General features: G+C 55.7%; 57 protein-coding genes, 1 tRNA gene and 1 other RNA gene. 41 read left to right on the plus strand and 18 right to left on the minus strand.

The genetic code is table 11. The features are described 5' to 3' along the window. The first annotated feature begins 445 nt into the window (after positions 1-445). From epd to KHQ23_RS11200, 6 genes are all read left to right on the plus strand, one after another. Complete coding sequence (gene epd, locus KHQ23_RS11175; protein WP_002916512.1) at positions 446-1,474, plus strand: erythrose-4-phosphate dehydrogenase; 1,029 nt, start codon at positions 446-448, stop codon at positions 1,472-1,474. 39 nt (positions 1,475-1,513) lie between these two features. Further along, complete coding sequence (pgk, locus tag KHQ23_RS11180; protein ID WP_002916508.1) at positions 1,514-2,677, plus strand: phosphoglycerate kinase; 1,164 nt, start codon at positions 1,514-1,516, stop codon at positions 2,675-2,677. Positions 2,678-2,774: 97 nt separating this feature from the next. After that, on the plus strand, positions 2,775-3,854 hold the full coding sequence (gene fbaA, locus KHQ23_RS11185) for a class II fructose-bisphosphate aldolase (RefSeq protein WP_004144748.1): 1,080 nt from the start codon (positions 2,775-2,777) through the stop codon (positions 3,852-3,854). A gap of 190 nt (positions 3,855-4,044) precedes the next feature. After that, positions 4,045-4,902: a small-conductance mechanosensitive channel MscS gene (locus KHQ23_RS11190; RefSeq protein ID WP_002916504.1), complete on the plus strand. Its 858-nt coding sequence runs from the start codon at positions 4,045-4,047 to the stop codon at positions 4,900-4,902. 151 nt (positions 4,903-5,053) lie between these two features. Next, complete coding sequence (gene argO, locus KHQ23_RS11195) at positions 5,054-5,689, plus strand: arginine exporter ArgO (protein ID WP_004144747.1); 636 nt, start codon at positions 5,054-5,056, stop codon at positions 5,687-5,689. Between the two features lie 89 nt (positions 5,690-5,778). Continuing rightward, the gene (locus tag KHQ23_RS11200) at positions 5,779-6,546 is read left to right on the plus strand and encodes an oxidative stress defense protein (RefSeq protein ID WP_002916499.1); all 768 of its coding nucleotides are present in this window, start codon (positions 5,779-5,781) and stop codon (positions 6,544-6,546) included. A 53-nt stretch (positions 6,547-6,599) separates the two neighbouring features. Here KHQ23_RS11200 and argP read toward each other — a convergent pair whose 3' ends face one another. Next, entirely contained in the window at positions 6,600-7,493 is an 894-nt protein-coding gene (gene argP, locus KHQ23_RS11205) for a DNA-binding transcriptional regulator ArgP (protein ID WP_002916497.1), read from the minus strand. 167 nt (positions 7,494-7,660) lie between these two features. Between argP and rpiA the strand changes: the two genes are divergently transcribed. Further along, positions 7,661-8,320 (plus strand): ribose-5-phosphate isomerase RpiA, encoded by a 660-nt coding sequence (gene rpiA / locus KHQ23_RS11210; protein WP_002916495.1) that lies wholly within the window; start codon positions 7,661-7,663, stop codon positions 8,318-8,320. 269 nt (positions 8,321-8,589) lie between these two features. Continuing rightward, on the plus strand, positions 8,590-9,822 hold the full coding sequence (gene serA, locus KHQ23_RS11215; protein WP_002916493.1) for a phosphoglycerate dehydrogenase: 1,233 nt from the start codon (positions 8,590-8,592) through the stop codon (positions 9,820-9,822). A gap of 83 nt (positions 9,823-9,905) precedes the next feature. Here serA and KHQ23_RS11220 read toward each other — a convergent pair whose 3' ends face one another. The 3 genes from KHQ23_RS11220 to zapA form a co-directional block, all read right to left on the minus strand. Beyond that, the gene (locus tag KHQ23_RS11220; protein WP_014906942.1) at positions 9,906-10,502 is read right to left on the minus strand and encodes a 5-formyltetrahydrofolate cyclo-ligase; all 597 of its coding nucleotides are present in this window, start codon (positions 10,500-10,502) and stop codon (positions 9,906-9,908) included. A gap of 98 nt (positions 10,503-10,600) precedes the next feature. Beyond that, positions 10,601-10,784, minus strand: a non-coding RNA gene (gene ssrS, locus KHQ23_RS11225) — 6S RNA. Between the two features lie 41 nt (positions 10,785-10,825). Continuing rightward, positions 10,826-11,155, minus strand: coding sequence for a cell division protein ZapA (zapA, locus tag KHQ23_RS11230; protein WP_002916488.1), 330 nt, complete (start codon positions 11,153-11,155; stop codon positions 10,826-10,828). A 166-nt stretch (positions 11,156-11,321) separates the two neighbouring features. Here zapA and KHQ23_RS11235 point away from each other — a divergent pair, with 166 nt between their 5' ends. From KHQ23_RS11235 to KHQ23_RS11270, 8 genes are all read left to right on the plus strand, one after another. Continuing rightward, a complete protein-coding gene (locus KHQ23_RS11235; RefSeq protein WP_002916486.1) occupies positions 11,322-11,900 on the plus strand; it encodes a YecA family protein in 579 nt (192 codons plus the stop codon). Between the two features lie 23 nt (positions 11,901-11,923). Continuing rightward, a complete protein-coding gene (gene pepP / locus KHQ23_RS11240; protein WP_002916483.1) occupies positions 11,924-13,240 on the plus strand; it encodes a Xaa-Pro aminopeptidase in 1,317 nt (438 codons plus the stop codon). Next, positions 13,237-14,415 (plus strand): 2-octaprenyl-6-methoxyphenyl hydroxylase, encoded by a 1,179-nt coding sequence (gene ubiH, locus KHQ23_RS11245; RefSeq protein ID WP_002916482.1) that lies wholly within the window; start codon positions 13,237-13,239, stop codon positions 14,413-14,415. The genes pepP and ubiH overlap by 4 nt, the downstream gene beginning before the upstream one ends. Positions 14,416-14,425: 10 nt before the next feature. After that, entirely contained in the window at positions 14,426-15,628 is a 1,203-nt protein-coding gene (ubiI, locus tag KHQ23_RS11250; RefSeq protein WP_002916481.1) for an FAD-dependent 2-octaprenylphenol hydroxylase, read from the plus strand. Positions 15,629-16,050: 422 nt separating this feature from the next. Continuing rightward, positions 16,051-17,145: a glycine cleavage system aminomethyltransferase GcvT gene (gene gcvT / locus KHQ23_RS11255; RefSeq protein WP_002916480.1), complete on the plus strand. Its 1,095-nt coding sequence runs from the start codon at positions 16,051-16,053 to the stop codon at positions 17,143-17,145. A 24-nt stretch (positions 17,146-17,169) separates the two neighbouring features. Next, entirely contained in the window at positions 17,170-17,559 is a 390-nt protein-coding gene (gene gcvH / locus KHQ23_RS11260; RefSeq protein WP_002916479.1) for a glycine cleavage system protein GcvH, read from the plus strand. Positions 17,560-17,765: 206 nt separating this feature from the next. Next, the gene (gene gcvP / locus KHQ23_RS11265; RefSeq protein WP_023313619.1) at positions 17,766-20,639 is read left to right on the plus strand and encodes an aminomethyl-transferring glycine dehydrogenase; all 2,874 of its coding nucleotides are present in this window, start codon (positions 17,766-17,768) and stop codon (positions 20,637-20,639) included. Between the two features lie 62 nt (positions 20,640-20,701). Further along, positions 20,702-21,445, plus strand: a complete 744-nt coding sequence (locus tag KHQ23_RS11270) for an SDR family oxidoreductase (RefSeq protein ID WP_004174442.1) — start codon at positions 20,702-20,704, stop codon at positions 21,443-21,445. Positions 21,446-21,565: 120 nt separating this feature from the next. Here the strand turns inward: KHQ23_RS11270 and KHQ23_RS11275 are convergent, their stop codons facing one another. From KHQ23_RS11275 to KHQ23_RS11300, 6 genes are all read right to left on the minus strand, one after another. After that, entirely contained in the window at positions 21,566-22,069 is a 504-nt protein-coding gene (locus tag KHQ23_RS11275; protein WP_004181240.1) for a protein disulfide oxidoreductase, read from the minus strand. Continuing rightward, positions 22,059-22,670 (minus strand): DsbA family protein, encoded by a 612-nt coding sequence (locus KHQ23_RS11280; protein ID WP_004210064.1) that lies wholly within the window; start codon positions 22,668-22,670, stop codon positions 22,059-22,061. Before KHQ23_RS11280 ends, KHQ23_RS11275 begins: the two co-directional genes overlap by 11 nt. A gap of 1 nt (position 22,671) precedes the next feature. Beyond that, positions 22,672-24,681, minus strand: a complete 2,010-nt coding sequence (locus KHQ23_RS11285) for a protein-disulfide reductase DsbD (protein WP_032418365.1) — start codon at positions 24,679-24,681, stop codon at positions 22,672-22,674. A 49-nt stretch (positions 24,682-24,730) separates the two neighbouring features. Then, the gene (locus KHQ23_RS11290; protein ID WP_004210062.1) at positions 24,731-25,090 is read right to left on the minus strand and encodes a hypothetical protein; all 360 of its coding nucleotides are present in this window, start codon (positions 25,088-25,090) and stop codon (positions 24,731-24,733) included. A gap of 124 nt (positions 25,091-25,214) precedes the next feature. Next, complete coding sequence (gene bglA / locus KHQ23_RS11295; RefSeq protein ID WP_002916322.1) at positions 25,215-26,648, minus strand: 6-phospho-beta-glucosidase BglA; 1,434 nt, start codon at positions 26,646-26,648, stop codon at positions 25,215-25,217. A 118-nt stretch (positions 26,649-26,766) separates the two neighbouring features. Continuing rightward, the gene (locus tag KHQ23_RS11300) at positions 26,767-27,495 is read right to left on the minus strand and encodes a MurR/RpiR family transcriptional regulator (protein WP_002916321.1); all 729 of its coding nucleotides are present in this window, start codon (positions 27,493-27,495) and stop codon (positions 26,767-26,769) included. 49 nt (positions 27,496-27,544) lie between these two features. On the opposite strand from KHQ23_RS11300, the gene yqfB reads away from it, so the two are divergent. After that, complete coding sequence (yqfB, locus tag KHQ23_RS11305; protein WP_004144734.1) at positions 27,545-27,856, plus strand: N(4)-acetylcytidine aminohydrolase; 312 nt, start codon at positions 27,545-27,547, stop codon at positions 27,854-27,856. Positions 27,857-28,019: 163 nt separating this feature from the next. Next, a complete protein-coding gene (locus tag KHQ23_RS11310; protein ID WP_002916317.1) occupies positions 28,020-28,679 on the plus strand; it encodes a hemolysin III family protein in 660 nt (219 codons plus the stop codon). A gap of 150 nt (positions 28,680-28,829) precedes the next feature. Here KHQ23_RS11310 and ygfZ read toward each other — a convergent pair whose 3' ends face one another. After that, positions 28,830-29,813, minus strand: a complete 984-nt coding sequence (gene ygfZ, locus KHQ23_RS11315; RefSeq protein WP_002916313.1) for a tRNA-modifying protein YgfZ — start codon at positions 29,811-29,813, stop codon at positions 28,830-28,832. A 245-nt stretch (positions 29,814-30,058) separates the two neighbouring features. Between ygfZ and sdhE the strand changes: the two genes are divergently transcribed. Both sdhE and KHQ23_RS11325 read left to right on the plus strand, forming a co-directional pair. After that, a complete protein-coding gene (gene sdhE, locus KHQ23_RS11320) occupies positions 30,059-30,325 on the plus strand; it encodes an FAD assembly factor SdhE (protein WP_002916312.1) in 267 nt (88 codons plus the stop codon). Continuing rightward, positions 30,306-30,716 carry a protein YgfX gene (locus KHQ23_RS11325; RefSeq protein WP_002916310.1) on the plus strand — a complete coding sequence of 137 codons (411 nt, stop codon included), beginning with the start codon at positions 30,306-30,308 and terminating at the stop codon, positions 30,714-30,716. The genes sdhE and KHQ23_RS11325 overlap by 20 nt, the downstream gene beginning before the upstream one ends. Positions 30,717-30,722: 6 nt before the next feature. Here the strand turns inward: KHQ23_RS11325 and fldB are convergent, their stop codons facing one another. Further along, the gene (fldB, locus tag KHQ23_RS11330; RefSeq protein ID WP_004144730.1) at positions 30,723-31,244 is read right to left on the minus strand and encodes a flavodoxin FldB; all 522 of its coding nucleotides are present in this window, start codon (positions 31,242-31,244) and stop codon (positions 30,723-30,725) included. A gap of 100 nt (positions 31,245-31,344) precedes the next feature. Here fldB and xerD point away from each other — a divergent pair, with 100 nt between their 5' ends. The 5 genes from xerD (at position 31,345) to lysS (ending at position 37,427) form a co-directional block, all read left to right on the plus strand. After that, positions 31,345-32,241: a site-specific tyrosine recombinase XerD gene (xerD, locus tag KHQ23_RS11335; protein ID WP_004144729.1), complete on the plus strand. Its 897-nt coding sequence runs from the start codon at positions 31,345-31,347 to the stop codon at positions 32,239-32,241. Between the two features lie 22 nt (positions 32,242-32,263). Beyond that, the gene (gene dsbC / locus KHQ23_RS11340; protein WP_002916301.1) at positions 32,264-32,977 is read left to right on the plus strand and encodes a bifunctional protein-disulfide isomerase/oxidoreductase DsbC; all 714 of its coding nucleotides are present in this window, start codon (positions 32,264-32,266) and stop codon (positions 32,975-32,977) included. Positions 32,978-32,982: 5 nt separating this feature from the next. After that, positions 32,983-34,716 carry a single-stranded-DNA-specific exonuclease RecJ gene (recJ, locus tag KHQ23_RS11345; protein WP_032105216.1) on the plus strand — a complete coding sequence of 578 codons (1,734 nt, stop codon included), beginning with the start codon at positions 32,983-32,985 and terminating at the stop codon, positions 34,714-34,716. 85 nt (positions 34,717-34,801) lie between these two features. After that, positions 34,802-35,900 (plus strand): peptide chain release factor 2 gene (gene prfB / locus KHQ23_RS11350; RefSeq protein WP_095858446.1). Its coding sequence is split into 2 segments (ribosomal slippage): positions 34,802-34,876 and positions 34,878-35,900, totalling 1,098 coding nucleotides; the frame shifts between segments, so codons are not numbered across the junction. A gap of 9 nt (positions 35,901-35,909) precedes the next feature. Continuing rightward, positions 35,910-37,427 (plus strand): lysine--tRNA ligase, encoded by a 1,518-nt coding sequence (gene lysS / locus KHQ23_RS11355; RefSeq protein WP_002916299.1) that lies wholly within the window; start codon positions 35,910-35,912, stop codon positions 37,425-37,427. A 234-nt stretch (positions 37,428-37,661) separates the two neighbouring features. Here lysS and idi read toward each other — a convergent pair whose 3' ends face one another. After that, positions 37,662-38,216, minus strand: a complete 555-nt coding sequence (gene idi, locus KHQ23_RS11360; RefSeq protein ID WP_002916298.1) for an isopentenyl-diphosphate Delta-isomerase — start codon at positions 38,214-38,216, stop codon at positions 37,662-37,664. 316 nt (positions 38,217-38,532) lie between these two features. On the opposite strand from idi, the gene actS reads away from it, so the two are divergent. From actS to KHQ23_RS11385, 5 genes are all read left to right on the plus strand, one after another. Next, positions 38,533-39,246, plus strand: a complete 714-nt coding sequence (gene actS, locus KHQ23_RS11365; protein ID WP_004157874.1) for an amidase activator ActS — start codon at positions 38,533-38,535, stop codon at positions 39,244-39,246. Positions 39,247-39,326: 80 nt separating this feature from the next. Next, positions 39,327-39,400 (plus strand) — tRNA-Gly (locus KHQ23_RS11370). A gap of 992 nt (positions 39,401-40,392) precedes the next feature. After that, on the plus strand, positions 40,393-40,560 hold the full coding sequence (locus tag KHQ23_RS11375; RefSeq protein ID WP_166668603.1) for a hypothetical protein: 168 nt from the start codon (positions 40,393-40,395) through the stop codon (positions 40,558-40,560). Between the two features lie 199 nt (positions 40,561-40,759). Further along, complete coding sequence (locus KHQ23_RS11380; RefSeq protein ID WP_064379999.1) at positions 40,760-41,491, plus strand: HNH endonuclease; 732 nt, start codon at positions 40,760-40,762, stop codon at positions 41,489-41,491. Between the two features lie 24 nt (positions 41,492-41,515). Then, positions 41,516-42,142, plus strand: coding sequence for a hypothetical protein (locus KHQ23_RS11385; protein ID WP_040215118.1), 627 nt, complete (start codon positions 41,516-41,518; stop codon positions 42,140-42,142). Between the two features lie 24 nt (positions 42,143-42,166). On the opposite strand, the gene KHQ23_RS26465 is transcribed toward KHQ23_RS11385, so the two are convergent. From KHQ23_RS26465 to KHQ23_RS11395, 3 genes are all read right to left on the minus strand, one after another. Then, positions 42,167-42,301 (minus strand): hypothetical protein, encoded by a 135-nt coding sequence (locus KHQ23_RS26465; protein WP_254915114.1) that lies wholly within the window; start codon positions 42,299-42,301, stop codon positions 42,167-42,169. A 231-nt stretch (positions 42,302-42,532) separates the two neighbouring features. Further along, positions 42,533-42,754 (minus strand): hypothetical protein, encoded by a 222-nt coding sequence (locus tag KHQ23_RS11390; RefSeq protein WP_369782559.1) that lies wholly within the window; start codon positions 42,752-42,754, stop codon positions 42,533-42,535. Continuing rightward, on the minus strand, positions 42,754-43,341 hold the full coding sequence (locus KHQ23_RS11395) for a tyrosine-type recombinase/integrase (protein ID WP_040215122.1): 588 nt from the start codon (positions 43,339-43,341) through the stop codon (positions 42,754-42,756). Before KHQ23_RS11395 ends, KHQ23_RS11390 begins: the two co-directional genes overlap by 1 nt. A 1,930-nt stretch (positions 43,342-45,271) precedes the next feature. Here KHQ23_RS11395 and KHQ23_RS11400 point away from each other — a divergent pair. The 10 genes from KHQ23_RS11400 to KHQ23_RS11445 all read left to right on the plus strand — a co-directional run bounded on the left by KHQ23_RS11400 (position 45,272) and on the right by KHQ23_RS11445 (position 51,613). Beyond that, complete coding sequence (locus KHQ23_RS11400) at positions 45,272-45,709, plus strand: hypothetical protein (RefSeq protein WP_040215124.1); 438 nt, start codon at positions 45,272-45,274, stop codon at positions 45,707-45,709. 146 nt (positions 45,710-45,855) lie between these two features. Then, positions 45,856-46,044 carry a hypothetical protein gene (locus KHQ23_RS11405; RefSeq protein WP_134083049.1) on the plus strand — a complete coding sequence of 63 codons (189 nt, stop codon included), beginning with the start codon at positions 45,856-45,858 and terminating at the stop codon, positions 46,042-46,044. Then, complete coding sequence (locus KHQ23_RS11410; RefSeq protein WP_050849762.1) at positions 46,016-47,056, plus strand: hypothetical protein; 1,041 nt, start codon at positions 46,016-46,018, stop codon at positions 47,054-47,056. Before KHQ23_RS11405 ends, KHQ23_RS11410 begins: the two co-directional genes overlap by 29 nt. Before the next feature lie 6 nt (positions 47,057-47,062). Then, positions 47,063-47,719: a hypothetical protein gene (locus KHQ23_RS11415; protein ID WP_072040108.1), complete on the plus strand. Its 657-nt coding sequence runs from the start codon at positions 47,063-47,065 to the stop codon at positions 47,717-47,719. 100 nt (positions 47,720-47,819) lie between these two features. Next, positions 47,820-48,188 (plus strand): hypothetical protein, encoded by a 369-nt coding sequence (locus tag KHQ23_RS11420; protein ID WP_040215129.1) that lies wholly within the window; start codon positions 47,820-47,822, stop codon positions 48,186-48,188. Between the two features lie 823 nt (positions 48,189-49,011). Continuing rightward, positions 49,012-49,347: a hypothetical protein gene (locus KHQ23_RS11425; protein ID WP_040215132.1), complete on the plus strand. Its 336-nt coding sequence runs from the start codon at positions 49,012-49,014 to the stop codon at positions 49,345-49,347. Between the two features lie 25 nt (positions 49,348-49,372). Further along, complete coding sequence (locus KHQ23_RS11430) at positions 49,373-50,431, plus strand: major capsid protein (protein ID WP_040215135.1); 1,059 nt, start codon at positions 49,373-49,375, stop codon at positions 50,429-50,431. A 77-nt stretch (positions 50,432-50,508) separates the two neighbouring features. Further along, complete coding sequence (locus KHQ23_RS11435; RefSeq protein WP_040215137.1) at positions 50,509-50,790, plus strand: hypothetical protein; 282 nt, start codon at positions 50,509-50,511, stop codon at positions 50,788-50,790. 237 nt (positions 50,791-51,027) lie between these two features. After that, a complete protein-coding gene (locus KHQ23_RS11440) occupies positions 51,028-51,195 on the plus strand; it encodes a hypothetical protein (protein WP_158240105.1) in 168 nt (55 codons plus the stop codon). Continuing rightward, complete coding sequence (locus KHQ23_RS11445; RefSeq protein WP_040215139.1) at positions 51,164-51,613, plus strand: hypothetical protein; 450 nt, start codon at positions 51,164-51,166, stop codon at positions 51,611-51,613. Before KHQ23_RS11440 ends, KHQ23_RS11445 begins: the two co-directional genes overlap by 32 nt. Before the next feature lie 41 nt (positions 51,614-51,654). Here the strand turns inward: KHQ23_RS11445 and KHQ23_RS11450 are convergent, their stop codons facing one another. Both KHQ23_RS11450 and KHQ23_RS11455 read right to left on the minus strand, forming a co-directional pair. Next, the gene (locus KHQ23_RS11450) at positions 51,655-52,872 is read right to left on the minus strand and encodes a tyrosine-type recombinase/integrase (protein ID WP_040215142.1); all 1,218 of its coding nucleotides are present in this window, start codon (positions 52,870-52,872) and stop codon (positions 51,655-51,657) included. Between the two features lie 283 nt (positions 52,873-53,155). Next, positions 53,156-54,544 carry an MFS transporter gene (locus KHQ23_RS11455; protein WP_029602170.1) on the minus strand — a complete coding sequence of 463 codons (1,389 nt, stop codon included), beginning with the start codon at positions 54,542-54,544 and terminating at the stop codon, positions 53,156-53,158. Positions 54,545-54,673: 129 nt separating this feature from the next. Between KHQ23_RS11455 and KHQ23_RS11460 the strand changes: the two genes are divergently transcribed. Then, a complete protein-coding gene (locus tag KHQ23_RS11460; protein WP_032417590.1) occupies positions 54,674-55,603 on the plus strand; it encodes a LysR family transcriptional regulator in 930 nt (309 codons plus the stop codon). Positions 55,604-55,929 lie beyond the last annotated feature (326 nt).

A 55,929-nucleotide genomic window follows, 5' to 3' on the forward strand; every position in this document is an offset into this window, starting at 1 on the left:
GTTCGAGGAGTTCGGCTTCACCGTTGATAACGTGGTCGCTAAAGCGAAAGCGCTGCTGTAATCGCTGGTACGGTGCGGGCTGATGCCCTCACCCCACCCCTCTCCCACAGGAGAGGGTGCAAACACCAAAACGGTAACCCCTGGGTTACCGTTTTGCTTTTATCTCGCCACCCGGCTTTTTTGTATCTGCTATTCCTGAACCATGTAATACGGTTGTAAATTATTCCAGCAAAAATGTGATGTGAGTCATATAGCTGGTTTATTGCGCTGGACAAACATTCCTTTTATTCCTCATTTCGCTTATTCTAGCTGAAGCGTTTCAGTCGTTTAAATGTTCGACAATTAATCAATCAGTCGCAGTTTGCAGCTGGTAAGGTTCCCCTCAGAGCGTTGCTGGATTACTCTGTCAGCCACCTCATAACAGGGACAGCCTTGCAGGAGATCTATGACCATTCGCATCGCGATTAATGGCTTCGGTCGCATTGGACGCAACGTGGTTCGTGCTCTATATGAATCCGGGCGTCGTGCGGAAATCACCGTGGTGGCAATCAATGAGCTGGCGGATGCCGCGGGCATCGCGCATTTATTGAAATATGACACCAGCCATGGCCGTTTCGCCTGGGATGTCCGTCAGGAGCGCGAGCAGCTGTTTGTTGGCGACGATGCCATCCGTCTGCTGCATGAGCCGACCATTGCGGCGCTGCCCTGGCGCGAACTGGCGGTGGACGTCGTGCTTGACTGTACCGGCGTATACGGGAGCCGTGAACACGGTGAAGCCCATCTTCAGGCGGGGGCGAAAAAAGTGCTCTTTTCCCACCCCGGCGGCAACGACCTCGACGCGACGGTGGTGTACGGCGTAAATCAGGATGAACTTCGCGCCGGGCATCGCATTGTCTCCAACGCCTCCTGCACCACCAACTGCATTATTCCGATCATTAAACTGCTCGATGACGCCTATGGCATTGAGTCCGGCACCGTCACCACCATTCACTCGGCGATGCATGACCAGCAGGTGATTGACGCTTATCATCCGGATCTGCGGCGTACCCGCGCGGCCAGCCAGTCGATCATTCCGGTGGATACCAAACTGGCGGCAGGGATCACCCGTATTTTTCCGCAATTTAACGACCGTTTTGAAGCGATTGCCGTGCGGGTGCCGACGATTAACGTGACGGCAATTGACCTGAGCGTGACGGTGAAAAAACCGGTAAAAGCATGTGAAGTCAACCAGTTGCTGCAAAAAGCAGCACAAGGTGCATTTCATGGTATAGTTGACTATACGGAATTACCGTTGGTCTCGACAGATTTTAACCACGATCCGCACAGCGCCATCGTCGATGGTACGCAAACCCGGGTCAGTGGCGCGCATCTGATCAAAACGCTGGTCTGGTGCGATAACGAATGGGGCTTTGCTAACCGAATGCTCGACACGACGTTAGCGATGGCGGCTATTGGTTTCAGGTTCGACGCGTAAACGTCGACAAAACTTTATGAATCAACGAGAGGATTCACCATGTCTGTAATTAAGATGACCGATCTGGATCTGGCTGGTAAACGCGTTTTTATCCGTGCGGATCTGAACGTACCAGTTAAAGACGGGAAAGTAACCAGCGACGCACGTATCCGTGCATCTCTGCCGACCATTGAACTGGCGCTGAAGCAGGGCGCGAAAGTCATGGTTACTTCTCACCTGGGTCGTCCGACCGAAGGCGAGTACAACGAAGAATTCTCTCTGCTGCCGGTTGTTAATTACCTGAAAGACAAACTGTCCAACCCGGTACGCCTGGTTAAAGACTACCTGGACGGCGTGGAAGTGGCTGCCGGTGAACTGGTGGTGCTGGAAAACGTTCGCTTCAACAAAGGCGAGAAAAAAGACGACGAAGAACTGTCTAAGAAATACGCTGCGCTGTGCGACGTGTTCGTGATGGACGCTTTCGGTACTGCGCACCGCGCGCAGGCTTCCACCCACGGCATCGGCAAATTTGCTGACGTGGCGTGTGCAGGCCCGCTGCTGGCCGCTGAACTGGACGCGCTGGGTAAAGCGCTGAAAGAGCCAGCTCGTCCGATGGTCGCTATCGTTGGTGGTTCTAAAGTGTCCACCAAACTGACCGTTCTGGATTCCCTGTCTAAAATCGCTGACCAGCTGATCGTGGGCGGCGGTATCGCTAACACCTTCGTTGCCGCTCAGGGCCACAACGTCGGTAAATCCCTGTACGAAGCAGATCTGGTTGATGAAGCCAAGCGCCTGCTGGGCACCTGCGATATCCCGGTTCCGACCGACGTTCGCGTAGCGACCGAGTTCTCCGAAACCGCAACGGCAACCCTGAAATCTGTTAACGACATCAAAGATGACGAGCAGATTCTGGACCTTGGCGACGTTTCCGCACAGAAACTGGCTGAAATCCTGAAGAACGCCAAAACCATCCTGTGGAACGGCCCGGTTGGCGTATTCGAATTCCCTAACTTCCGTAAAGGGACTGAAATCGTGGCTAACGCTATCGCGGACAGCGAAGGTTTCTCCATCGCCGGCGGCGGTGACACCCTGGCAGCGATCGACCTGTTCGGCATCGCTGACAAAATTTCCTACATCTCCACTGGCGGCGGCGCATTCCTTGAATTCGTCGAAGGCAAAGTCCTGCCGGCAGTAGCGATGCTCGAAGAGCGCGCTAAGCAGTAATTCAGTTCAGGCGGGGAAACCCGCCTGTTTTTCAGCGCGCTTAAGGGCTCGCGAACCTTCTTCAACGGTCGAAGATACAGATACAGGACTAAGTAACATGTCTAAAATTTTTGATTTCGTAAAACCGGGCGTCATCACTGGCGACGACGTTCAGAAAGTGTTCCAGGTAGCGAAAGAAAACAACTTTGCACTGCCGGCGGTAAACTGCGTAGGTACTGATTCCATCAACGCCGTTCTGGAAGCTGCAGCGAAAGTTCGCTCTCCGGTTATCGTTCAGTTCTCTAACGGCGGCGCAGCGTTCATCGCAGGTAAAGGCGTGAAAACTGACGTTCCTCAGGGTGCTGCTATCCTCGGCGCTATCTCTGGCGCCCACCACGTGCACCAGATGGCTGAACACTACGGCGTGCCGGTTATCCTGCACACTGACCACTGCGCGAAGAAACTGCTGCCGTGGATCGACGGCCTGCTGGACGCCGGTGAAAAACACTTCGCCGCTACTGGCAAACCGCTGTTCTCTTCCCACATGATCGACCTGTCTGAAGAGTCCCTGCACGAAAACATCGAGATCTGCTCTAAGTACCTGGCGCGCATGGCCAAAATGGGCATGACCCTGGAAATCGAACTGGGCTGCACTGGCGGTGAAGAAGACGGCGTGGATAACAGCCACATGGACGCTTCCGCCCTGTACACCCAGCCGGAAGACGTGGATTACGCCTACACCGAGCTGAGCAAAATCAGCCCGCGTTTCACCATCGCCGCTTCCTTCGGTAACGTACACGGCGTGTACAAACCAGGTAACGTAGTTCTGACCCCGACCATCCTGCGCGACTCTCAGGAATATGTTTCCAAGAAACACAACCTGCCGCACAACAGCCTGAACTTCGTGTTCCACGGCGGTTCCGGTTCTTCCGCTCAGGAAATTAAAGACTCCGTCAGCTACGGCGTGGTGAAAATGAACATTGATACCGACACCCAATGGGCAACCTGGGACGGTATCCTGCAGTATTACAAAGCGAACGAAGCTTACCTGCAGGGCCAGCTGGGCAACCCGAAAGGCGAAGACCAGCCGAACAAGAAATACTACGACCCGCGCGTATGGCTGCGTGCTGCCCAGACTTCCATGGTGACTCGTCTGGAGCAGGCATTTAAAGAGCTGAACGCGATCGACGTTCTGTAAGAAAAATCTGTTTCTTACCCGGAAGCCCGCAGCAATGCGGGCTTTTTTATTATCTTAACAACAGGATAGCGCGGCAGAAAACTGTGATCCATTTGGCAAAACGTGCACTTATTGTTTACCCTATAACCTGACTGCCCTGTCGCAGGCTGAGTTATTTACTTCCCCCCAGGGGATTCATAAGGAATGTTAAATGGAAGATTTGAACGTTGTCGATAGCATCAACCACGCCGGGACGTGGCTGGCACGCAACCAGGAGCTGCTGCTGAGCTATGCCGTCAACATCGTCGCGGCTATCGCTATCCTGATCGTCGGGATGATCGTGGCGCGCGTCGTCTCTAATACCGTCAACCGCCTGATGCTGGCGCGTAAAATTGACGCTACCGTGGCCGATTTTCTCTCTGCGCTGGTGCGCTATGCGGTTATCGCCTTTACGCTGATTGCCGCCCTGGGGCGGGTAGGCGTGCAGACCGCCTCGGTGATTGCGGTGCTGGGTGCTGCCGGTTTGGCGGTGGGTTTAGCGCTGCAGGGATCGCTGTCGAACCTTGCCGCAGGCGTACTGCTGGTGATGTTCCGCCCGTTCCGCGCTGGCGAGTATGTCGACCTTGGCGGCGTGGCAGGTACGGTGTTGAACGTGCAGATTTTCTCCACCACCCTGCGTACCGCGGACGGTAAGGTAGTGGTGGTCCCGAACGGGAAAATCATCGCCGGCAATATCATTAACTTCTCCCGGGAGCCTGCGCGTCGCAATGAGTTTATTATCGGCGTCGCTTACGATGCTGATATCGACAAGGTAAAGCAGCTGCTGACCTCGATTATCGAATCTGACGATCGAATTCTGCGCGATCGGGAAATGACCGTTCGTCTGAACGAACTCGGCGCCTCGTCGGTGAACTTCGTGGTGCGCGTGTGGAGCAAAAGCAGCGATCTGCAAAACGTCTACTGGGATATCCTCGAGCGTATCAAGCGTGAATTTGACGCCAACGGCATCAGCTTCCCTTACCCGCAGATGGATGTTCATGTGGTGCGCCTGCCGGAAAAAGCAGAGTAAACCGCCTCTCAATAACTCAGGCCGGCCATGCCGGCCTTTTTCAATAGCTCATCATTAGTTGTTCTAATTAATGATTAATTATTTAAATTTCCGCTAATAATTCATTCACGCTATAGTCAGCGCCACTCTCGAACTCAGCGGATAAATCCTTATGTTTACTTATTACTTTCAGGGGCTTGCCCTGGGAGCGGCTATGATATTGCCGCTTGGCCCACAAAATGCCTTTGTGATGAATCAGGGGATCCGTCGTCAGTATCATCTGATGATTGCCCTGCTATGCGCGGTCAGCGACTTGCTGTTAATCTGCGCTGGCATTTTCGGCGGTAGCGCACTGCTGATGCAATCCCCGTGGCTGCTGGCGCTAGTGACCTGGGGCGGCGTGGCCTTTTTGCTGTGGTATGGCTTCGGCGCATTGAAAACGGCGTTCAGTCAGAGTCTTGAACTCGCCAATGCAGAGGTAATGCAGCAGGGGCGCTGGAAAATCATCATCACCATGCTGGCGGTGACCTGGCTTAACCCGCACGTTTATCTGGACACCTTTGTGGTGTTAGGCAGTCTGGGAGGTCAGCTGGCGGTGGAGCCGAAGCGCTGGTTTGCGCTAGGGACCATTAGCGCCTCTTTCCTGTGGTTCTTTGGCCTGGCGCTGTTAGCCGCCTGGCTGGCGCCGCGACTGCGTACCGCCAGAGCCCAGCGGATCATCAATATTGTGGTCGGCGCCGTCATGTGGTTTATTGCGTTTCAGCTGGCAAGAGAAGGCGTCAGCCATATCCAGGCGTTGCTTAACTAAGCGTTGTCCGATGGACTTTCCTGCTGTACGCGCTAAGCTTGCTGGCATGCGTCCCGTAAGGGCGATTTAAGTAACATGGAGAAACGACAGTGAAGTTAAAAGTCTTAGCCCTGGCGGCAACACTCGGATTGACCACGATGGCGGCACAGGCCAGCGAATTGCCGGATGGCCCGCACATTGTGACTTCAGGCACAGCAAGCGTTGCCGCGGTTCCGGACATCGCCACCCTGGCGATCGAAGTGAACGTGTCGGCAAAAGACGCCGCGTCGGCAAAAAAACAGGCTGACGATCGCGTTGCGCAATATCTCTCTTTCCTCGAAAAGAGCGGTATTGCTAAAAAGGACATCAACTCGGCGAATCTGCGTACCCAGCCTGATTACGACTATCAGAACGGGAAAAGCATTCTGAAAGGCTATCGCGCGGTGCGCACAGTGGAAGTGACCTTGCGCCAGCTGGATAAACTCAACGGTCTGCTGGATGGCGCCCTGAAAGCGGGTCTCAACGAGATTCGCTCCGTCTCGCTGGGCGTTGCGCAACCGGACGCCTACAAAGATAAAGCGCGTAAAGCGGCGATCGACGACGCCGTGCATCAGGCGCAGGAGCTGGCCGCAGGCTTCCACAGCAAGCTGGGTCCGGTGTACAGCGTGCGCTACCATGTCTCCAACTATCAGCCGAGCCCGATGGTTCGCATGATGAAGGCTGCTGACGCTGCGCCGGTTTCTGCCCAGGAAACCTACGAGCAGGCGACTATCCAGTTTGACGACCAGGTCGATGTAGTCTTTGAGCTGCAGCCGGCGCAAGCCGCTGCTCCAGCCACCCCGGCGAAACCGGCGGAAACGCCGAAACCGGCCCAGTAAGCGATAGAAACAAAAAAGCCACTTCAGCGAAGTGGCTTTTTTATGCCCGCGGTTTAATCCTGACGCAGCACCTTGTGTCCGTAGTCAATGAGCGCATCGGTCACCCGGCGCATCATGCGGCTTTCCGGGGCGAAGCGGTGCCAGTAGAGCATGCGGCGCTGGAACAGGCCCGGGGTGAGATCGATAAGTTCGCCGCTGTTGAGCTCTTTTTCGATCTGCAGATGCGGGATCATACAGCAGGTGGTGCCCTGGCGCGCCAGCTGCACGAAAGCTTCCGACGAGTTGACGATGTGGCAGGGGACGCTGCCCGGCGGCAGGTCGAAGTTTTGCTGCAGGAACGCCTGATGCATATCGTCCAGATGGTCGAAGGCGACGACCGGCGCCTTAAGCAGCGCCGAACGCGTCACGCCATTCGGGAAATAGCGTTGCGCAAACTCTTTTGATGCGACAAACAGGTAATCGAGCGCCCCCAGCTGATCCACCAGGCAGCTTGGCAGCGCCTGCGGCTGGATACTCACTGCGCCCACTACTTCGCCACGGCGCAGGCGCTCCTGGGTGCGGGTTTCATCTTCCACCTGCAGGTTGAGACGAATAGGGGAGTCTGACAGAACATTGGCCAGCGCCGGCAGCAGCCAGGTCGCCAGACTGTCGGCGTTCACCGCCAGCGACAGCAGCAACGGCGTAGAGCCGGTTTGTTCATCGCCCAGCCACTCTTCCTCCAGCAGTTCAACCTGGCGCAACAGAGCCAGCAGTTTCTGTCCTTGCTCGGTGGGGCGCGGCGGCACGGTACGCACCAGCAGCGGCTGGCCGAACATATTTTCCAGCTGCTTAATACGCTGTGAGACGGCGGACTGGGTAATACATAGCTTCTGCGCGGCGCGCTCAAATCCTCGTTCCCTAATTACCGCATCCAGCGCTTGTAGTGTCCTGTAGTCCGGTCGTTTCATTATTCTGGCGTGCCCCCATAACTAATCGTTATCTCGCACTATGACATAAATTTTTATTTGATACAGACGAAATTGGTCTGTTCAGTTGTGTGATCTGCATCGCAGGGACATTTCCACTATCGATGTTCTATAATGCGCCACAGGCATTCACATCTCGGACCAGAATTATGACGCAGGATGAACTGAAAAAAGCGGTAGGTTGGGCAGCACTGCAATATGTACAGCCAGGGACTATTGTCGGCGTAGGCACCGGCTCGACGGCGGCCCATTTTATTGACGCGCTGGGCACCATGAAGGGGCAGATCGAAGGGGCGGTTTCCAGCTCCGACGCCTCCACCGAGAAGCTGAAAAGCCTCGGGATCACCGTCTTCGATCTTAACAGCGTCGATCGCCTGGGGATCTATGTTGACGGCGCGGATGAGATCAACGGCCATATGCAGATGATCAAAGGCGGCGGCGCGGCGCTGACCCGTGAAAAGATCATCGCCTCGGTCGCGGATAAGTTTATCTGCATCGCCGACGCCTCCAAGCAGGTCGATATTCTGGGCAAGTTCCCGCTGCCGGTGGAAGTCATTCCGATGGCGCGCAGCGCCGTGGCGCGTCAGCTGGTCAAGCTGGGCGGCCGTCCAGAGTACCGTCAGGGCGTGGTGACCGATAACGGCAACGTGATCCTTGACGTGCACGGCCTGGAAATTCTCGATGCGATCGCGCTGGAAAACGCGATCAACGGTATTCCTGGCGTTGTCACCGTGGGGCTGTTCGCCAACCGTGGCGCCGACGTGGCGCTGATTGGTACTGCCGACGGCGTGAAGACCATCGTAAAATAGTCTGTCCGCAGGGAGCCGACCGGCTCCCTCGCAAATATTTTTTCACCAGGTGCAATTTGGTGACTTCTGTCACATTTATGCAACCATTCTGATTTACACGCTACCATTTCTTCTCTTTCTGGTGTTTTGTCCTGCGATTTCCCTCTGGATGACATTTCTTCAGGACGGCGACGCAAACGTTCATATTGCCGCGATAGTTTTTTTTGATATGTTGCTGAGACGAACTTTCGTTCAGCACGACATCAGTTAAGACAAAACAGGACGGGGAAATGGCTAAGGTATCACTGGAAAAAGACAAGATTAAATTTCTGCTGGTTGAAGGTGTGCATCAAAAGGCAATCGATAGCCTTCGCGCAGCGGGTTACACCAACATTGAATTTCATAAAGGCGCGCTGGATTCAGAACAGCTGAAAGCGTCGATCCGTGATGCCCATTTCATCGGCCTGCGTTCCCGTACCCATCTGACTGAAGAGATTTTCGCCGCAGCGGAAAAACTGGTTGCCGTCGGTTGCTTCTGCATCGGGACCAACCAGGTCGATCTGAACGCCGCTGCGAAGCGCGGTATTCCGGTGTTTAACGCGCCGTTCTCTAACACCCGCTCGGTGGCCGAGTTGGTGATCGGCGAACTGCTGCTGATGCTGCGCGGCGTGCCGGAAGCCAACGCCAAAGCGCACCGCGGGGTGTGGAACAAGCAGGCGGTCGGCAGCTTCGAAGCGCGTGGTAAAAAGCTGGGCATCATCGGTTACGGCCACATCGGTACCCAGCTTGGCATTCTGGCGGAATCGCTGGGAATGCACGTCTTCTTCTATGATATTGAAAACAAACTGCCGCTCGGCAACGCCACTCAGGTACAGCATCTCTCCGACCTGCTGAACATGAGCGATGTGGTCAGCCTGCACGTGCCGGAAAACGCCTCTACCAAAAATATGATGGGCGCGGAAGAACTGGCGCTGATGAAGCCGGGCGCGCTGCTGATCAACGCTTCCCGTGGTACCGTGGTGGACATTCCGGCGCTATGCGATGCGCTGGCCAGTAAGCATCTGGCCGGGGCGGCTATCGACGTCTTCCCGACTGAACCTGCGACCAACAGCGACCCCTTCACTTCGCCGCTGTGCGAGTTTGATAACGTGATCCTCACACCGCATATCGGTGGCTCCACTCAGGAAGCGCAGGAGAACATCGGTCTGGAAGTAGCTGGCAAGCTGGCGAAATACTCTGACAACGGGTCAACCCTGTCGGCAGTTAACTTCCCGGAAGTTTCTCTACCGCTGCACGGCGGCCGTCGTCTGCTGCATATCCATGAGAACCGGCCGGGCGTCCTGACCGCAATCAACCAAATCTTCGCCGCGCAGAGCATCAACATTGCCGCCCAGTATCTGCAAACGTCGCCGCAGATGGGCTACGTGGTGATTGATATTGAAGCGGAAGAAGATGTTGCCCAGCAGGCGCTGCAGGCAATGAAAGCGATCCCGGGGACTATCCGCGCCCGTCTGCTGTTCTAATCATTTTTGCCTCTCGGGCAGGTCGCGTACCTGCCCGTTTTTTTGTTAATACTTTCCAGGCTGAATTTCTCGTCCCCGCGTACCTACCAACACCAGGTTTTTCCCGGGGTGATGACCGCCGGCAGCGGGATATCCCACTCTTCGCTCGGCAGGCTATCCACCTGCTGGCAGTCGTGCGCGTAGCCCACCGGCTGCAGGCGATACTGCTGCCAGTTTTGCAGCGTCCGGTCGTAAAAACCGCCGCCCATTCCCAGCCGTTGGCCACTGACATCGAAGGCCACCAGCGGGGTCACCAGCACATCGAGTTCAGCCAGCGGCAGCACATCCCGCACATCGAGCTTCGGTTCGCGGATCTTCAGGCGATTCACGATCAGTTGGCTCTGCGGATGGTAGTGTAAAAACAGCAGATTGCCGGGGCTAAAGGGATGCAGCACCGGGAGATATACCCGCTTGCCGGCGCGCCAGAGCTGGTCGATCAGCGGCTGGGTGTCCAGCTCGCCGTCAAAGGAGAGAAACAGCGCCACGTTGTGGGCGAGAACTACCGGCGGCCAGGCCATCATCCGCTCGGCGGCCTGTTGGGCAAACAGGCGCTGTTGCTCCGGGCTGAGTGCGCGTCGACGATCGCGGATCTGCTGGCGAATATGCTGACGGGAGAGCAGGGTATCGGTCTGTATAGTCATGCAGGTCTCGTTACGAGCTGGCGAAACAATAGGAGCAAGTGTAATACAGGGCGGCTTCAGCCGAAAACACGTATGGGGGATGATGCGAAGTAAAGAAGGGAATCTCCGAGATGCCGCCGCAGGCTGTAACCCTTGAACCCTTGGTTCAAGGTGAATGTGTCGTCACGGTTTTAAGGCTTCTCGGACGAACCGAGCATGCTCACCAACCGTGGAGCGCCACATTCTTGTGGTATGAAATATCGGCTCAGGGGACTGGCCCGCTTGCAAACATCTCAGAGAAATTTTGTTCTTGCGATTACTCTAACACAGTTAACTGCAAAGTGTTATTCAAACTTCGACCCTGGCTTTTCGCTTATGCGACCCTGCTCAAGCAATGCTTGTTCGATGGTCTGCTGAAGCATGCGAATGCGCTGCTCCATGCTGGAAGCGTAGTCGCGGGTCTTCGCTTTTTCCTGAGTCAACTCATAGCTGATGTTCAACGCCGCGATGAAGACCAGCTGCTCAGTATTTGTGACTCTAGTGCGTTCTTTTAAATCTTGCAACCGCTGATTAAGGTCTTCAGCTGCCTGATTCAGGGCATCCCTTTGTTCAGGCGGGCAATTCACTCGCAGTGAACGGCCGAAAATTTGGAGATCTACGGGTTGTGCAGACATGCCACCTTCCTGCTGATTGACTGCGCTGCCTTCACACCCTGGCCCGGGTCTGCGAAGGGGCGACACTATAGCTACCCTGGTGCGAAGATACAAGCCCTATTCTGGTTCACCAGGGTCCAAAGTGGTAGCATACCATGAATATTCCTCCCAACGATGACGAATGCGCATGTCTATACAGAACGAAATGCCTGGTTACAACGATGTAGACCAGTTACTGAACCAACAAGGGGTAGGTCTCACCCCGGCCGAAATGCACGGTTTGATCAGCGGATTGCTGTGCGGCGGCAATACGGACAGCAGCTGGCAGCCGCTGGTGCACGACCTGACCAACGAAGGTCTCGCCTTTGGCCATGAACTGGCTCAGGCGCTGCGTAACATGCATTCCGCCATCAGCGATTCACTGGATGACGACGGTTTCCTCTTTCAACTGTATCTGCCGGAAGGCGATGCGGTGAGCGTCTTTGACCGTGCCGACGCCCTCGCCGGTTGGGTCAACCACTTCCTGCTTGGTCTTGGCGTTAGCCAGCCGAAGCTGGATAAAGTGAAGGATGAAACCGGGGAAGCGATTGACGATCTGCGTAATATTGCCCAGCTGGGCTACGATGAAGACGAAGATCAGGAAGAGCTGGAGATGTCTCTGGAGGAGATTATCGAGTATGTCCGCGTTGCCGCACTGCTGTGCCACGACACCTTTGCCCGTCAGCAGCCAACCGCACCGGAAGTCCGCAAACCGACATTACACTAACTAAAATTCGTTCAGGGGGCGTCATGACTCAGCAGGAATTTCTATCGCGTCGCCAGACGCTGTTGGCGCAGATGCAGCCAGGCAGCGCGGCGCTGATTTTCGCCGCACCGGAAGCGGTGCGCAGTGCAGATTCGGAATATCCCTACCGGCAGAACAGCGATTTCTGGTACTTCACCGGCTTTAACGAACCGGAAGCGCTGCTGGTGTTGATTAAAAGCGATGAAACCCACAACCATAGCGTGCTGTTCAACCGGGTTCGCGATCTGACCGCTGAGATCTGGTTTGGACGCCGTCTGGGCCAGGAGGCCGCGCCGGCGAAGCTTGGCGTCGACCGGGCGCTGGCGTTCAGCGAAATCAACCAGCAGCTGTATCAGCTGCTCAACGGTCTGGACGCGATCTACTTCGCCCAGGGTGAATATGCCTATGCCGATGAGATTGTGTTCAACGCCCTCGAAAAACTGCGCAAAGGCTCGCGCCAGAATCTGCAGGCGCCGAACTCGGTTATCGACTGGCGGCCCATTGTGCATGAGATGCGCCTGTTTAAATCCGCGGAAGAGCTTGCCGTGATGCGCCGCGCCGGGGAGATCACCGCGCTGGCCCATACCCGGGCGATGGAAAAATGCCGCCCTGGCATGTTCGAATATCAGCTGGAAGGTGAAATTCTCCATGAATTCAACCGCCACGGGGCACGTTTCCCCTCCTATAACACCATCGTTGGCGGCGGCGAAAACGGCTGTATTCTGCACTACACCGAAAACGAATCTGAACTGCGCGACGGCGATTTAGTCCTGATTGACGCCGGCTGCGAGTATCGCGGCTATGCCGGGGACATTACCCGCACCTTCCCGGTAAACGGTAAATTTACCCAGCCGCAGCGCGAGATCTACGACATTGTGCTCGAATCGCTGGAGACCGCGCTGAAACTCTATCGGCCGGGCACCTCGATCTGTCAGGTCAACCAGGAAGTGGTGCGCATTATGATTACCGGCCTGGTGCGGCTGGGGATCCTGAAAGGCGAGATTGACGAGCTTATCGCCAACAACGCCCACCGCCCGTACTTTATGCATGGCCTGAGCCACTGGCTGGGTCTGGATGTGCACGATGTCGGTAATTACGACACCGACCGTTCGCGCGTCCTGGAGCCGGGAATGGTGCTGACCGTCGAGCCGGGACTGTATATCGCCACCGATGCCGACGTGCCGGCGCAGTATCGCGGCATCGGCATCCGTATTGAAGATGACATCGTGATTACCGAAGACGGTAACGAAAATCTCACCGCCGGCGTGGTGAAGAAGGCGGATGAGATCGAGGCGCTGATGGCGGCGGCGCGCCAGTCATGAGCGTGCTGATCGTCGGCGGCGGGATGACCGGGGCGACGCTCGCGCTGGCCATCTCCCGTTTGACCGGCGGCGCGCTGCCGGTCCACCTCATTGAAGCGCAGGATCCGCATTCGTCACGCCACCCTGGCTTTGACGACCGGGCGATCGCCCTGGCTGCGGGCACCTGCCAGCAGCTGGCGCGTATCGGTATCTGGCAACGCCTCGCCGAACGCGCGACGCCCATCCAGCGAGTACACGTCAGCGACCGCGGTCATGCCGGGTTTGTGAATCTGGCGGCCGCGGATTATGGCCTGTCGGCGCTGGGCCAGGTGGTTGAACTCCACGATGTCGGCCAGCGGCTGTTTGGTCTGCTGCGCGAGGCGCCAGGCGTCACGCTGCACTGTCCGGCGAAAGTGGAAGCGGTCAGTCGCAGCCAGGAGAGCGTCAGCCTTACGCTTGAGGGCGGCGAAATCATTAACGGTAAGCTGCTGGTGGCGGCGGACGGTTCCCGTTCGGCACTGGGCGCCCGCTGCGGCATCAGCTGGCAGCAGCAGCCGTATGAGCAGATAGCGATCATTGCTAACGTCAGCACCGCGTTGCCCCACGAAGGTCGCGCCTTCGAGCGCTTTACCGAGCATGGCCCGCTGGCGATGCTGCCGATGTCGCAAGGGCGCTGCTCGCTGGTGTGGTGTCATCCGCAGTCGCGCCGCGATGAGGTGCAGAGCTGGTCTGACGAACGCTTTTGTCAGGAGCTGCAGCAGGCATTCGGCTGGCGGCTGGGGCGTATTACCCACGCCGGGAAGCGCAGCGTCTATCCGCTGGCCCTCACCACCGCCAGCCGCGCGGTGTCGCACCGCCTGGCGCTGGTCGGCAACGCGGCGCAGACGCTGCACCCGATCGCCGGGCAGGGCTTTAATCTCGGCCTGCGCGATGTGATGAGCCTGGCGGAATTACTCGCTGACGCCCATCTCAGCGGCGAAGATGTCGGTCATTATCCACTGCTGTGCCGCTATCAGGCGCGCAGGGCAGGGGATAAAGCCGCCACCATCGGCGTGACCGATGGGCTGGTGCATCTGTTTGCCAACCGTTGGGCGCCGCTGGTGGCGGGGCGCAACGTCGGTCTGATGGCGATGGAATTATTTACCCCGGCGCGCGATGCGCTGGCGCAGCGTACCCTCGGTTGGGTTCCCCGTTAAGGAGTAGAACGTGCAAAGTGTTGATGTTGCCATTGTTGGCGGTGGAATGGTGGGGCTGGCGGTAGCCTGCGGTCTACAGGGTAGCGGCCTGCGCGTCGCAGTGCTGGAGAAAGCAGAGCCGCGACCGCTGGCCGCCGATGCGCCGCCGGCGCTGCGCGTTTCGGCAATTAATGCCGCCAGCGAAAAGCTGCTGACAAAGCTGGACGTCTGGCGCGAGATCGTCGCCCAGAGGGCCAGCTGCTATCACGGTATGGAAGTGTGGGATAAAGACAGCTTTGGCCACATTAGCTTCGATGACCAGAGCATGGGCTTTAGCCACCTTGGCTATATTATCGAAAATGCCGTAGTGCATCATGCATTGTGGCAGAAGGCGCAGCGTTGCGCTGACGTTACCCTGCTGGCTCCGGCGGAACTTCAGCAGGTGGCGTGGGGCGAGAATGAAGCCTTTCTCAGCCTGCAGGACGGCAGCATGCTGACCGCGCGGCTGGTGATCGGCGCCGATGGTGCCAATTCATGGCTGCGCAATAAAGCCGATATTCCGCTGACCTTCTGGGATTACCATCATCATGCGTTGGTGGCGACCATCCGTACCGCTGAGCCGCATCAGGCGGTGGCCCGCCAGGCGTTCCATGGCGACGGGATCCTCGCCTTCCTGCCGCTCAGCGATCCGCACCTGTGCTCGATCGTCTGGTCGCTATCGCCGGGGGAAGCGCAGCGGATGCAGCAGGCTGATGAAACCACCTTCAACCAGGCGCTGAATATCGCGTTCGATAATCGCCTTGGCCTCTGCCAACTGGCAAGTGAACGTGAAGTTTTCCCGCTGACCGGCCGCTATGCCCGTCAGTTTGCCGCCCACCGGCTGGCGCTGGTCGGCGATGCCGCGCATACCATCCATCCGCTGGCCGGGCAGGGGGTCAACCTCGGTTTTATGGATGCCGCCGAGCTTATTGACGAGCTGAAGCGCCTGCACGCTCAGGGCAAAGATATCGGCCAGCATCTTTATCTGCGCCGCTACGAGCGCAGCCGCAAGCACAGCGCGGCGCTGATGCTGGCGGGCATGCAGGGCTTCCGCGAAATGTTCTCCGGGAGCCATCCGGCGAAGAAATTTCTTCGCGATGTGGGACTCAAACTGGCCGATACGCTGCCGGGCGTGAAACCGCAGCTGATTCGCCAGGCGATGGGCCTCAACGATCTGCCTGCCTGGTTACGTTAACCGCGTCACACTTCTTTCACCCGGCCTGGGCGCCGGGTTTTCCCCCTCATTTGAAATATTCTAATTTCACCTCTTTTTTCGCATTAGATTTATTAATGCGTCCTTTTTTTTGTTAAAGAAATTAGAGCCGTAAAATCGCATAAAACACCATCATTACCTAATTGTCGCGCCGTTAATGTTAATTTTATGTGGCGTAAATCGCTTTTTTCCAGTCAATAACTCTGTAGGCTTTTCGGCGGATTTTAGCCATAAGCTAATGTGATGCCCTGAATGAGCTTATGGTTTAGCGCCGGGTTCGGTGGTAAGTTCAGGCCAAAGATAACGTTTGCGTCGGCGTCCGTCAGCGATGCCGACGCCGAATTTCGTGGCGCAAAATCGCCGACAATTTCGTGGCTGGTTCCGTTTTATTCGATGAGGAAAAGATGGCTCAACAGACTCCGTTGTATGAACAACACACGCTGTGCGGCGCGCGCATGGTGGATTTCCATGGCTGGATGATGCCGCTGCATTACGGGTCCCAGATTGATGAGCACCATGCGGTGCGCGGCGATGCAGGGATGTTCGATGTGTCGCATATGACCATCGTCGATTTCCACGGCAGCCGGATCCGCGAGTTCTTGCGCTATTTGCTGGCCAACGATGTGGCGAAGCTCACCACCCCGGGCAAAGCGCTCTACACGGGAATGCTTACCGCCTCCGCCGGCGTCATCGACGACCTGATTGTCTATTTCCTTTCTGAAGATTATTTCCGCCTCGTTGTTAACTCCGCCACCCGCGAAAAAGACCTCGCCTGGATCTCCGAACAAGCTGAACCTTACGGCCTTGAAATTACCGTTCGCGACGATCTGTCGCTGATCGCGGTCCAGGGCCCCCAGGCGAAAGCGAAGGCGGCGACGCTGTTTACCGACGCTCAACGTCAGGCCGTGGAAGGCATGAAGCCGTTCTTCGGCGTGCAGGCCGGCGACCTGTTTATCGCCACCACCGGCTATACCGGCGAAGCGGGTTATGAAATTGCGATGCCGAACGAGCAGGCGGCTGATTTCTGGCGCGGTCTGCTGGACGCTGGCGTTAAGCCGTGCGGTCTTGGCGCGCGCGACACCCTGCGCCTGGAGGCCGGGATGAACTTGTACGGCCAGGAGATGGACGAAGGCGTTTCCCCGCTGGCGGCGAACATGGGCTGGACTATCGCCTGGGAGCCCGCCGATCGTAACTTCATCGGCCGCGAAGCGCTGGAGATGCAGCGCGAAAAAGGCACCGAGCAGCTGGTTGGCCTGGTGATGACCGAGAAAGGCGTCCTGCGCGGTGGTCTGCCGGTCCGTTTTACCGATAGCGACGGTAATCAAAAAGAAGGCATTATCACCAGCGGCACCTTCTCGCCGACGCTGGGCTACAGCATCGCGCTGGCTCGCGTGCCGGCCGGGATTGGCGACACCGCGGTGGTGCAAATCCGTAACCGTGAAATGCCGGTAAAAGTGACTAAACCTGGTTTTGTACGCAATGGCAAAGCCATTGTGTGATTTCCCTTTTTTGGAGATGAATTGATGAGCAACGTACCAGCAGAACTGAAATACAGCAAAGAACACGAGTGGCTGCGTAAAGAAGCGGACGGCACCTATACCGTAGGGATCACCGAGCACGCGCAGGAGCTGCTTGGCGATATGGTTTTCGTTGACCTGCCGGAAGTGGGCGCCACCGTTGAAGCGGGCGCCGATTGCGCGGTTGCCGAATCCGTGAAGGCGGCCTCCGATATCTACGCGCCGATTAGCGGTGAAATCGTTGCCGTCAACGAAGAGCTGAACGACTCTCCGGAACTGGTCAACAGCGACCCGTATACCGACGGCTGGATCTTCAAGATCAAAGCCAGCGACGAAGCGCAGGTTGCCGCGCTGCTGGATGCCGCCGCGTATGAAGCTTTACTGGAAGACGAATAAATACGCTTCATCCTTCACGCTGCAGGGGCGTTGGCTTCCTGGCTCCCCCCGGTCACTTACTTTTGTAAGCTCCCGGGGAGTCGCTGTGTCGCCGCCTTCCTGCAACGCGAATGATTTTGCGTATTCTGGCCCGGTAAGCATCAGCGCTTGCCGGGCAAACCAGTCAGACAACCACGATTCACCGCACGTTTCAGGAACCATCGCTCATGACTCAGACTTTAAGTCAGCTTGAAAACCGCGACGCCTTTATTGAACGTCACATTGGCCCGGACGCTCAGCAACAGCAAGAGATGCTGAAGACCGTCGGCGCGGATTCGCTTAACGCCCTGATCGGCCAGATTGTGCCGCAGGATATCCAGCTGGCGACCCCACCGCAGGTGGGCGACGCGACTACCGAATTCGCCGCGCTGGCGGAGCTGAAGGCGATTGCCAGTCGCAACAAGCGCTTCAAGTCTTACATCGGCATGGGCTATACCGCCGTGCAGCTGCCGCCGGTCATTCAGCGCAACATGCTGGAAAACCCGGGCTGGTATACCGCCTATACCCCTTACCAGCCGGAAGTATCCCAGGGCCGTCTGGAGTCGCTGCTCAACTTCCAGCAGGTCACTCTGGATCTGACCGGGTTGGATATCGCTTCCGCTTCGCTGCTTGATGAAGCCACCGCCGCCGCCGAAGCGATGGCGATGGCCAAACGCGTCAGTAAACTGAAGAGCGCCAACCGCTTCTTCGTTGCCGCCGACGTCCATCCGCAAACCCTGGACGTGGTGCGCACCCGCGCGGAAACCTTCGGCTTCGAGGTGATCGTTGATGACGCCGACAAAGTGCTCGATCACCAGGATGTCTTCGGCGTGCTGCTGCAGCAGGTGGGCACCACCGGCGAAATCCACGATTACAGCAAACTGATCGCCGAGCTGAAAGCGCGCAAAGTGATTGTCAGCGTCGCTGCCGACTTTATGGCGCTGGTGCTGCTGACGGCGCCGGGCAAGCAGGGCGCGGATATCGTTTTCGGTTCCGCCCAACGCTTCGGCGTGCCGATGGGCTACGGCGGCCCGCACGCGGCCTTCTTCGCGGCGAAAGATGAATTCAAACGCTCCATGCCGGGCCGGATTATCGGCGTATCGAAAGATGCGGCGGGGAATACCGCGCTGCGCATGGCGATGCAGACTCGCGAGCAGCACATCCGCCGTGAGAAAGCGAACTCCAACATTTGTACCTCGCAGGTGCTGCTGGCCAACATCGCCAGCCTGTACGCGGTATTCCACGGCCCGGCGGGTCTGAAACGTATCGCTGGCCGCATTCATCGTCTGACCGACATTCTGGCCGACGGCCTGCAGAAGAAAGGGCTGAAGCTGCGCCATGCCCACTACTTCGACACCCTGTGCGTCGAAGTGGCGGATAAAGCCGCGGTGCTGGCGCGTGCCGAAGCCCTGCAGATTAACCTGCGCAGCGATATTCACGGCGCGGTGGGCATTACGCTCGATGAAGCGACCACCCGCGAAGATGTGCTGAACCTGTTCCGCGCCATCGTCGGCGACGATCACGGTCTGGATATCGATACCCTGGATAAAGACGTGGCGCTGGATAGCCGTTCGATCCCGGCGGCGATGCTGCGCGACGATGCGATCCTCACCCATCCGGTGTTTAACCGCTACCATAGCGAAACCGAGATGATGCGCTACATGCACGCCCTGGAGCGTAAAGATCTGGCGCTGAACCAGGCGATGATCCCGCTGGGCTCCTGCACCATGAAACTGAACGCCGCGGCGGAGATGATCCCGATCACCTGGCCGGAATTCGCCGAGCTGCACCCGTTCTGCCCGGTCGAGCAGGCGGAAGGGTATCAGCAGATGATCGCCCAGCTTTCAGACTGGCTGGTGAAACTGACCGGCTATGACGCCGTCTGTATGCAGCCGAACTCCGGCGCGCAGGGTGAATATGCTGGCCTGCTGGCGATTCGCCATTATCACGAGAGCCGCAACGAAGGCCATCGCGATATCTGCCTGATCCCTAGCTCCGCGCACGGCACCAACCCGGCTTCCGCGCAGATGGCGGGTATGCAGGTAGTGGTCGTTGCCTGTGATAAAAACGGCAACATCGATCTCGCCGATCTGCGTGAAAAAGCAGAGCAGGCGGGGGCGAATCTCTCCTGCATCATGGTCACCTATCCGTCGACCCACGGCGTGTATGAAGAGACCATTCGCGAAGTGTGCGAGATCGTGCACCAGTTTGGCGGCCAGGTTTATCTCGACGGCGCCAACATGAACGCCCAGGTCGGGATCACCTCTCCGGGCTTTATCGGCGCCGACGTTTCGCACCTCAACCTGCATAAAACGTTCTGCATTCCGCACGGCGGCGGCGGCCCGGGCATGGGCCCAATCGGCGTGAAAGCGCACCTGGCGCCGTTCGTGCCGGGCCACAGCGTGGTACAGATTGAAGGTATGCTGACCCGCCAGGGCGCGGTTTCCGCCGCGCCGTTCGGCAGCGCGTCCATTTTGCCGATCAGCTGGATGTATATCCGCATGATGGGCGCGGAAGGGCTGAAGCAGGCGAGCCAGAACGCGATCCTTAACGCCAACTACATCGCTACCCGACTGAAAGACGCCTACCCGGTGCTCTACACCGGTCGCGATGGTCGCGTAGCGCACGAATGTATTCTCGATATTCGTCCGCTGAAAGAAGAGACCGGCATTAGCGAGCTGGATATCGCCAAGCGCCTGATCGACTTTGGCTTCCATGCCCCGACCATGTCTTTCCCGGTAGCGGGGACGCTGATGGTTGAGCCGACGGAATCGGAAAGCAAGGTCGAGCTGGACCGCTTTATCGACGCGATGCTGGCGATCCGCGCGGAAATCGACCGCGTCAAAGCCGGCGAATGGCCGTTGGAGGATAACCCTCTGGTGAACGCGCCACACACCCAGGGCGAGCTGGTGGGCGAGTGGAACCATCCGTACAGCCGTGAGCTGGCGGTATTCCCGGCAGGGTTGCACAACAAGTACTGGCCGACGGTGAAACGTCTGGATGATGTCTACGGCGACCGCAACCTGTTCTGCTCCTGCGTACCGATGAGCGAATACCAGTAAGTTTGCGTTTTAGCTAAACTTTTAAAGGCGCTGCGGCGCCTTTATTTTTTTGGAGGGAAGGTATGGGAATAGCTCTTATTAGCGGCGCGAGCCGCGGCATAGGCCGGGCGACGGCGCTGCTGTTGGCGCAGGAAGGATATACCGTGGCGGTCAATTACCATCACAACATTAACGCCGCTACCGAGGTGGTGAATACCATTGTGGCGTCTGGCGGCAAAGCCACGGCGCTGCGGGCGGACATCAGCGATGAAGCGCAGGTGATGGCGATGTTTGAGGCGATCGACCGCATGGGCGAGCCGCTGACGGCGCTGGTCAACAACGCCGGGATCCTGTTTACCCAGTGTACGGTGGAGAGCCTGAGCGCCGAGCGTATTAACCGCGTGCTGGCCACCAACGTCACCGGTTACTTCCTCTGCTGTCGCGAGGCGGTAAAGCGCATGTCACATCGGCATGGCGGTAAGGGCGGGGCGATAGTTAACGTGTCGTCGGCGGCGTCGCGCCTTGGCGCGCCGGGGGAGTACGTTGACTATGCCGCGTCGAAAGGGGCGGTAGATACCCTGACCACCGGGCTGGCGCTAGAGGTGGCGGCGCAGGGGATCCGGGTCAACGGCGTGCGTCCGGGGCTGATTTATACCGAGATGCACGCCTCCGGCGGTGAACCGGGACGCGTGGATCGAGTGAAAGGTTCGCTACCGATGCAGCGCGGCGGCCAGCCGGAAGAGGTCGCTCAGGCCATTGCCTGGCTGCTGAGCGACAAAGCGTCGTATGTGACGGGTAGCTTCCTTGAACTGGCGGGCGGGAAATAACCCGTAGATGTCTATTGCCCGGCGGCGCTGCGCTTGCCGGGCCTACGGGGTCAAAGCCGAATGGTAGGCCGGGTGGCGGATACGCCTTACCCGGCATAAAAACCGCTAAAGCCCGACGGTCTACCAGGAGGCCAGCCACAGCCGCAGGCGCATTCCCCAACTGCTGGTCCAGCCGGTGGTAACCGACTTTACCTCGCCTTGAGAAATGACCACCAGCGTTGGCGTTACCTGGATGTCCCACTGCCGCGCCAGCTGGCCGCTTGGATCATTCACCGTCGGCAGCGCCAGTTTCTTCCTGGTCAGCCACTTCTCCAGCGTGACGTTATCGCCGGAACGCAGGGCTACCGTCAGCACATTGCCGCCGTCGGCGGCAAGCGATGCCACCGACGGCGTGGTATAGCGACAGACTCCGCACCAGGTCGCCCAGACGTACAGCAGCAGCGGCTTTTGCTGGCTTATGGCATGCAGATCCAGCGTCCTGCCGTCGAGTGTCTGCAGCGATGTGGCGCTGACGTTTTGCGGCAGCGCGGGCTGGCGAAAATAATCCACCGCCAGGCTCACCGCCGCGCCAATCAGCAGCCACACCGCCAGCTCGCGCAGCCAGCGCCTGATTTTACTGGCCACGGGCTTTCGCCAGCTGTTCTTTCACCAGCCCCTCCAGCTCATCAGCAGGGATCGCGCCAGCCACCATCTGATCGCCGATGATGGTCGCCGGGGTGCCCTGAATATTCAGCACCTGCGACAAAATCAGGTTCATCTTCAGCGAATCCATGGTCTTGTCATCGATATTTACGCTATCGGTGGCGGTTTTCTTCTGCGCGGCGGCGATACTGGCGTCATCGTGATAGCCTTTTTTCGCCATCAGCCGCTGATGCAGCGCCCAGAATTTATCGGGCTGCTGACGCCAGGTGGAGAGCGCGATTTTAGCGGCATTCACCGAACTCTGCCCTTTAAACGGCAGCAGCTTAACGATGAGCTGGATGTCCGGATTATCGTGGACGATTTTTTCCAGCAGCGGATCAAACTGTTTGCAGTAAGGGCAGTTGTAATCGGTAAACGAGACGATCGTGAGTTTTGGCTCTTTCGCGCCGGTGCGCGGGCTATTCGGATCGTTAAACAGCAGCTGGGCTAACTGGTCATTACCGTTCGATTGTGGTTCTTCCGCCGGGGCGGCGAAACTGAAGGCCGATACGCACAACAGTAATAAGGCGGTGATAGCTCTCATGTTATTTTCCTTTAGCGGCGGACAGGGTGGCGAGAAGGTGTTCGCGGTCTAACAGCGCAGGCAGAATCTGTCCCTGCGGCAATTCCGGTCCGTAAATCTGGTTAAACGGCACCGCGGCGCTGCCGCGAGCGGTTAAAAACTGGCTAATGACAGCGGAGGGGCGGCTCCAGTCGCCGCGCAGGGCGACTACGTCTGGCGCTAACAGCGCCTGCTGGACGTCGTCGCGCAGCAGCACGTTGTATTTATTGGCTTTACAGGTCACGCACCAGTCGGCGGTGACATCAATAAATACCCGCTTATGCTCCGCCAGGGCGCTGGCGATAGCCTGCTCGCTGAGCGGCTGCCAGTTAACCCGGTCGCGGCGCGGGCCCTGGCCGTCCTGTTGGGCGACAAAGGCGACGGCGCCCGCTACCACGATGGCCAGGGCGCCCGCGCGCAGCGCCGTCCGCCAGCGGTAGCGCCAGGCGGTGGCCACTAGCAGGGCGATGGCCAGAATCACCAGCAGGGTAAGCACCGGCGTACGGCCGATGTGGATCGTCAGCAGGCTGACCAGCCATAGCGCTGAACCAAGCATCATTAGCCCCAGCACCACCCGCAGATGATTCATCCAGCGGCCCGGGCGTGGCAGTCGTTGCGCCAGACCCGGCCAGGCAACGATCAGCAGCCACGGCAGGCTCATGCCGATCCCCATGGCGAAGAAAATGCCCCACAGCAGCGGCAGGGGCGCCACCAGCGCCACCGACACGGCGGTACCGAGGAACGGCGCGGTACAGGGCGTCGCCAGCAGGGTGGCGAAGGCGCCCTGCCAGAAATGGCCCATTAAGCCGTTGCCGCCCCTGGTGGCGAGGAAAGTGCTGGCGCTGGAGGAGAGGCGGATTTCGAACAGCCCCAATAAACTGGCGCTGAACAGCACCATCACCAGCGCCATCGCGCCGATAAACCACGGGTTCTGGAACTGGATGCCCCAGCCGAGCGCCTGATTCCCCAGGCGTAGCGCGGTCATCATCAGCGCCAGCGCCAGGAACGAGACGACGATCCCGCACACCGAGGCGAGGAACTGCCGCCGCACCGCGCCGCGTTCGCGACCTTCGGTTTGCACCAGCGAGCCGAGCTTCATCGCCAGCACCGGCAGCACGCAGGGCATGACGTTGAGAATAAGCCCGCCGGCCAGCGCCATCAGCAGCACCCAGCCTAACGCCAGCCCCGGCGCGGCGCTGCCGGCGGCGACGGCGATTTGGCTTTCCTGCGCCTGACCGCTATCGGCCAGCACCAGCGACAGCGTTTTGCCGCTCAGATCCGGCGCCGCTTCGCCCCAGCTATCGGTGACTGGTACGGTGGCGGTCAACGTATCGCCGCGGCTGGTAAAGCTCGGCTTACCGAAATCGACATCCTCCATGCTGTCGATAAACAGCGCTGGCTGCTGCCAGCCGGCATCGCGGCGGGCGGTCACCGTCAGTTTGCCGCTGACGTAGCTGGCGGTCAGTTGCGAAGTCAGGCCATCGCGCAGCGGCAGTGTGCCCATCGCGCGGGTAAAATCATAATTAAATCGCTCCCCCGACGGAGTCGTCATATCCAGCGAAAAGGGATAGTCAGTGAGAATACAGACATTGCTGCAGGTAGAGAGCGTCAGGACGCCGCTAAGCGTCGGCGGTATTTTGCCGCGCAGCGTCATCGGAAAGCTGACGTCGCCGTGATAGCCCTGAGTGGAAATGCCCGCGACGTCGAAGCGCTGCGGCGTCGGCCAGCGCCAGCTCACCTCCAGCGGCGTGTGCCAGGCGATAGCCGGCGCGATGCCGCCTTCCCCTGGCGAGCGCCAGTAGGTTTTCCAGCCCTTTTCCAGCGCTACGTCTAAAAGCAGGCGAGTGTCGCCATTGCTCTCGGTTTGCGCCCGCAGGCGGACGCTGGCGTGTTGATTGTCGGCGGCGCGCAGCCAGCCGCTGTCGGCGGCCTGGCTGACGGGCAGCCATAGCCAAAGCAGGCAGACCAGTAGTCGCCTGAATACCATATACATAAGTTTGCTCCGTAAGTGATGAATTAACCTGAACTGTCAGGAGAATCAATCACTCACGGAAGATGCATAATCGCAGATGCACCCGCAATCGGGGTGAGGAGATAACGCGGGGAGGCCACTGGCGTTCGATACGCGGCGGGATCGCCGCCAGCACCGCCAGCAGCAGGGTGATAGCCAACAGCGCCCCTTCAAACAGCATCGGCGGAACGGCCATCAGCGACTTGGCGCTGAGCTCGCACGGCGTGACCGGCGCCTCGGCCTGATCCTGGTTTTGCTGTAGCGACGGGCTGTCGGCGGTGAGGTTCATGACCAGCGCGTGCATCCCGGCCATCCGTTGAGCGGTGCAGGTTAGCACCACCAGACAGGCCAGGAGGACAAAAAGAATGGCTTTGCGTTGTCGCTTAATCATGATTGCCTCAAATATTCACGAGGCTTATCTTAACGGGCGAACGGGTTTTGGCAATGGTAAAGCTGTAAAGAAGTGTCTGGCGGATAAGCAATTAGCCCTCCCCCGGCCGGGAGAGGGCGGTTAGTTACAGGTTCTCACCGTTGCTGGCGATGACCTCTTTGTACCAGTTAAAGCTCTTCTTGCGCGAGCGGGACATGTCGCCGGTGCCATCGTCGTGTTTGTTGACGTAGATGAAGCCGTAGCGTTTGCTGTACTGCCCGGTGGTGAAGGAGACGCAGTCGATGCAGCCCCATGGGGTATAGCCCAGCAGATCGACGCCGTCATAAGTGACCGCTTTGATCATCTCTTCGATGTGGGCGCGCAGGTAGTCGATGCGGTAGTCATCGTTGATGCTGCCGTCGGCTTCTACTTTGTCGTAGGCGCCAAAGCCGTTTTCCACGATAAACAGCGGCTTCTGATAACGCTCATACAGTTCACACAGAGAATAGCGCAGGCCGACCGGGTCAATCTGCCAGCCCCAGTCGGAGGCTTTGACGTGCGGGTTCGGCACGCTGCCTTCGAAACCGGAAATGGCGTCGCCAGTGCCGCCCTCGGCTTTCACCGCGTTGGTCATGTAGTAGCTGAAGCCGAGATAGGCGCAGGTACCTTCGCGCAGGATCTGCGCGTCGCCGTCTTCCATCCTGATGTTGAAGCCGCGGCGTTCCCATTCATTCAACACATAGCTCGGGTAGTAACCGCGCAGCTGGACGTCGGTAAAGACGTAGCGCTCGCGCATCGACTCCTGGGCGAACATGACATCTTCCGGTTTGCAGGAGTAAGGGTAGAGGGCGACCATCGCCAGCATGCAGCCGACCTGCATGTCCGGGTTGATGCGCCGCGCCGCTTTCACCGCCAGCGCGCTGGCCACGAACTGGTGGTGCAGCACCTGGTACATGGTCTCTTCCGGATTGTCATGCTCGGTATAGACCACCCCGGAGCAGCAGTAGCCGAACAGCGGCGCGCGCCAGTTGCGCTGGTTGTTGATCTCGTTAAAGGTCATCCAGTATTTCACTTTGTGCTTATAGCGCTCGAAGACCACTTCGGCGAAGCGTACAAAGAAATCGACCACTTTGCGGTTGGTCCAGCCGCCGTACTGCTGCACCAGGTGCAGGGGCATCTCGAAGTGGGAGAGGGTGATCACCGGTTCGATGTTGTATTTCAGCAGCTCGTCGAACATGTCGTCGTAGAACTTCAGCCCCTCTTCATTCGGCTGGGTTTCGTCACCCTGCGGGAAGATGCGGGTCCAGGCGATAGAGGTGCGGAAGCATTTGAAGCCCATCTCGGCGAACAGTTTGATGTCTTCTTTGTAGCGACCGTAGAAGTCGACGGCTTCGTGGTTCGGGTAGTATTTTCCCGCTTCGACCTGGTGGGTGATTTCGCGCGGCACGCCGTGCGCCCCGCCGGTCAACACATCGCAGATGCTGGGGCCTTTGCCGCCCTGATCCCAGCCGCCTTCAACCTGATGCGCGGCGACCGCGCCGCCCCATAAAAAATCTTTCGGAAGGGTTAATTTTTTCATCCTGGCTAATCTCTCTAATAACTATTGTTCTCGAGTCTAGCAAAGTGAAAGTGAATGTCACGATATAACAAATTCCGCCAAAGGTAATATGTTACATCAAAAAAACAGGCTGTTATTTTTAGCTGATTTTGCGCGCTAATTTACGTCCGAGGGATTCGAGAATATAGATCACTGGAATTTGCGTTGTAATATCGTAGACGCCGCCAATGCGCGTCTGCGGCACGTGCCAGGAGAGATTGAAATCAGCCAGTTTGGCCAGCCGCGAATGCTCATGGCTGGTAATCGACATCACCTTGCAATGATGTAGGCTGAACTGGCTGGCGAAACGCAGGATCTCTTCCGTCTCGCCAGAGACGGAAAGCACGATCGCCAGCGCGTTGCGGGCCATATCGTTGGTTACCGGAAAATAGGGATCGTCAATATGGTTGCTGAATTTACCGACGTTGGAGAAGAAGCGTGCGCCATATTTCGCCAGCGCGCCGGAGGTGCCGGCGCCGACAAAAATAATACGTTCGGAGGCGAGAATAATATCGACGGCCTGCTCGAGTAATTCATCGAACTCGTCATTATTGACGCTTTTAAAAAAGCTCATTATTTCGCTGGCGCCGATATTTGCCTGTTGAGGCTCATTCTGCTCGAGATATAATTTAAAGCGCACGCGAAATTCAGAGTAGCCCTCGCACTGCAGTTTGCGGCAGAAGCGTAACACGGTGGTCGTGGAGACCCCGGCGGCCTCGGCCAGTTCGCGGATGGTCATGTACATCACTTTGTCACGATTTTTAATGACGTAGTGGTAGACCATCATCTCAAGATTATTGAGACTGGCGACAGCGGCGTGGGAGAACATACTCACAGGGCGAACTCACAATTCATAATGACCAGGACGGAATTATATCATGCAGGCCAATGACATTACCTTTTTTCAGCGTTTTCAGGACGACATCCTCGCCGGGCGCAAAACCATCACCATTCGCGATGCAGCGGAGTCGCACTTTAAGCCCGGCGATGTGCTGCGCGTTGGGCGCTATGAAGATGACGGCTATTTTTGCACCATCGCCGTGACCGCGACCTCGACGGTGACGCTCGATACGCTGACCGAACAGCATGCGCAACAGGAGAATATGACTCTCGGGCAGCTGCGGCAGGTCATCAGCGACATCTATCCTGGCGAGAGCCAGTTTTATGTCATTGAATTCAAAACGCTTTAAGATAATCAGGAACAGCTGTGAGTTGAAATAAAAATGTAACTTTTTGATTTTAATGTATTTACAAATATACATCGTTTTATTTTAGCTAACAGGTGTTCACTGGAATCATTCTCAGTTACCCTAAGTGGGCAATGAAAGCGTTCTTGTTTTCACGGAGTCCAGTATGGTTCGCAAACCATTAATCACTCAGGGATATTCTCTGGCAGAGGAAGTTGCCAACAGCATCAGCCACGGGATCGGGCTGGTGTTCGGTATCGTCGGCCTTGTGTTGCTGCTGGTGCAGGCGGCGGATACAAACGCCAGCGCGACGGCGATCGCCAGCTACAGCCTGTACGGCGGCAGCATGATTATGCTGTTCCTCGCTTCCACGCTCTATCACGCGATCCCGCATCAGCGGGCGAAACAGTGGCTGAAGAAATTCGACCACTGCGCTATCTACCTGTTGATTGCCGGGACCTACACGCCGTTTTTGCTGGTGGGATTGAATTCACCGCTGGCGAAGGGGCTGATGATCGTCATCTGGAGCCTGGCGCTGCTGGGGATCCTGTTTAAGCTGACCATCGCGCACCGCTTTAAAATTTTGTCGCTGGTGACCTATCTGACCATGGGCTGGCTGTCGCTTATCGTGGTCTATCAGCTGGCAGTGAAGCTGGCGGTGGGCGGGGTAACGCTGCTGGCGGTTGGCGGGGTGGTGTACTCGCTGGGGGTCATCTTCTACGTCTGCAAACGTATTCCTTATAACCACGCTATCTGGCACGGCTTCGTGCTCGGCGGCAGCGTGTGTCACTTCCTGGCGATTTATCTTTACATCGGCCAGTCCTGATAAACATCCCACGGTGGCGCTGCGCTTACCGTGGCTACAATACTCTACGGCCTGGAAATTCCACGGTGGCGCTACGCTTACCGTGGCTACGATATTCTGCGGCCGGGTAGCCCGGCTAAGGCGCAAGCGCCGCAAGCCGGGAACTTTTCCTTAATTTTCTTCCAGCGAATACGGCAATGGTTTGATGCTCAGGCTGCCGGCATCGTCGCGTACACGGAACACGCTGTCCGGTTCCATGTCGTTATTCATCACTACCTGGACCATCAGGCTTCCGTCATCCAGCTGTACGGCTGCCAGCACCGTACCGGTGCGGCGCCAGTTGTCGCCCATCTTCAGCTCCAGGTCTTCCCCGGCTTCCGGCACCCGGCTGGCGGTCCCTGACAGCGTCCACAGCGCGCGCTTATTGGCGCCGCGGAATTTCGCCCTCGCGACCATTTCCTGGCCGGTGTAGCAGCCTTTTTTGAAGCTGATGCCGCCCAGCGCCTGCAGGTTGGTGGCCTGCGGAATGAACTGCCCGCTGTTAGCGCTGTCGATAACCGGCAGGCCGGCTTCAATATTCAGCGCCAGCCACTGTTGGCTGTTGTTAAACTGCGCTTCGCCGCGCAACGCGTCGGTGACGCGGTTGGCGGTGTCGACATCGGTCACCAGCAGGAAGCGCTCGCCCGGGTGTTCAAACCACAGCAGGCTGGTGGCGCCTTCGCTGACCACCGGGGTGGCAGCGTCGGGCAAGGCGGCGAACAGCGGCGCCAGCGCGGCGCGCGCCTGGAAGCCGGCTACTCCCAGCAGAACCAGATCGTCGTTGGCGGCAATGGTGACTTTGGAGAAGACGGCATATTTTTTCAGCTCGGTCAGCTGCGCGTCGCGCAGGCTGCGGCGCTCAATCCACGCGAAGCCGCCCTCGCGACGGAATACGCGCAGGTTGCTCCACATCTTGCCTTTGGCATCACAGTGGGCGGCAAGCAGATGCTGGGCATCGGTGAGATGACTCACATCGGCGGTAATCTGCCCCTGCAGATATTTTTCGCTGTCCGGCCCGCTAATTGTCGCCAGCGCCCAGTCATCCAGGGTCATCAGCGTTAACGGCAGACGAGCGGAAGAGGAAGGCTGACGCGGAGGAAAAGGTGTAAAAGCCATAGTCATATCCTGAATCGCTTAACGCAGTGTGTGTGACCAATGGTAAAAGAGCTATAGTGCATTGCAAGTGCTTTCAACAGGCCATTTGTGCGCTGGCGTGAGACAGCCGCCTGACGCAGGGAATCAATAAACCCATCATTATTTTAAGGTTTTTATGGAAGGATGCTCGCATTCAGCGATATTCCTGTAAAGTTACGGCAGAAAACGGGTTAAACTAACCTATATTTTGCTGCTGGAAGGTCAACATGGACATTAACAATAAAGCACGTATCCACTGGGCATGCCGCCGCGGGATGCGCGAACTCGACATCTCCATCATGCCGTTCTTTGAGTATGAGTACGATACCCTCAGCGACGCTGACAAACAGCTGTTCATTCGCCTGCTGGAAAATGACGATCCGGATCTGTTCAACTGGCTGATGAACCACGGCAAACCGGCCGATGCGGAGCTGCAGCGGATGGTAACCTTAATTCAGACACGGAATCGGGAACGTGGTCCTGTGGCAATCTGATCTCCGTATCTCCTGGCGCGCGCAGTGGTTTTCCCTGCTGCTTCACGGCGTGGTGGCGGCCCTGGTGCTGTTGGTTCCCTGGCCGCTGAGCTATACCCCGATCTGGCTGCTGCTGCTGTCGCTGGTGGTCTTCGACTGCGTGCGCAGCCAGCGGCGGATCCATGCCCGTCGCGGGGAGATAAAACTGCTCACCGATTCCCGTCTTCGCTGGCAAAACGCCGAATGGGAAATCCTCGGGACGCCGTGGGTTATCAATAGCGGTATGCTGCTGCGTTTGCGCCATGTCGATACCCGGCGCGGACAGCATCTTTGGCTGGCGGCGGACAGCATGGACGCCGGAGAGTGGCGCGATCTGCGCCGGCTGGTGCTGCAAAAACCGGCGCAGGAGTAAGCCGCGTCAGGAAAAGTGTTCGGCCATTTCGCCGAGGATCTGCTCGCACCAGCTCTGGATGCGCTCGTCGCTCAGGTCGTACTGGTTGGTTTCATCCAGCGCCAGGCCAACGAACAGTTGGCCATCGGCGATCACCGGTTTCGGGCTGGTGAACTCATAGCCTTCGGTTGGCCAGTAGCCGACAAACTTCACGCCCTTGGTCGCCAGCTTGTCATGCAGCATGCCGAGCGCGTCAAGGAACCATTCGCCGTAGCCCAGCTGATCGCCCATGCCGTACAGCGCGACGATCTTTCCCTCGAGGTTCAGGGTGTCCAGCTGATCCCAGACCGCTTCCCAGTCTTCCTGAATTTCGCCGAAATCCCAGGTCGGGATGCCAAGGATCAGTACGTCGTACTGGCTCATCAGCGCGGGGGAGTCATCTTTCAGATTGTGCAGCGTCACCAGTTCGGGGCCGATGATATCGCGGATTTTCTCCGCGGCCATTTCGGTGTAGCAGGTACTGGAGCCGTAAAACAGACCTATATTCATCGCGTAAACATCTCGATTCTTGCCGTGAATGGCGGGCAGTGTACCAGAAAGGCGTCCTCTTAAGGCATAATGAGAGCGTTTAACGAACAAAGAGGCCGATGTGAAACAGGATCTGGCACTAATCGAACAGTTTCTCGATGCCCTTTGGCTGGAGCGCAACCTGGCGGAGAATACGCTCAGCGCCTACCGTCGCGATTTGACGATGTTAGTTGAGTGGCTGCACCATCGCGGCCTGTCGCTGGCAAGCGTTGGCAGCGACGATCTGCAGGCGCTGCTGGCTGAGCGGCAGTCCGGCGGCTACAAAGCCACCAGCACCGCGCGCCTGCTGAGCGCCGTGCGCCGTTTTTTCCAGCATCTGTACCGGGAAAAAATTCGCCCGGACGATCCCAGCGCGCTGCTGGCCTCGCCGAAGCTACCGCAGCGGCTGCCAAAAGATCTCAGTGAGGCGCAGGTTGAGCGCCTGCTGCAGGCGCCGCTGGTGGAGCAGCCGCTGGAATTGCGCGATAAAGCGATGCTGGAGGTGCTGTATGCCACCGGCCTGCGCGTCTCGGAGCTGGTGGGGCTGACGATGAGCGACATCAGCCTGCGGCAGGGCGTGCTGCGGGTGGTGGGAAAAGGCAACAAAGAGCGGCTGGTGCCGCTGGGGGAAGAGGCGGTACTGTGGGTGGAAAATTACCTCGAGTATGGTCGCCCCTGGCTGCTGAACGGCGTGGCGTCGGATGTCTTATTTCCCAGCCAGCGCGCCCAGCAGATGACGCGCCAGACCTTCTGGCATCGGATTAAACACTATGCCGTACTGGCGGGGATCGACAGCGAAAAGCTTTCCCCGCACGTGTTACGCCATGCGTTCGCCACGCATTTGCTCAATCATGGCGCCGATCTGCGCGTGGTGCAGATGCTGTTAGGACACAGCGATCTCTCCACCACGCAGATATACACCCACGTGGCGACCGAGCGTCTGCGACAACTTCATCAACAGCACCACCCGCGGGCGTGAGTGCTGAACAAAAGGACTGAGTATGAAAAAAGGTTTATTGATGTTCACCCTGCTGGCGGCCTCCCTTTCAGGAGCGGCGCACGCCGATAGCGCGGCAATTAAACAGTCGCTGGCGAAGCTGGGTGTGCAGAGCACCGATATTCAACCATCGCCGGTTTCCGGGATGAGCACGGTGCTGACCGACAGCGGCGTGCTGTACGTGACCGACGACGGCAAACATATCATCCAGGGGCCGATGTACGACGTGAGCGGCGCGCAGCCGGTCAACGTCACCAACCAGCTGCTGCTGGGTAAGCTGAACGCGCTGAGCAATGAGATGATTGTCTACAAAGCGCCGAAGGAGCAGCACGTCATCACCGTCTTCACCGATATTACCTGCGGCTACTGTCATAAACTGCACGAGCAGATGAGCGACTACAACGCGCTGGGGATCACCGTGCGCTATCTGGCCTTCCCGCGCCAGGGTCTGCAAAGCCAGGCGGAGCAGGACATGAAGGCCATCTGGTGCGCGAAAGATCGCAACAAAGCGCTGGATGACGCCATGAATGGTAAAGGCGTGCAGCCGGCGAGCTGCAGCGTAGATATCGCCAAACATTACACCCTCGGCGTGCAGATGGGCGTCAACGGTACGCCGGCGATGGTCCTCAGTAACGGCATGGTGCTGCCGGGCTATCAGGGGCCGAAAGAGCTGAAGGCGTTCCTTGATGAGCACAAAAAACAGACAAGCGGTAACTGATTCGCGTGAAACAACAGATACAACTACGCCGCCGCGAGGCGGTTGACGGCGTCGAACTCCCCGCCGACCTGCCGCCGCTGCTGCAGCGGCTATATGCCAGCCGCGGGGTGCGCAGCGCGCAGGAGCTGGAGCGCAGCGTCAAAGGCATGCTCCCCTGGACGCAGCTCACCGGCGTTGAAAAAGCGGTCGAGATGCTGCATGACGCGTTCCAGAAAGGGTTGCACATCGTGGTGGTCGGTGATTTTGACGCCGACGGCGCCACCAGCACCGCGCTCAGCGTGTTGGCCCTGCGCGCGCTGGGTTACGGCAACGTCTCCTATCTGGTGCCGAACCGCTTTGAAGACGGCTACGGTTTAAGCCCGGAAGTGGTCGATCAGGCCCATGCTCGCGGCGCGCAGATGATCATGACCGTCGACAACGGGATCTCGTCCCATGCCGGCGTCGATCATGCCCATGCGCTGGGGATCCCGGTGCTGGTGACCGATCACCATCTGCCGGGCGAGACGCTGCCGGCGGCGGAAGCTATCGTTAATCCCAACCTGCGCGATTGCGACTTCCCGTCAAAATCACTGGCCGGGGTGGGGGTGGCGTTTTATCTGATGCTGGCGCTGCGCACTTTTCTGCGCGATAAAGGCTGGTTCGACGCTCGCGGCATCCCCGCACCGAACCTTGCCGAGCTGCTGGATCTGGTGGCGCTTGGCACCGTCGCGGACGTCGTGCCGCTGGATGCTAACAACCGTATCCTCACCTGGCAGGGGTTAAGCCGCATTCGCGCCGGCAAATGTCGGCCCGGTATTAAGGCGCTGCTGGAAATTGCCAACCGCGATCCGCAAAAGCTGGCGGCCAGCGACCTCGGTTTCGCCCTCGGGCCGCGCCTGAACGCGGCGGGACGGCTGGACGACATGTCGGTCGGTGTCGCGCTGCTGCTGTGCGATAACATCGGCGAAGCGCGGGTGCTGGCCAACGAGCTCGATGCGCTTAATCAGACGCGCAAAGAGATTGAGCAGGGGATGCAGGCGGAAGCGCTAACGCTCTGTCAGCAGCTGGAGCGCAGCGCGGATACCCTGCCCGGCGGGCTGGCGATGTACCATCCGCAATGGCATCAGGGGGTAGTCGGCATTCTCGCCTCGCGGATTAAGGAGCGCTTCCATCGCCCGGTTATCGCTTTTGCGCCTACCGGCGACGGCACGCTGAAAGGCTCCGGTCGTTCCATTCAGGGGTTGCATATGCGCGATGCGCTGGAGCGCCTTGATACGCTTTATCCCGGGCTAATCCTGAAGTTCGGCGGCCACGCGATGGCGGCGGGCTTATCGCTGGAGGAGGCGCGTTTTGAAGAGTTTCAACAGCGCTTCGGCGAGCTGGTGACCGAATGGCTGGATCCTGCGCTGTTGCAGGGCGAGGTGGTTTCCGATGGCCCGCTGGCGGCGGCGGAGATGAGCATGGAAGTGGCGCAGATGCTGCGCGACGCCGGGCCGTGGGGGCAGATGTTCCCGGAACCGCTGTTTGACGGTCGTTTTCGCCTGCTGCAGCAGCGGCTGGTGGGCGAGCGTCACCTGAAGGTGATGGTCGAACCGGTTGACGGCGGGCCGCTGCTGGACGGTATCGCCTTCAACGTTGATACTTCCATCTGGCCGGATAACAGCGTGCGTGAAGTCCAGTTAGCCTACAAGCTCGACATCAACGAGTTCCGCGGCAACCGTAGCCTGCAGCTGATCATCGATCACCTCTGGCCAAATTGACAACAGTGTAGGAATAAGGGCGCGAATCCGGTAGAATTCCGCTCTTATCACCGCATTTTGACAAATCCATTAAAAGAAACCGACCATGTTTGAAATAAATCCGGTAAAAAACCGCATTCAGGACCTCACGGAGCGCTCCGACGTTCTTAGGGGGTATCTTTGACTACGATGCCAAGAAAGAGCGTCTCGAAGAAGTAAACGCCGAGCTGGAACAGCCGGACGTGTGGAACGAACCCGAACGCGCCCAGGCGCTGGGTAAAGAGCGTTCTTCCCTGGAAGCCATCGTAGATACCCTGGATCAGATGTCCCAGGGGCTGGAAGACGTTGCCGGCCTGCTGGATCTGGCCGTGGAAGCGGACGACGAAGAGACCTTTAACGAAGCCGTCGCCGAGCTGGATACCCTGGAAGAGAAGCTGGCGCAGCTTGAGTTCCGCCGCATGTTCTCCGGCGAATACGACAGCGCCGATTGCTACCTTGACATTCAGGCCGGTTCCGGCGGCACCGAAGCCCAGGACTGGGCCAGCATGCTGATGCGCATGTACCTGCGCTGGGCGGAAGCGCGCGGCTTTAAGACCGAAATCATCGAAGAATCCGAAGGTGAAGTCGCGGGGATTAAATCCGTGACCATTAAGATCATTGGCGATTACGCCTACGGCTGGCTGCGTACGGAAACCGGCGTTCATCGTCTGGTGCGTAAGAGCCCGTTCGATTCCGGCGGCCGCCGTCATACCTCCTTCAGCTCCGCGTTCGTTTACCCGGAAGTGGAAGACGATATCGATATCGAAATTAACCCGGCCGACCTGCGCATTGACGTATACCGCGCCTCCGGCGCCGGTGGTCAGCACGTTAACCGTACGGAATCCGCGGTGCGTATTACCCATATCCCGACCGGGTTGGTGACGCAGTGCCAGAACGACCGTTCGCAGCACAAAAACAAAGACCAGGCCATGAAGCAGATGAAAGCAAAGCTTTATGAACTGGAGATGCAGAAGAAAAATGCCGAGAAGCAGGCGATGGAAGACAACAAGTCCGATATCGGCTGGGGCAGCCAGATCCGCTCTTACGTGCTGGATGACTCGCGTATTAAAGATCTGCGTACCGGGGTGGAAACCCGCAACACTCAGGCGGTGCTCGACGGCAGCCTGGACCAATTTATCGAAGCAAGTTTGAAAGCAGGGTTATGAGGAACCAACATGTCTGAACAACAAGCACAGGGCGCTGACGCGGCAATTGACCTTAATAATGAACTGAAAACCCGTCGCGAGAAGCTGGCTGCGCTGCGTGAGCAGGGCGTCGCTTTCCCGAACGATTTCCGTCGTGACCATACCTCTGACCAACTGCACGCTGACTTCGATGGCAAAGAAAACGAAGAGCTGGAAGCGCTGAACGTTGAAGTGGCCGTTGCTGGCCGCATGATGACCCGTCGTATCATGGGTAAAGCGTCCTTCGTGACCCTGCAGGACGTAGGCGGCCGCATCCAGCTGTACGTGGCGCGTGATGACCTGGCGGAAGGCGTTTATAACGACCAGTTCAAAAAGTGGGACCTCGGCGACATCATCGCCGCCCGCGGTAAGTTGTTCAAGACCAAAACCGGTGAGCTATCCATCCACTGCACCGAGCTGCGTCTGCTGACCAAAGCTCTGCGCCCGCTGCCGGACAAATTCCACGGCCTGCAGGATCAGGAAGCGCGTTACCGTCAGCGTTACCTGGACCTGATCTCCAACGATGAATCTCGTAAGACCTTCAAAGTGCGTTCGCAGATCCTGGCGGGCATCCGTCAGTTCATGGTTGGCCGCGGCTTTATGGAAGTAGAAACCCCGATGATGCAGGTGATCCCGGGCGGCGCTTCCGCGCGTCCGTTCATCACCCATCATAACGCGCTGGATCTGGACATGTACCTGCGTATCGCGCCGGAACTGTACCTCAAGCGTCTGGTGGTTGGCGGCTTCGAACGCGTCTTCGAGATCAACCGTAACTTCCGTAACGAAGGGATCTCCGTTCGTCATAACCCAGAGTTCACCATGATGGAACTCTACATGGCTTATGCGGATTACAAAGATCTGATCGAGCTGACCGAATCTCTGTTCCGCACCCTGGCGCAGGACATCCTCGGCAACACCGAAGTGCCTTACGGCGACCAGGTGTTCGACTTCGGCAAGCCGTTTGAAAAACTGACCATGCGCGAAGCGATCAAGAAATACCGTCCGGAAACCGAGATGGCGGATCTGGATAACTTTGATTCCGCGAAAGCGATCGCTGAATCTATCGGCATCAAAGTGGAGAAGAGCTGGGGTCTGGGCCGTATCGTGACCGAGATCTTCGAAGAAGTGGCGGAAGCGCACCTGATCCAGCCGACCTTCATCACCGAATACCCGGCGGAAGTTTCTCCGCTGGCGCGCCGTAACGACGTCAACCCGGAAATCACCGACCGCTTTGAATTCTTCATTGGCGGCCGTGAGATCGGTAACGGCTTTAGCGAGCTGAACGACGCCGAAGACCAGGCGCAGCGCTTCCAGGATCAGGTTGATGCGAAAGCCGCAGGCGACGACGAAGCAATGTTCTATGACGAAGACTATGTCACCGCGCTGGAACACGGCCTGCCGCCGACCGCTGGTCTGGGTATCGGTATCGACCGTATGGTCATGCTGTTCACCAACAGCCACACCATCCGCGACGTTATTCTGTTCCCGGCGATGCGTCCGCAGAAATAATCGCCCTTCGCGAAAAGCAAAAAACCCGGCTTGCCGGGTTTTTTTATGTCTGATGTGAGGTCCTAAGGCTGGCGTAGCCTGGCTCAGCGCAGCGCAAGCCGGGGATCCCGGATGGCGGCGTAAACGCCTTATCCGGGCTACGCAATGGCGCAGAACCGTAGGCCTGTGCAAGCGTAGCGCCGCCAGGCATTAATGACAGGCACAGGGCTGCGCCTGGCCTGGAGAATAGTCAGCTTACCCGCGCAGACGCGCAACAAAGTCGGTCAGCGCCTGGCGGGCGTCCCGATTTTCCGCTTCCAGCACCATCCACGGGCTGAACGCCCACGGCGTGGCGGCCAGCGCGCTTAACATGGTTGCCAGGTCAACCCACTGATAGTCCATGACTTCATCGTCGTTAGGCTGCACTTCGCTTACCACGCGCGCGGCATATACCGGGCACACTTCGTTCTCAACGATACCGTTTGGGGCGACCGCCCGGTAGCGGAAGGCCGGGTGAACCGGCGCGATATCAGAGATCTCCACACCGAGTTCGAAGCGACAGCGGCGCGTGACGGCCTGCTCGAAGGTCTCGCCCTGCTGGGGGTGTCCGCAGACCGAGTTGGTCCATACCCCGGGCCAGGCTTTTTTGCCCAACGAACGGCGAGTGACCAGTAACTGACCCTGCTGGTTAAACAGCCAGCAGGAAAACGCGAGATGTAAAGGGGTATCAAACGTATGGGCGGCATACTTCTCCAGCATACCGGCAGGCTGATCCTGCTCATCCAGCAAAATGACGTGTTCCCCGGCCATGACGACTCCTGAAAATAAAAAATGACCCGGCACAAACCCGCCGGGTCATGTACTCAGGCCACTAGGGTAGCCCATAAATGGGAGAAAGGCATTACCAAAACAAGCCCTGGAGGCAGCTCTGTGAACGGCAACGCGCAATAGCGAGGAGAGGCCGCCGCGCCGCGTGGCGCAAATATGAATTTCTGCCTGCCGCAGACCGCGCGCTAGGGACGGGGGATAATGGTTTCGCCATCAGGGATGACGCCCTGCGCCGCGGACTGGTATGATATTCGCCCTGATTGCGAGGTAAGTGGTTGTGTTAAGTGCAGGATGCCTGATGATGAAACGCTTTTATATGACACTGATGCTGGCGGCAAGCCTGGTGCTGGCCGGCTGCTCCAGCACCTCCGATTCCGGTGGCACCTACACCGTTAAACGCGGCGATACCCTGTACGGCATCTCCCGCACCACCGGCACCAGCGTTCGCGATCTGGCCCGCCTGAATAACATCTCCCCGCCTTACACCATTGAGGTGGGGCAGAAGCTGAAGCTTAACGGCAGCAGTTCAACGAAGACAACGAAGAAAAAATCTTCCTCTACGCGCACCGCGGCGGTCACGCCTTCGTCCGCGGTACCTCAGTCCTCCTGGCCGCCGGTGGGACAGCGCTGCTGGCGCTGGCCGACCAGCGGCAAAGTGGTCCTGCCTTATTCCACCGCCGATGGCGGCAATAAAGGCATTGATATCGCCGGAACCCGCGGCCAGCCGGTGTATGCCGCCGGGGCGGGCAAGGTGGTCTACGTCGGCAATCAGCTGCGCGGCTATGGCAATCTGATCATGATTAAGCACAGCGAGGATTACATCACCGCCTATGCCCACAACGATAAGCTAATGGTGAATAATGGCCAGAGCGTGAAGGCCGGCCAGCAAATTGCCACCATGGGCAGTACGGATGCCGACTCAGTGCGGCTGCATTTCCAGATCCGCTACCGGGCGACAGCCATCGATCCGCTGCGTTACCTGCCGCCGCAGGGAAGTAAACCTAAGTGCTAAAAGGTTATTTTATCGCCAGTCAGCATCCGGCAGGCTTGTCACAGGGTGCGTAAGGGCTATAATGCTTCTCGCACCTCTTCGCGGGCGTAGTTCAATGGTAGAACGAGAGCTTCCCAAGCTCTATACGAGGGTTCGATTCCCTTCGCCCGCTCCATTTCTCCTGAAAAATCAACGAGTTAGATTTTTCAGTTAGTTACGTTGCCCTGCAAAGCAGGTACAACTTTAACTACCCATTGTACTACGCCCGCACCTGCCGCGTGTGTGGTCAGTGGTATAAGGGAGCATACCACCACGCTGGCAGTAGTTCCATCGTTCATACTGCGACAGTCCAACATGAACAAAAGATGCCTTTACCAGGGCTTTAAACCTCTCCCAAAACTTTCAACTGTCCGCACTTTGCACGGTGTCCCGTTCCTGCCTGTCGTGATGACACGCAGTGTATAAACGAGCAAATGTTGGGAAGCCTAACCAGTCCGGGAAAGGGGCTGGCTCTACGTGGTGTTCACCGAGCCATAAATGATCGGTACTCGATAAGAGACAGTTGAACTGTGATCATTGGAAATACTTTGCGGTAGGACGGAAAAGACTGTAGATGTCGCTGTGCTCCGCTTGTCTCTATGTACCCAACCCGGTGCATTAGGCAGGCTTTGCCAATTTTTTGAGGATGTCATGAAACATAAGGGCGCTTATAGCACTGGAGTGCAGCGCGGAGGGTCTGACGGCTGGATGTCGCCGTGTGAGGTCGCTCAAAAAAAACACAAATCTCACGCGGTGTGTTTATCGTATTCTTGAGGGTTAGAGTAAACTGTTTGCCATAATTGGCGGTGATTATGGCATTGATGTTCAATCTTTAAACGGTAAGAAAAAGTGAGGTGCCTATGGGACGTGTAATGCAAGAGATGACGAGAAGTGACGGCACCACCATCTCCCTTATTGAAAGAGAATCCGGGTGGGCCGTCGTACTATCTAATGATTCAGGATATCTCAGCGACAAGAACTTTAAAAGTTATTCCCAGGCTGAGTTATACGCGAGAACCATATCAAGGATGCCCGCTAATGAAGAGTTACCTTGGGAATCTCTCGTAACATCCGTATCACCCGATCTTAAGTAGAAAGGCCAGCAAATGCTGGCCTTGGGAATGTAAGATGTATTTTTATCTCAATACCTCCAGCCACGCCAGCAACTGGCGCAACAACCGTAAAATTCACGCTCGTAAGTTTCTGGCGACACCAGAGGGCAAAGCATGGCTCGAACGGAAGAAGGCAGAAGAGGCGGAGTTGAAAATGGTCTCGGAGGCCAGGAAATTTGTCTGATTGTAGGTAATTACAAAAAGACGGGGATCACTGTTTTGCCTTATCTCCCGCTGAAAAATCTGATGATATGTCGACGGCGCTGATCGATAGATGTATCCATCACGGCGCTAAATGGTTTCTATTGCCTTGCATCAGATAATTGCGCAAACTACGAACCATCTGTAACTAAAGATGAATCTTGGCTATTAAGGGATTGGTGATGGCAGAAAAATCTAACCGAATTTACAAGTATGGAGAGCAGCCGATAAGAATCACTACTGTTCAAGTAGTCGAGAAACAGTTCGAAGGAGCGGCAACGGTAAAGCAAGTTGATGATTACCTTAGGACATTGTTTCCGCATTATCGAGACAACACGCGCTCAAACCTTGTCATTAACACTGTCAATTGCAACAGAAGCCATTGGGATTGTAATAAAGTTGCGAGGAGATCAGATGATGTGACTCATCGTTACCATGAGTATGACCGTTTGTTCAAGCGCGGGAACATTTTTGAAATCTATCAACCCTCTTTACATGGCATTTGGGAGCTATACCAAGATTTACAGGGTAAATGGTGTTACCGACAAGTAAAATCAACGTTTGAACAGGCTGTAGAAGCTGCTGCAAAATTATCCCCCTCTAAACGAAAGCAAATTTTAGCGATAGAAAGTAAAAGCCCTGAACTAACGGAAGTAACAACGAGAGTTTATAAGCGAAGCCCGTATGTGGTTGCTGAGGTTCTTTCAAGGGCTAATGGCAAGTGCCAAAGCTGTAAGCGTGATGCTCCTTTCCTGAAAGAAGATGGCACACCATTTCTTGAGGTTCACCACATTGAGTGGCTTTCAAGGGGAGGCGACGATTCAGTGGAAAATGCTATTGCATTATGCCCCAATTGCCATAGGCAAGCTCATTACGGTGTTTTGGAATTAATGGCGGTTAATAAGCAAAACTGAACATAACTTCTCATACAGGATGCCATGAAAAAACTCGAATGGGGTAAATACGCGCTGATCTATTTGGCGGGGTTTCTGACCAGTTTCAGTGGTGCTTTAGATAGTTTAGTGAAAATTCCTTCGTCGTATAAAGAATTAAAGAAGACATACATCTACGATAGCGAATTTTTAACAGGTCAATGGTCAACAAATGCTGAATACTTAGCGGACAGTGGCGAACTGGGATTAGATCCTTCACAACCAAAGATGACTGTGAGTATGGATGCATCCGAGGACGGAAGCGCGAGCGGTGAAATGATGAGTGAAAAAATCTGTGACGCTCTACCGCTTACATGGGACATTAGGCTTGAAGCAGATGCGCCAACATTCCGTGATTTCTTTTTTAACCGTAAGTTTTATTTAAAGCAGTTGCATGAGGGCAGAATGCAAACTGTGGCAGCATTGGAATTAATTAACGAGGATAGAAAGCGTGGCGCAATGACGTTTAAAGTTGTTGGTGATGGTACAGGCGCACTGCCGAAGCAAATAACATTGGCTAAAAATCTCCCCCAGTTTAAGTCTGATTTCAAAGAGTTGTCCGATTATTGTGCAGAATCGCCGATGAGATTCTGGAAGGATTATTATCAGAAGCAAGGCAAAAAATTCCCATGAAAAGGGGGCATAGCCCCCATCGTATTACTCTCTCAAAGCCTGTAGCCACATCATTAGCAAATGAAGCTGGCTTCCAGTCATCGCCGGGATTTTAACCGCCTGACCGGCTTCGATGTTGCGAAGCGCGAGCGCTAACGCCATAATGTTGCTGTTCTTCATTCCTGACTCTCCGTCGGTTTTGTTGAACATGGCGCGGGCTGTCTACCGCCAAGCACTCAGCCTGCGCCGCCTTCTCTACTGCTTGATTAACTGCCTGTTGTACTGCGCTCCTTAGGTTCTTCGATAGCAGATGCCGCTGTATAACCGTCCCGGCAAACGTCACCGTCTTCGTGTAGACCTGAACCACGGCCCCACACCAGACGAAGCTGGCGAGAGCTTCTTCCTTCTTCATTAATTTGAATCCTCGGTGTCGAAGGTTTTGACTGACGCGCAATGCTTGCTCAGCGTCACGTAACTAAATGAATAGATAGAATTTTCATAACGGCAAAGCGTCTTGCCGTTGGCTGTCTCCTCTTGTTCAGTGAGTTGCATCGTGATCCGTCCGGCGTGTGCTGGCTGACATGCCAGCAGGGCCAAAACTGTTAACACTGATGTTGTGCATTTTTTCATCATTACCATTCCTCCCCGAGAGAATATTCTCCCGCTAATGTGTCAGCCGTCTCCTGCGTGAACCCGATGTAAAACAGGGTCGAAGCCGGGTTGGCCTGGCCCAACAACTTTGTGATGTGCTCCAGCGGTGCGCCGTTCTCAAAGAGAATGCGGCCTTTGCTCTTGCGTGGTGTATGACTTCCCACATCCTGGAAACCTGCACGGCGTCCGCACTTGCCGTACTCCGTCAGCACTGCGTTGTGTGAAACTGGCTTACCCTTCGATCTCAGATCAGAAAGGCTGAATATGTAGTCACCGAATTTTGGGCGGTCTGCTGCTTCTTCCCGGCGAGCTTGGACTATGGAGCGCATAGCCGGGGTAATGGCGACCTTATGAATTTTCCCCGTCTTCTCCTGCTTTATAGAAAGATGCGTCTTACCCTCCGCGAACTGATCCCACGTCAATTTGACGGCGTCACCGAACCGAAGAGCGCTTTCAAATTGCATCGCCCAGAGGCAGCGAAACAGGTTCGTCTTTTTGTTCTTTGCTAACTCCGCGCTGACTGCTTTCACTTCGTCGGCGGTTTTCAACGCGACCATTGCGTTACCCATATTCTCCCCTTGCCGCCGTGCGGCTCTGAATCTTTCAATGGATGTATTTTTGATCAAAAACAGTAACATGGAAAGTGCTTTAATTTAATAATCGCACTAAATGATCAAAAAATGGGCGCAGGTTGTACACAAGGAATGTTCATGCAAACACCTACCCGCCCGCCGGGGAGAATCACCAATATGAGGTCATGCCGTAAGCTGGCTGGGAAATATCACGCCCCCTCGCGGGGCGCTGGTCAAAGTGGCCCGTCTTTTGTGTGTCTCGTTCACGAAAATATCCCTGCACACCAACAGATCTGCTTGACGTACACTCACACCCCACGGAAAAAGTCAACAGTCTTTCGCAAATATCTTACTGGTCAGGTTATCGAGTCCCGCCCGAGTCCCGAGCACCAGATCAGAGAAGTGAATAAACCTTGCCTGATCCTGCATAAACGATGCATATAAAGGCTGTCTGATGATGTGAGCAGGCTCATCTACGTATTATCAACCACTTGGAGAGTGGAGACTGTTAGTCTTCACTTTCGGCGCTTCGATCTTCTTCCTCCAGTTTGGCGCAATTTCCCACCAACATGACGGGCGATATGTTCCGGCTCCTGGCCCAGATCTTGCCCTCTCCTCACAACGTGTACGGCCTCAGTCCTTCCACCCTCTGGCAAGCACTCCCACGCTTTACCAGAAGCACACCACGACGATTTCCCTTGCAACCTGAATCACGATAACCACAATCAAAGCACCCTCCAGAATGCGTCCCATGTGCCTGAAAATCGGTCTGAAAGCGAGGTGATTCTCATTTTTTCTGGCTTTTGGCGAAGGAATTTTTTTTCAACGAAATGCGGCGTGGATGATGCGGATTTGGTTTAGCACCGCGATGAACAGGCGAGCCATGATATCGGCAGACAAATTTAACGAACCCGCGCCACGGCTGGCGCTCAGGCCATACCGCTGTATAACCTCCACCATAACGAAGGTCGCAACTTGACCATCTCCAAGAGCGGGAAGTTGTCTCAGACTGACCCGGACTGGTCGAATTAGCGCGTATTTAACGGGGATTTATCTGCATTTATTTTGAGAAAAGATGCGCCAGCGCCGGAGGCATGGGTAGGAGATTTTCACTGGGAAGGGGTATACCTGTTATAACAGGTGGTCTGGGTATACCAGTTATAACAGAAGGGGGTATACCTGTTATAACAGAAAGGGGTATACCAGTTATAACCAGTAACAACTAAATCTGTAAACTAAACCCGTTAACTAAATCAACACCTTTAATAGATCATTAAAATCCTATGCGGTCTTCCCTGGCCGTGAAGACCTTACCGCAGGGCAAACGACCAACACCTTTTCGATTCCGGTTGTGACCTCCATCTCTTTCTTTCTGGTCTCTGTTCAGTCGCATACGCTCCGCGCTTCGCGATATGCATCGCCCATGCGGTGACTCGTTATCCTGTTCTGACCGAACAGGCTCGCCACCTTTTGGGCAGCAAGGGCGACAGCCCGCGCAGTAATTTGGAAACACTGTCACGAAATCGTAGATTGAGAGTCTATGGGGCCGCGAGGGGGTGGGCCGGGGTGTGATAAGCAACATCCGTGCCAACTTCATCGTATCAACCCAACCGAGGCTTCACAGGAAGCCCGTAGAGCGCTTATAACGCATCAGGTAATAGGATAGTAGCCATAACGCCTTAGAATCGCTTAGAACGCGTTCTGGAGCGTTTTAGCGTTAATCAAAAAGATCTTGACATTGAAATCAGGATTGTGCCATAGTAAGATAACGAAATCATTGCATTCTTTAATTGCGCTTGCTATTTGTAAGTATTTCTGATACAATGGTTTTAACAAATTAAGGTGCGTCGCCGCCCGGTGATGACTCCTGACTAAATGGGTACAGAATGACCCTCCGGTAATAATTTCAATCCTACGGAGGAACCCAATGAACAAACCTAAATCCCAACGCATCACCCCTGCCACCATGACAGGCGAGCAGATCGCAGACGCCATCATGTACGGCACGTACACCAAAACCGCACTATGGTCGTTCATTAGCCGTAATGGTGGTGCAGACGCCGCACATGCAAAGCATCCGCAACTGGCTGTTGCACTTCATATCCTGAAACAGGAACGAAAGAAGGCAAAGAGCGCCCGAGCGGTCAAGGCGATCCTGAAACCGTTATCCCGCCAGTTCGCTGACGGTCAATCGATGACTGAGATACTGGCCCCGGTGCTCCAGAGCTATCGCCGTCTGTACCGTGAGAAATTCAATCTGGATATGACGCCCGAACAGGTGATCATGTTCCTGGTTGCCACCCACGGTGTGGAGACTCTGGAAAACTACGGTTATAGCGCTGTTGCCGGGAAGTCGCCAGCCTGATCGCAGCGGCGCAACGCCGAGCCAATCAAATCGCCTCAAGAAATGGCAGACCAAATCAAATGCAGGCCATCAAGGCCGCCGAATCCTGATCGCAATCCGCGATAGCAGGATCAAATCCGCATGTCTGACAACAGGAGACTTGAACCATGAATATCTCATTCCCGGATGAGACGTACCGAACGTTACTCACGGAAGCAAATCGCCGCGATATGCCGATGGCGAGATTGTGTAGTGAATTGCTGCAAACAGCGGCAAAAATCATTGATAAAACGAAAGCAGACAACCAAACAGAAAACCAGCGAGGAAATGATGGACGTAACGAATACAGAAAATAAAGAAATTTTTGACCAGTCTGCCACACGGTTAAAAGGGATCAAAAACCTGATGACACCTTCCGGGGATGTAATGCGTGTTACTGATACCGACCTAAAGTGGTTCAACCATTTTTACACCTTCGAGGTGCAGGGTAAGAAATGTTATCAGAGTATCCCCACCATCGCGAAAGTGATGGGGCGGGCCAGGTCAGGAGCACAGGAGAGGATCGACAAACTGGAGTCGCTGGGCCTATTGACGGTAGGTAAGGAGACTTTTAAGGATGGCTGGCGCAATACGTACACCTGTACGCCAATTGATGTCATCGTTTCTCGCATGACTGATGCGAAAGTTACACCTCAAGACAAGAAGCTGAAAAAGTCTCAGCTTGACTCTCTGCTTAGAAAATCCGAGGCAGTAGATGCCCTGGCTATCAATCATGGGATAAAGGAAATGGCGAAAGCTATCGCAGACCTGGATCTCTCAGATTCGGAAGTGATGCAATTCGCTTTTCAGATTACAGCAGAGAAATTAGCCGTGCTGGGCTGGAATATCGAAACAACCGCTAAGGAAGATGGCAAATCCGATGAGAAGGTTAAACCACAGGCAGAACAGGCAGCAAAACAGGCAGCACCCGCTGCTACACCATCAACTGATGCGACCGCAGGCCAGCACTCTGATCAAAGTGCTAACATGGCCTCTGAGTCTGCCACGTCTACTGCTGGACAGCGCTATAGCGTGGAATCTGACAATAACCGTAGCAGCGATGATCTCACCAATGGTGGTCATGAGATGAGCCAGGATGAGCAGGACGATGATCCACCGTTTCAACCTAATAAACCAGAGTCAGATGATGCCCCCTGGCAGGGCATGGCCTTTGAGAGTGACGGGCGTTTAACCGAAGCTGCCTATAAATGGGCGCTCACTGCTGGCGCGACTGGCTGGCGTCATGCCTGCCGTTTAGTGTGGGAAAAGGTCGGCGTGATACCGCCAGATGAAATTAACGAGGATCGCAAGCCTAAATTTTTAATGTGAGGAATAATGATTGAGAAACGCAAGGCGCTGACCGCCACCCAGAACGACCCAGAACAAAAAACAGATTTACCAGAAGATCTTCCAGACCTACCCGAACTCCCAGAACCATTATCCGGCCCAGAATTACCTGACCTCACCCGCCTATATAAACGGCGTTGCCGCGATGGCAACGTTATGCAGAGGTGCAAGCACATGTTGATCGCGGGATATTCTCCAGGACGCGTGGCATTGCTGCTGCGTCTGCCGCAGGAAAAGGTTATTGATTTATATAATAATTCCTACAATCCGAAATGCAGACGATTTGCCAACCCGAACAATGGAAAATTAATCCACACTATGTGGAGTGAAGGGGCGACGCTATCTGAAATCTGCCAGACGCTGGGCTTGCCGTTGTTCACTGTGGTGATGTCCCTCCGGGGGGATGGGGTTACCGAGGCCGCAATGGCCCCACGAATGCCAGATTACAATGATCCGCTATGCGTGGAATACCGCCGTGTTGTGGCCCGAAAAGCTGCGAGCAAATCGCGGCCTATTCAAATAAACCCTGTTCGCCGCGTTAGTCCAGCGTCACGAGGTGACGTTAGCGGAGCTAACGCGCGTAAAGCGGGCTGCATTAGAAAAAGCCAACAAACCACAACAGCGAGCCAGACCGCGACGGCCTGACCTTGAATCTCATAGACCTTTTACCATACCTGCCCTTTCAGGGTGGCGTATCGTTGCGCCCGTGACGGGCTGGTTATCCTATTAAGGAATAAAAACAAAAATGAAAAACTTGCTCAAAACCGTTCGCGATTCCATAGCCGCAGCCATGAACGGGCGCACCATCGAACAGATGGAAACCGAACAGCTCAAACAGAATGTAAAAAACGCCGTGGATGACTATTTAATCCGCCATCCCGATTGGCAACCATCAACGAAGCCAGCGCCAGCAGTCGCGCCAGTGACTAACACCAAGCAGAAAACCGCGAAGATCAAAAAGGCGCTTGGTGCTGGGGCAGGTGGCTTCCAGGCCCACGAGATTGATCCGGAAATGCTCCGTCTGGCGCGGGATAAATGCCGCCAGGTGGTCGCCTCAGACCCTGAACGCTATTCGCACATCATCGAATCCACACCGCTTAAAAGAATTGAGTGATTCAAGGCAGAATTGCCGATACAGGATGAGTTACCGACTGAATTTACGTGAAATTTGTTGATAATGATTATCATTCGTGGTAAAATACTAACATAGGGTGATTAATGGATTCGAAAGAGTCTACTGCGAACTACAGCCAATTGAACGTAATTTAATCTCCTCTCAGGCGCTGGCTCCTTGATACCTCGCACGGGCCATCTTTGCTTTCCTGCGCCGCTTATTCAGTACCAGCCCGGTTTAGCCGGTTTAGCCGGTTTAGCCGGGTTATCGGTTTCCGATAACGTCCATAAAGGGCGCTGCACAACGTATATCCTGCCGTGGTATGCCACCACGATGGGGTTTGCTCGATTCTCCTCGGGCTGTCTGCCGGACATAAAACGGCATCGAGCGCACGGCGAAGATTTTCGGAGGTCTCCCGCCGTTGTTGCTCCCTCTTTCACAGCCCGGTAAAGCCGGGTTAGCTCTGCTAACGCCAGTTTATGGCGCTGCATTCTCAGATCAGAAAACAAACAATAACAACGCACAACACGTACCTGTCTATTGTCCTCCGGGGCGGTATCTCCTGCCGCCTGATTTTTTTCTGACTGATGCAGTGGCATGAATTGCCGTTAACGCCGCCGCGTTAACCTGGTGAATCCGGGCTGAATAAAACTCAATAAAAGAAGGTCGCCACCGTGCGGCCTCTTTTGTACCTGCACATCGTCATATTTGACGAACACAAAACATGCGGCCTACAGGCCGACAGGCCGCTATAGCGGTGATGTTTCAACATCATCGTGAAACGACCGAATAACAACACAAACTTTATGAAGGACAATTTATTATGCTCATGTTTGAAGAAGATTTATCTCCGCAGGATGTGATCGCGTATCGCGATGATCCGGTGTTTTCACACAAAACCCGCACTTTCACCACCCTGGCTGTGGATACCGTACCCGGTACGCTGCTGACCTCAGAGGGTGAGGCATACGCCAGCGGTAGCGATGTTCTGATTGCGCTGGATAGCCACAAGGCTGGCGCTAACGTCCCTGTAATTGTTGTGGATCAGGGCTGCATCCTGAAACGTAACGGCCTCCGCGCTGCTACCCCAGCGGCACTGGCTGCTGCAATCACTGCTATTGAAACCGACGGTAAAAACCGCGTTTCAGTCTCCGAATAATAATAACGATAAGGAAATCATAAAGATGACTACCTCTACTACAGGCTTTAAGGTCAATTATTTCACTGGCGCTTATAAAGAGCGCTTCGGGGATAATTTCCTGCTTCAAGCGCTGGATATCTTCAAGGATAAAACCTCTCCACTGCCCAAAGTGGAGCTGGACGAACTTCACGAGAATATGCAGGCCGTCGCAGCCAGCGTTAACCGCTACAGCACGGAAGTTGACGTGTCTGAGCGTCCACGCAGCAAAAATCGTCTCATCGAGGTTCCCCATTTTGTGACCGTTGGAAACGTGGGCGCGGAATCATTCCAGGGTCGCCGCCGTACAGCGACGCAGCGAGAAACCACAATGGGTGAACTGGTTTCAGATGAAGGTATTCGCCAGTATCTGAAATTTCGTGCTACTAAAGAGGCATACTTAGCCCGCGCCCTGTTCGCTGGTCAGGTGCTGGCACCGTATACCCAGGATTCGCCAGTGTTGGATTTTGAATCTGAGTTCGGCCAGGAACATGCAACCGCAACCGTGGACGCCACCAAATCAGGCGACGGCCCGTTAGAGGATCTGGACACCGCAGCTAACGCTATGCGCTTTGCTCTAGGTGGCTGGCTCTCTTCCATGCGTGGTGTGGTGGTTCTGTGTTCACCAGAGGCTTACAAGGCTATCAAATTCCATCCAAGCATGATCTCGTTGATTAGCAATGGTGTGCTGCCTGATAGCAATCTGTTTAACGCCAGCGTTAAAGCAAGCCTGCCAGCATTCCAGGCAATGACCGTTGACGGCCTCACCTTCGTTAATACTGGTCTGCTATACCGTGACTTTATCCCGGCTGGGACTGCGTTTATGGTTCCGGTATTCGGTGCTAACAATCTGGTTGGTAGCGATCTGCAACCGTTCGAATGCTATCACGGGCCAGCCTCACGAGACGCACGTTTAGCGGCTGATGGCGCGGAAAGTTTCTTCTTCCAGTACGGCTGGGAAGACCACTTACACAATCAGACCATCCAATCAGAATATGGCCTGCTGCCGATCTGCTACAACCAATCAATGATCACGAAGCTGACGGTTAACACCGCTGCCGCGTAATCAGGCGAGGTTTTAGCCCGCAATGGTTAACGGTCTTAGGGCGGTGATTGCCGCCCTCCGCCATTTGGAGAGGTAATATGAGATTAAATTTATTAGGTGTTGGGAACATCCCTTTACTATCTGCCCGTATCAAAACGTTGGACGATGCAGAGGGGTTGCTGAACGTCTCCGCACTCGCCAGAATTCTTGAAATTCCCCGAAGCACTTTCCTGAGCAAGATAGCCACACTGGGAAGCCTTGAAAAGGCAATTCTGCATTACGCTGCGATCAAAAAGCAGCGGGACATACTCGCCACTCTGTCAGAGAAAGACGCTGCCGCGTTTTTAGCCGCCTGCAACGCAAAACAACACAAGTTATAATATTAATTTGTTTTAAATCAATGCGTTAGTTGGTGTTGTGTCTTGTTCGAATTTAAAACAATTCTTGACGGATTGATGTAGATTGCGTAGGCTGTGCTTATAAACAAATAAGTTGCAAACCCTATCTCAAGTTAAAGATTACAGTATCAGATATGTTGATGCGTTAGCAGACATTGGTACATTCAGTGCTGATGTTGATGCTGACACTCCCGACGCATAAGCGTAGGAGGATATACTATGAAAAATCACGAAAAAACTAACAAAGAAGTTCTCCAGGCTCAAGCATTGCTCTTAAAAGGTGACGAGGGCAAAGATTTTGCCATCCAAGGCAAAACTTCGCAGGAGCGCCGGGAAAGTCTGGCAAGGATCATAAATGCTCAAAAGAGAAGCTATCAACTCTGTTAAGATTAATCAATTTTTTCATGAGTTTAGTGCTGAGTATGGTTACGATGCAGAAAAATATCTTGATGAATTGTATACCCTCATCGAAAAGTGGGAAGAGCAGCAATACATTGAGATTTATGAAGTACGTGAAGACCGCACGCACGGCAGGGCAAAGAGCAGTGACTGTGATGGCGAAGGCCGTTTAGTTATCGAGTACATTGGCATTTACCATGCTCGTTTAAGACCAAATTTTGATGATCCTCTTGTTGTTATAAAATTTAGTAAGGATGACGAAGGAAAGCCTTACGTGTCTGTTCGCTTTATCACTGATCATGACCAATTGTTTGGCGTGAAAAAGATTAAGCATGACAAGTCTTCGTTGTCTGCTCTTCGCAAAGCTGTTGATGAGAAGATACAAGCAGGTGAGAGCAAAGATTGATAGAAAGCCGGGGATGCCCTCGGCTTTTTTGTATCTGCGATTCATATTCCTTCGTAATTCACCAACTCTATATACTTCGATAACTCAACCATCCCAGCCCCTTTACTGTACGTCCTGAAAGCCTCCGTTTTCGCTTTCTGTTCTGTGTGTCCGGTGATTGCCCCTATGCGTTGCTCGGGGCATCCGGCACGGTCAAGACAGGTGATGAACATCCCACGCAAGCTGTGGAAGCATTGGCGATCTGTAGCGGTAGGCAATACACGACGGCGTAACCTGGTGAATGCCTGGGAGTAGAAGGGGCCTTTCTTGCCGTCAGCGCGGTTAATCTTGTTAGCCTGTGGGAATAGATATTCGCCGCAATTATGGCTCAGGTATTCATCGACAATCGCAGATAGCTTAGGGTGAATCGGCACATACCTGATCCCTGCTTTAGTCTTTGACTTCGAAATGTAGAAACAGCGCACACCTTCCACCGCCTGGATCTCTGATTTCTTGAGGCTTGCCAGTTCATCAAGGCGGCATCCTGAAAATAGTCCCATTACTATAATGTTCTTGATCTCCGGCTCTGCTGCATCAAGTAGCTTTTGCATCTGGACAAACTCGAACGGTTCGTAACTTTCGATTGTGCGCCTTGCTTCCAGATTGTGATTGTGGAAGGGGTTTCCCTCGGGGATGGCATCGTAGGATCTCAGAGCGAACTCGTACAGACTGCCCAGGCAGGTTAGCCAGTTCTGTAAAGTCTGACCAGCAACCCGCTCTTGTTGTGTTCTGATGAATTGTGTCACTACGCGCCGACCAATCAGATCAATCTTGATGTCTGTTTCCTGAATGGTGGCAAGAAAGACCTCCACGGCGCGGGCTGATTTGCTCAGAGTGGAGTAGGAGCGACGGTTTTTGTAGTTTTCGCTGTACTCATCGCGGATCTCGCAAAGGGTGGGGGATGTGGTTTTATCCTCGTCTGGCTTGCCGCGCCTGTCCTCGATCTCATTGTTGGTGCTTACCTCCTGATAGAGAGACGCGATAGCACCAGAGATGCGTTTCTCCTCAGTATCCGGCTTTAACTGCTCTTTCAACTTATTGAATTCAATAAGAAGATGGTTTCTGAATTGCCGAGCCTTAACTATATCTTTTGTGCCCGTGGACTTGCGCCAGGCGCGCTTATGTCCGAATGCGTGGCGCATGTATTTAGGTACGAAGATCTGGAAAATCCACAGCCCGGATTTGTTCTGAAAAAGGTACTGATTGTTGTTGATCGCCATGACATTGATCCTCTATAGTCACGCAATCAGGTACAGCGCCCTGTACAATATCGAGATGGAGTGAACGAGAGCTTCCCAAGCTCTATACGAGGGTTCGATTCCCTTCGCCCGCTCCAAATTCAAGTCTCCTGAAGTCTACCCAACTCAATTTTCCCTTGATAAATCAGCGGTTATAGCATTCTGTTAGTCTATTGAACTCCGACGGAAGACTCCACTTTGGTTGCGGGATCGGCGTTTTGCGCTGCTGGCGCTGGAGTCGTAGCGTTTAGTGATACTTTCACATTTATCCTGTTTCCGCAGGATGAGTGATTTTACGCAACCGGCTCGCGCTGACGACGACCGATACCGCAGAGGCCGCGGCGGCGCTCCACAGCGCAACATGAATTGACCTTTCATCTGCTGCCAGCAGAACGGCTACGGCGGCGGCTCCCAGGCACTGCCCGAAAGTGCGCATAATGGATAAAACACCGGACGCATAACTCGCGTGCTCACGAATAACGTTTGAGAGCATTTCCCGGTTATTGGGACTCTGAAAGCAGCCAAACCCTATTCCGCATACCAGACTTCGCAGGCAGATATCCCACATTGAAGGTCTGGCGGGTAACGTCGCCAGCAGGATCAAACCGACGACAAATATCACCAGCCCCAGGGTGGATATCGCCGGGGCTGATATCGTGTCCGCCCAACGGCCTGCATGCGGCGCAATCAGCACGATCCCTAATGGCCACGGCGTAAACAGCAGGGCAGACACTACCGGACTGTAGCCGTATTCGCTCTGAAACAGGAAGGGTAGCGCAATAAAGGTGATCCCCTGGCTGACGAAAGCAACCATCGACGTGAAGGCCGCGAGGGTAAAACGTTCATTTTTAAACATGCTCGGCGGCAGTAAGGGATGACCCGTGCGGCGGATTTGCCAGATAAAAGCCATGCCGCTCAGCGCAGCGAGAGCCATCCAGCAAAGGCTGCCGAATTGAGAAGTAGCGTTCTGTAGGCTGTTCGCCGCCATGATCGTCGAACCCAACAGCAGCGCCGACAATATGGCGCCCACGGTGTCGAAGGGCGCCTGCATACGGATCGCATCCCGCGGCAGCGCTCTGACCGCCAGCAGTAAGGCGAGGGTGCCGGGAAGAACGTTTATCGCAAACAGCCATTGCCAGCTAAGGGTGTGAAGGATCGTACCGCCCAATACCGGGCCGATAGCGGAGCTCGAGGCAATGAGCAGGGCATGGAACCCCAGAATGCGGCCAAGTAAGCGTCCGGGAAATACGGACCTGAGTATTGCGGGGGCAATACTCAGCGTCGCCGCGCCGCCGATCCCCTGAAGCACGCGCATACCGATAAGCACTTCGGGCTTATTCGCCAGCGCACAACCCAGTGATGTCAGGGTAAAGGTCGTCAGGCCCGCCAGAAATACGGGGCGATAACCCAGACGGGCCGCAAGCGCCGCGAATATCGCCAGCGTCATCGCAGCCGCCAGCAGATACCCGTTGGCGAACCAGACGGCAATACTGGCAGGTACCTGCATCTCCTGAGCCATGGAGGGCAGGGCAATGTTGATCATGGTGCCATCAAACACGCCCATTAAGGTGGTGGTCATTATTGCGGCCATCACCCGTGCGCGCGCCGGGCCAGGCAGTCCTTCGTCGCCGGGTTGACTGGAAAAGAGCGTCATCATTTGTCCTCTTAGAAGAGTGTATGGATGACAAAACTATAAAGATGGCTTTTACCAGGCGGAAGGCGCACTATTTTCACTTTATTGTTGCATCAAACGCCTTATCTTAATGTGCTGGGAGGAAGGGTAATGTCTGATCCCGATTTTAATTTGCTGGTAGCTCTCGACGTATTGCTGAGTGAAGCGAGTGTCGCAGGTGCGGCTCGTCGTCTGAACCTCAGCACTTCGGCCATGAGCCGGACATTAAGCAGGTTACGCGATGTCACAGGAGACCCGATCCTGGTGCGCGCCGGGCGTAACATGGTACTGACCCCGTGGGCCGAAGCGACCCGGGATCGCGCCAGGCGTGCAGTGCACGATGCCAGGGCGGTATTACAGCCCTCAACTGAAACGTTCTGCGCGCAAAATCTGGCGCGTCTTTTTACCATCAGGGCAAACGATGGTTTTGTGGTGGCGTTTGGGCCTGCGCTTATAGCAGCGGTTGCCGACGCCGCGCCGGACGTCTGTATACGCTTCGCGCCTAAGCCGGAAAAAACGTCGCGCTATCTTCGGGAAGGGCTGGTTGATCTGGAGATTGGCGTTCAGAGTAATATGGGGCCAGAAATACGGCTGCAACGACTGTTTGAGGATCGGTTTGTTGGCGTCGTCCGTAAAGGGCACCCGCTGGCTAAGCAGGCTGAAATAGGCGTGAGTGATTATGTCGCCTGGGGCCATGTGGTAGCGTCACCCGAGGGCGCGTTGCACGGATCCGTTGACGATGCGCTGGCCGAACTGGGGACAAAACGTAAAATTGCAAGCGTCGTACCGGGATTTCCGACAGCACTTTCCGTGGCGCTGGAATCGGATCTTATCGCCATGATACCCGCACTCTATTTACTCAATCAGCAGGTAACGGACCAGGTACACCTTTTCGAGCTGCCGTTCAAAAGCCGTCGTATTACGGTATCGCAGATGTGGCACCCAAGAATGGAACGCGACCCCGGTCACCGCTGGCTGAGAGAGCAAATTCTTGCGATATGCGGTGTGGCCCGGTCAGTCATGACTAAGGAGCCTGTATAGCGATTGCTATAACATCAATTTATATTAAATGAATAATTCAATTCATTGATATTTAATATAAAATACATCAATCGAAGTAGCGGTGTAGTAGCTAAATTGAGATGTCCATCTCTGGACCAAATAGACATGTCCGCGCTACCGTCTCGCCACAGCGATCGCTGCTTTCAAAGGATGAGACTCATGACGGCATACGGAACGGCAATTTTCTCAATGAGCGATGTGAACAGACTCACGATCGAAGTCTCCATACTTCGATAGACCGTTTATGTTCTTTCCGCGAGACCTAATCGAAAGCCCTCGTGGTACCTTTAAATTAACAATTAACG

Source organism: Klebsiella sp. 64, from assembly GCF_018223915.1.
GTDB classification, from domain to species: Bacteria; Pseudomonadota; Gammaproteobacteria; order Enterobacterales; family Enterobacteriaceae; genus Klebsiella; species Klebsiella pneumoniae.

What these genes read in the sequence shown, in the direction of transcription:
- rpiA (WP_002916495.1), top strand. Translation starts at nt 7,661, where the DNA reads ATGACGCAGGATGAACTGAAAAAAGCGGTAGGTTGGGCAGCACTGCAA.
- gcvP (WP_023313619.1), top strand. Translation starts at nt 17,766, where the DNA reads ATGACTCAGACTTTAAGTCAGCTTGAAAACCGCGACGCCTTTATTGAA.
- ygfZ (WP_002916313.1), bottom strand. Translation starts at nt 29,813, where the DNA reads ATGGCTTTTACACCTTTTCCTCCGCGTCAGCCTTCCTCTTCCGCTCGT.
- KHQ23_RS11270 (WP_004174442.1), top strand. Translation starts at nt 20,702, where the DNA reads ATGGGAATAGCTCTTATTAGCGGCGCGAGCCGCGGCATAGGCCGGGCG.
- KHQ23_RS26465 (WP_254915114.1), bottom strand. Translation starts at nt 42,301, where the DNA reads ATGAAGAACAGCAACATTATGGCGTTAGCGCTCGCGCTTCGCAACATC.
- argP (WP_002916497.1), bottom strand. Translation starts at nt 7,493, where the DNA reads ATGAAACGACCGGACTACAGGACACTACAAGCGCTGGATGCGGTAATT.
- KHQ23_RS11390 (WP_369782559.1), bottom strand. Translation starts at nt 42,754, where the DNA reads ATGATGAAAAAATGCACAACATCAGTGTTAACAGTTTTGGCCCTGCTG.
- pgk (WP_002916508.1), top strand. Translation starts at nt 1,514, where the DNA reads ATGTCTGTAATTAAGATGACCGATCTGGATCTGGCTGGTAAACGCGTT.
- pepP (WP_002916483.1), top strand. Translation starts at nt 11,924, where the DNA reads ATGACTCAGCAGGAATTTCTATCGCGTCGCCAGACGCTGTTGGCGCAG.
- gcvH (WP_002916479.1), top strand. Translation starts at nt 17,170, where the DNA reads ATGAGCAACGTACCAGCAGAACTGAAATACAGCAAAGAACACGAGTGG.
- idi (WP_002916298.1), bottom strand. Translation starts at nt 38,216, where the DNA reads ATGGCCGGGGAACACGTCATTTTGCTGGATGAGCAGGATCAGCCTGCC.
- sdhE (WP_002916312.1), top strand. Translation starts at nt 30,059, where the DNA reads ATGGACATTAACAATAAAGCACGTATCCACTGGGCATGCCGCCGCGGG.
- dsbC (WP_002916301.1), top strand. Translation starts at nt 32,264, where the DNA reads ATGAAAAAAGGTTTATTGATGTTCACCCTGCTGGCGGCCTCCCTTTCA.
- KHQ23_RS11450 (WP_040215142.1), bottom strand. Translation starts at nt 52,872, where the DNA reads ATGGCGATCAACAACAATCAGTACCTTTTTCAGAACAAATCCGGGCTG.
- KHQ23_RS11425 (WP_040215132.1), top strand. Translation starts at nt 49,012, where the DNA reads ATGCTCATGTTTGAAGAAGATTTATCTCCGCAGGATGTGATCGCGTAT.
- ubiH (WP_002916482.1), top strand. Translation starts at nt 13,237, where the DNA reads ATGAGCGTGCTGATCGTCGGCGGCGGGATGACCGGGGCGACGCTCGCG.
- KHQ23_RS11460 (WP_032417590.1), top strand. Translation starts at nt 54,674, where the DNA reads ATGTCTGATCCCGATTTTAATTTGCTGGTAGCTCTCGACGTATTGCTG.
- KHQ23_RS11375 (WP_166668603.1), top strand. Translation starts at nt 40,393, where the DNA reads ATGTATTTTTATCTCAATACCTCCAGCCACGCCAGCAACTGGCGCAAC.
- actS (WP_004157874.1), top strand. Translation starts at nt 38,533, where the DNA reads ATGATGAAACGCTTTTATATGACACTGATGCTGGCGGCAAGCCTGGTG.
- KHQ23_RS11410 (WP_050849762.1), top strand. Translation starts at nt 46,016, where the DNA reads ATGATGGACGTAACGAATACAGAAAATAAAGAAATTTTTGACCAGTCT.
- KHQ23_RS11280 (WP_004210064.1), bottom strand. Translation starts at nt 22,670, where the DNA reads ATGAGAGCTATCACCGCCTTATTACTGTTGTGCGTATCGGCCTTCAGT.
- KHQ23_RS11455 (WP_029602170.1), bottom strand. Translation starts at nt 54,544, where the DNA reads ATGACGCTCTTTTCCAGTCAACCCGGCGACGAAGGACTGCCTGGCCCG.
- bglA (WP_002916322.1), bottom strand. Translation starts at nt 26,648, where the DNA reads ATGAAAAAATTAACCCTTCCGAAAGATTTTTTATGGGGCGGCGCGGTC.
- KHQ23_RS11310 (WP_002916317.1), top strand. Translation starts at nt 28,020, where the DNA reads ATGGTTCGCAAACCATTAATCACTCAGGGATATTCTCTGGCAGAGGAA.
- KHQ23_RS11395 (WP_040215122.1), bottom strand. Translation starts at nt 43,341, where the DNA reads ATGGGTAACGCAATGGTCGCGTTGAAAACCGCCGACGAAGTGAAAGCA.
- gcvT (WP_002916480.1), top strand. Translation starts at nt 16,051, where the DNA reads ATGGCTCAACAGACTCCGTTGTATGAACAACACACGCTGTGCGGCGCG.
- KHQ23_RS11300 (WP_002916321.1), bottom strand. Translation starts at nt 27,495, where the DNA reads ATGTTCTCCCACGCCGCTGTCGCCAGTCTCAATAATCTTGAGATGATG.
- KHQ23_RS11220 (WP_014906942.1), bottom strand. Translation starts at nt 10,502, where the DNA reads ATGACTATACAGACCGATACCCTGCTCTCCCGTCAGCATATTCGCCAG.
- KHQ23_RS11405 (WP_134083049.1), top strand. Translation starts at nt 45,856, where the DNA reads ATGAATATCTCATTCCCGGATGAGACGTACCGAACGTTACTCACGGAA.
- KHQ23_RS11415 (WP_072040108.1), top strand. Translation starts at nt 47,063, where the DNA reads ATGATTGAGAAACGCAAGGCGCTGACCGCCACCCAGAACGACCCAGAA.
- KHQ23_RS11235 (WP_002916486.1), top strand. Translation starts at nt 11,322, where the DNA reads ATGTCTATACAGAACGAAATGCCTGGTTACAACGATGTAGACCAGTTA.
- yqfB (WP_004144734.1), top strand. Translation starts at nt 27,545, where the DNA reads ATGCAGGCCAATGACATTACCTTTTTTCAGCGTTTTCAGGACGACATC.
- KHQ23_RS11385 (WP_040215118.1), top strand. Translation starts at nt 41,516, where the DNA reads ATGAAAAAACTCGAATGGGGTAAATACGCGCTGATCTATTTGGCGGGG.
- KHQ23_RS11290 (WP_004210062.1), bottom strand. Translation starts at nt 25,090, where the DNA reads ATGATTAAGCGACAACGCAAAGCCATTCTTTTTGTCCTCCTGGCCTGT.
- fbaA (WP_004144748.1), top strand. Translation starts at nt 2,775, where the DNA reads ATGTCTAAAATTTTTGATTTCGTAAAACCGGGCGTCATCACTGGCGAC.
- KHQ23_RS11435 (WP_040215137.1), top strand. Translation starts at nt 50,509, where the DNA reads ATGAGATTAAATTTATTAGGTGTTGGGAACATCCCTTTACTATCTGCC.
- KHQ23_RS11440 (WP_158240105.1), top strand. Translation starts at nt 51,028, where the DNA reads ATGAAAAATCACGAAAAAACTAACAAAGAAGTTCTCCAGGCTCAAGCA.
- serA (WP_002916493.1), top strand. Translation starts at nt 8,590, where the DNA reads ATGGCTAAGGTATCACTGGAAAAAGACAAGATTAAATTTCTGCTGGTT.
- KHQ23_RS11380 (WP_064379999.1), top strand. Translation starts at nt 40,760, where the DNA reads ATGGCAGAAAAATCTAACCGAATTTACAAGTATGGAGAGCAGCCGATA.
- argO (WP_004144747.1), top strand. Translation starts at nt 5,054, where the DNA reads ATGTTTACTTATTACTTTCAGGGGCTTGCCCTGGGAGCGGCTATGATA.
- epd (WP_002916512.1), top strand. Translation starts at nt 446, where the DNA reads ATGACCATTCGCATCGCGATTAATGGCTTCGGTCGCATTGGACGCAAC.
- lysS (WP_002916299.1), top strand. Translation starts at nt 35,910, where the DNA reads ATGTCTGAACAACAAGCACAGGGCGCTGACGCGGCAATTGACCTTAAT.
- fldB (WP_004144730.1), bottom strand. Translation starts at nt 31,244, where the DNA reads ATGAATATAGGTCTGTTTTACGGCTCCAGTACCTGCTACACCGAAATG.
- zapA (WP_002916488.1), bottom strand. Translation starts at nt 11,155, where the DNA reads ATGTCTGCACAACCCGTAGATCTCCAAATTTTCGGCCGTTCACTGCGA.
- KHQ23_RS11400 (WP_040215124.1), top strand. Translation starts at nt 45,272, where the DNA reads ATGAACAAACCTAAATCCCAACGCATCACCCCTGCCACCATGACAGGC.
- KHQ23_RS11445 (WP_040215139.1), top strand. Translation starts at nt 51,164, where the DNA reads ATGCTCAAAAGAGAAGCTATCAACTCTGTTAAGATTAATCAATTTTTT.
- KHQ23_RS11420 (WP_040215129.1), top strand. Translation starts at nt 47,820, where the DNA reads ATGAAAAACTTGCTCAAAACCGTTCGCGATTCCATAGCCGCAGCCATG.
- KHQ23_RS11285 (WP_032418365.1), bottom strand. Translation starts at nt 24,681, where the DNA reads ATGTATATGGTATTCAGGCGACTACTGGTCTGCCTGCTTTGGCTATGG.
- KHQ23_RS11190 (WP_002916504.1), top strand. Translation starts at nt 4,045, where the DNA reads ATGGAAGATTTGAACGTTGTCGATAGCATCAACCACGCCGGGACGTGG.
- KHQ23_RS11430 (WP_040215135.1), top strand. Translation starts at nt 49,373, where the DNA reads ATGACTACCTCTACTACAGGCTTTAAGGTCAATTATTTCACTGGCGCT.